Annotated in this window: 55 protein-coding genes, 1 tRNA gene and 3 pseudogenes (2 of these 59 only partly in view); 28 read left to right on the forward strand and 31 right to left on the reverse strand. The window is 68.7% G+C overall.

What is annotated here, in order from left to right:
* The 5 genes and pseudogenes from sctS to sctC form a co-directional block, all read left to right on the forward strand.
* A protein-coding gene (sctS, locus tag AOZ49_RS16470) for a type III secretion system export apparatus subunit SctS (protein WP_006392849.1) crosses the window boundary here: on the forward strand, positions 1–139 show its 3' portion. The gene continues 128 nt to the left of window position 1, outside the view; only the last 139 of its 267 coding nucleotides appear in the window; the start codon falls outside the window, past its left edge; the stop codon is at positions 137–139.
* Between the two features lie 14 nt (positions 140–153).
* Complete coding sequence (gene sctT / locus AOZ49_RS16475; RefSeq protein WP_054432749.1) at positions 154–954, forward strand: type III secretion system export apparatus subunit SctT; 801 nt, start codon at positions 154–156, stop codon at positions 952–954.
* Positions 951–2,007, forward strand: a pseudogene (gene sctU, locus AOZ49_RS16480) (type III secretion system export apparatus subunit SctU). The gene sctT and the pseudogene sctU overlap by 4 nt, the downstream one beginning before the upstream one ends.
* On the forward strand, positions 2,004–2,402 hold the full coding sequence (locus AOZ49_RS33985) for a CesT family type III secretion system chaperone (RefSeq protein ID WP_054432747.1): 399 nt from the start codon (positions 2,004–2,006) through the stop codon (positions 2,400–2,402). The pseudogene sctU and the gene AOZ49_RS33985 overlap by 4 nt, the downstream one beginning before the upstream one ends.
* 47 nt (positions 2,403–2,449) lie before the next feature.
* Positions 2,450–4,336, forward strand: coding sequence for a type III secretion system outer membrane ring subunit SctC (gene sctC, locus AOZ49_RS16490; protein ID WP_054432746.1), 1,887 nt, complete (start codon positions 2,450–2,452; stop codon positions 4,334–4,336).
* Positions 4,337–4,347: 11 nt separating this feature from the next.
* On the opposite strand, the gene AOZ49_RS33575 is transcribed toward sctC, so the two are convergent.
* From AOZ49_RS33575 to AOZ49_RS33990, 6 genes and pseudogenes are all read right to left on the reverse strand, one after another.
* On the reverse strand, positions 4,348–4,542 hold the full coding sequence (locus AOZ49_RS33575; RefSeq protein WP_231690363.1) for an RNA polymerase sigma factor: 195 nt from the start codon (positions 4,540–4,542) through the stop codon (positions 4,348–4,350).
* 169 nt (positions 4,543–4,711) lie between these two features.
* Positions 4,712–4,957, reverse strand: a pseudogene (locus tag AOZ49_RS33580) (RNA polymerase sigma factor); the annotation flags it as partial.
* A gap of 195 nt (positions 4,958–5,152) precedes the next feature.
* The gene (locus AOZ49_RS16500) at positions 5,153–5,725 is read right to left on the reverse strand and encodes a BspR family type III secretion system anti-sigma factor (protein ID WP_054432744.1); all 573 of its coding nucleotides are present in this window, start codon (positions 5,723–5,725) and stop codon (positions 5,153–5,155) included.
* Positions 5,726–5,883: 158 nt separating this feature from the next.
* On the reverse strand, positions 5,884–7,071 hold the full coding sequence (locus AOZ49_RS16505) for an ABC transporter substrate-binding protein (protein WP_054476570.1): 1,188 nt from the start codon (positions 7,069–7,071) through the stop codon (positions 5,884–5,886).
* The gene (locus AOZ49_RS33585) at positions 7,068–8,123 is read right to left on the reverse strand and encodes a PP2C family protein-serine/threonine phosphatase (RefSeq protein ID WP_231690364.1); all 1,056 of its coding nucleotides are present in this window, start codon (positions 8,121–8,123) and stop codon (positions 7,068–7,070) included. The genes AOZ49_RS16505 and AOZ49_RS33585 overlap by 4 nt, the downstream gene beginning before the upstream one ends.
* Before the next feature lie 232 nt (positions 8,124–8,355).
* Positions 8,356–9,126, reverse strand: a pseudogene (locus tag AOZ49_RS33990) (cache domain-containing protein); the annotation flags it as partial.
* Positions 9,127–9,181: 55 nt separating this feature from the next.
* On the opposite strand from AOZ49_RS33990, the gene AOZ49_RS16515 reads away from it, so the two are divergent.
* Positions 9,182–11,650, forward strand: coding sequence for an MFS transporter (locus AOZ49_RS16515; protein ID WP_054476572.1), 2,469 nt, complete (start codon positions 9,182–9,184; stop codon positions 11,648–11,650).
* A gap of 60 nt (positions 11,651–11,710) precedes the next feature.
* Here the strand turns inward: AOZ49_RS16515 and alr are convergent, their stop codons facing one another.
* On the reverse strand, positions 11,711–12,877 hold the full coding sequence (gene alr, locus AOZ49_RS16520) for an alanine racemase (protein WP_054476662.1): 1,167 nt from the start codon (positions 12,875–12,877) through the stop codon (positions 11,711–11,713).
* A gap of 132 nt (positions 12,878–13,009) precedes the next feature.
* Positions 13,010–13,441 (reverse strand): ATP-binding protein, encoded by a 432-nt coding sequence (locus AOZ49_RS16525; protein ID WP_054432740.1) that lies wholly within the window; start codon positions 13,439–13,441, stop codon positions 13,010–13,012.
* Between the two features lie 197 nt (positions 13,442–13,638).
* Here AOZ49_RS16525 and AOZ49_RS16530 point away from each other — a divergent pair, with 197 nt between their 5' ends.
* On the forward strand, positions 13,639–13,974 hold the full coding sequence (locus tag AOZ49_RS16530; RefSeq protein ID WP_054476575.1) for an STAS domain-containing protein: 336 nt from the start codon (positions 13,639–13,641) through the stop codon (positions 13,972–13,974).
* A 31-nt stretch (positions 13,975–14,005) separates the two neighbouring features.
* On the opposite strand, the gene AOZ49_RS16535 is transcribed toward AOZ49_RS16530, so the two are convergent.
* Positions 14,006–14,242 (reverse strand): hypothetical protein, encoded by a 237-nt coding sequence (locus tag AOZ49_RS16535; RefSeq protein WP_054476577.1) that lies wholly within the window; start codon positions 14,240–14,242, stop codon positions 14,006–14,008.
* Positions 14,243–14,441: 199 nt separating this feature from the next.
* On the opposite strand from AOZ49_RS16535, the gene AOZ49_RS16540 reads away from it, so the two are divergent.
* The 3 genes from AOZ49_RS16540 (at position 14,442) to AOZ49_RS16550 (ending at position 17,356) form a co-directional block, all read left to right on the forward strand.
* Positions 14,442–15,377, forward strand: a complete 936-nt coding sequence (locus AOZ49_RS16540) for an NUDIX hydrolase (protein WP_054432737.1) — start codon at positions 14,442–14,444, stop codon at positions 15,375–15,377.
* Positions 15,378–15,462: 85 nt separating this feature from the next.
* Positions 15,463–16,341 (forward strand): carboxylating nicotinate-nucleotide diphosphorylase, encoded by an 879-nt coding sequence (gene nadC / locus AOZ49_RS16545; RefSeq protein WP_054476579.1) that lies wholly within the window; start codon positions 15,463–15,465, stop codon positions 16,339–16,341.
* A 28-nt stretch (positions 16,342–16,369) separates the two neighbouring features.
* Complete coding sequence (locus AOZ49_RS16550) at positions 16,370–17,356, forward strand: tripartite tricarboxylate transporter substrate binding protein (RefSeq protein WP_054476581.1); 987 nt, start codon at positions 16,370–16,372, stop codon at positions 17,354–17,356.
* A 90-nt stretch (positions 17,357–17,446) separates the two neighbouring features.
* On the opposite strand, the gene AOZ49_RS16555 is transcribed toward AOZ49_RS16550, so the two are convergent.
* Entirely contained in the window at positions 17,447–18,124 is a 678-nt protein-coding gene (locus AOZ49_RS16555; protein WP_054476582.1) for a tellurite resistance TerB family protein, read from the reverse strand.
* 180 nt (positions 18,125–18,304) lie between these two features.
* On the opposite strand from AOZ49_RS16555, the gene AOZ49_RS16560 reads away from it, so the two are divergent.
* Complete coding sequence (locus AOZ49_RS16560; protein WP_006392867.1) at positions 18,305–18,703, forward strand: OsmC family protein; 399 nt, start codon at positions 18,305–18,307, stop codon at positions 18,701–18,703.
* A 76-nt stretch (positions 18,704–18,779) separates the two neighbouring features.
* On the opposite strand, the gene fabI is transcribed toward AOZ49_RS16560, so the two are convergent.
* From fabI to gloB, 3 genes are all read right to left on the reverse strand, one after another.
* Complete coding sequence (gene fabI, locus AOZ49_RS16565) at positions 18,780–19,565, reverse strand: enoyl-ACP reductase FabI (RefSeq protein ID WP_006392868.1); 786 nt, start codon at positions 19,563–19,565, stop codon at positions 18,780–18,782.
* Positions 19,566–19,687: 122 nt separating this feature from the next.
* Positions 19,688–21,106, reverse strand: a complete 1,419-nt coding sequence (locus AOZ49_RS16570) for a transglycosylase SLT domain-containing protein (RefSeq protein ID WP_054432732.1) — start codon at positions 21,104–21,106, stop codon at positions 19,688–19,690.
* 7 nt (positions 21,107–21,113) lie between these two features.
* Positions 21,114–21,935 (reverse strand): hydroxyacylglutathione hydrolase, encoded by an 822-nt coding sequence (gloB, locus tag AOZ49_RS16575; protein ID WP_054476584.1) that lies wholly within the window; start codon positions 21,933–21,935, stop codon positions 21,114–21,116.
* A 21-nt stretch (positions 21,936–21,956) separates the two neighbouring features.
* Between gloB and AOZ49_RS16580 the strand changes: the two genes are divergently transcribed.
* The 7 genes from AOZ49_RS16580 (at position 21,957) to AOZ49_RS32540 (ending at position 29,098) form a co-directional block, all read left to right on the forward strand.
* Complete coding sequence (locus tag AOZ49_RS16580) at positions 21,957–22,736, forward strand: class I SAM-dependent methyltransferase (protein ID WP_054476586.1); 780 nt, start codon at positions 21,957–21,959, stop codon at positions 22,734–22,736.
* A gap of 49 nt (positions 22,737–22,785) precedes the next feature.
* On the forward strand, positions 22,786–23,247 hold the full coding sequence (rnhA, locus tag AOZ49_RS16585) for a ribonuclease HI (protein ID WP_054476588.1): 462 nt from the start codon (positions 22,786–22,788) through the stop codon (positions 23,245–23,247).
* A 242-nt stretch (positions 23,248–23,489) separates the two neighbouring features.
* Positions 23,490–24,581: an efflux RND transporter periplasmic adaptor subunit gene (locus AOZ49_RS16590; protein WP_054476589.1), complete on the forward strand. Its 1,092-nt coding sequence runs from the start codon at positions 23,490–23,492 to the stop codon at positions 24,579–24,581.
* A gap of 30 nt (positions 24,582–24,611) precedes the next feature.
* Positions 24,612–27,728 (forward strand): efflux RND transporter permease subunit, encoded by a 3,117-nt coding sequence (locus AOZ49_RS16595; protein ID WP_054476591.1) that lies wholly within the window; start codon positions 24,612–24,614, stop codon positions 27,726–27,728.
* A gap of 4 nt (positions 27,729–27,732) precedes the next feature.
* Positions 27,733–28,455, forward strand: a complete 723-nt coding sequence (gene dnaQ, locus AOZ49_RS16600; protein ID WP_054476593.1) for a DNA polymerase III subunit epsilon — start codon at positions 27,733–27,735, stop codon at positions 28,453–28,455.
* A 60-nt stretch (positions 28,456–28,515) separates the two neighbouring features.
* Positions 28,516–28,590 (forward strand) — tRNA-Val (locus tag AOZ49_RS16605).
* 340 nt (positions 28,591–28,930) lie between these two features.
* Positions 28,931–29,098, forward strand: coding sequence for a hypothetical protein (locus AOZ49_RS32540; RefSeq protein WP_006392877.1), 168 nt, complete (start codon positions 28,931–28,933; stop codon positions 29,096–29,098).
* 30 nt (positions 29,099–29,128) lie between these two features.
* Here the strand turns inward: AOZ49_RS32540 and AOZ49_RS16610 are convergent, their stop codons facing one another.
* From AOZ49_RS16610 to AOZ49_RS16630, 5 genes are all read right to left on the reverse strand, one after another.
* Positions 29,129–29,596 (reverse strand): YaiI/YqxD family protein, encoded by a 468-nt coding sequence (locus AOZ49_RS16610; RefSeq protein ID WP_006392878.1) that lies wholly within the window; start codon positions 29,594–29,596, stop codon positions 29,129–29,131.
* On the reverse strand, positions 29,596–29,859 hold the full coding sequence (locus AOZ49_RS16615) for a ribbon-helix-helix protein, CopG family (protein WP_006392879.1): 264 nt from the start codon (positions 29,857–29,859) through the stop codon (positions 29,596–29,598). Before AOZ49_RS16615 ends, AOZ49_RS16610 begins: the two co-directional genes overlap by 1 nt.
* A gap of 42 nt (positions 29,860–29,901) precedes the next feature.
* Entirely contained in the window at positions 29,902–31,404 is a 1,503-nt protein-coding gene (locus AOZ49_RS16620; RefSeq protein WP_054476595.1) for a TAXI family TRAP transporter solute-binding subunit, read from the reverse strand.
* Positions 31,401–32,609 carry a sodium/glutamate symporter gene (gltS, locus tag AOZ49_RS16625; protein ID WP_054476598.1) on the reverse strand — a complete coding sequence of 403 codons (1,209 nt, stop codon included), beginning with the start codon at positions 32,607–32,609 and terminating at the stop codon, positions 31,401–31,403. Before gltS ends, AOZ49_RS16620 begins: the two co-directional genes overlap by 4 nt.
* Before the next feature lie 63 nt (positions 32,610–32,672).
* The gene (locus tag AOZ49_RS16630) at positions 32,673–33,173 is read right to left on the reverse strand and encodes a GNAT family N-acetyltransferase (protein WP_054476602.1); all 501 of its coding nucleotides are present in this window, start codon (positions 33,171–33,173) and stop codon (positions 32,673–32,675) included.
* 255 nt (positions 33,174–33,428) lie between these two features.
* Between AOZ49_RS16630 and AOZ49_RS16635 the strand changes: the two genes are divergently transcribed.
* Both AOZ49_RS16635 and AOZ49_RS16640 read left to right on the forward strand, forming a co-directional pair.
* Complete coding sequence (locus AOZ49_RS16635; protein WP_054476605.1) at positions 33,429–34,481, forward strand: glycosyltransferase family 2 protein; 1,053 nt, start codon at positions 33,429–33,431, stop codon at positions 34,479–34,481.
* The gene (locus AOZ49_RS16640) at positions 34,481–36,070 is read left to right on the forward strand and encodes an ArnT family glycosyltransferase (RefSeq protein WP_054476608.1); all 1,590 of its coding nucleotides are present in this window, start codon (positions 34,481–34,483) and stop codon (positions 36,068–36,070) included. Before AOZ49_RS16635 ends, AOZ49_RS16640 begins: the two co-directional genes overlap by 1 nt.
* Here AOZ49_RS16640 and AOZ49_RS16645 read toward each other — a convergent pair.
* Complete coding sequence (locus tag AOZ49_RS16645) at positions 36,027–36,422, reverse strand: GtrA family protein (protein ID WP_082380477.1); 396 nt, start codon at positions 36,420–36,422, stop codon at positions 36,027–36,029. The two genes, AOZ49_RS16640 and AOZ49_RS16645, sit on opposite strands and share 44 nt — an antisense overlap.
* A gap of 36 nt (positions 36,423–36,458) precedes the next feature.
* Here AOZ49_RS16645 and AOZ49_RS16650 point away from each other — a divergent pair, with 36 nt between their 5' ends.
* Complete coding sequence (locus AOZ49_RS16650; RefSeq protein WP_054476610.1) at positions 36,459–37,277, forward strand: ChbG/HpnK family deacetylase; 819 nt, start codon at positions 36,459–36,461, stop codon at positions 37,275–37,277.
* Between the two features lie 58 nt (positions 37,278–37,335).
* Here the strand turns inward: AOZ49_RS16650 and AOZ49_RS16655 are convergent, their stop codons facing one another.
* Positions 37,336–38,199, reverse strand: a complete 864-nt coding sequence (locus AOZ49_RS16655) for a LysR family transcriptional regulator (RefSeq protein WP_054476612.1) — start codon at positions 38,197–38,199, stop codon at positions 37,336–37,338.
* A 105-nt stretch (positions 38,200–38,304) separates the two neighbouring features.
* Between AOZ49_RS16655 and AOZ49_RS16660 the strand changes: the two genes are divergently transcribed.
* Entirely contained in the window at positions 38,305–38,796 is a 492-nt protein-coding gene (locus tag AOZ49_RS16660; protein WP_054476614.1) for a multidrug/biocide efflux PACE transporter, read from the forward strand.
* Here the strand turns inward: AOZ49_RS16660 and AOZ49_RS16665 are convergent.
* The 9 genes from AOZ49_RS16665 to AOZ49_RS16705 form a co-directional block, all read right to left on the reverse strand.
* Entirely contained in the window at positions 38,771–39,421 is a 651-nt protein-coding gene (locus AOZ49_RS16665) for a GntR family transcriptional regulator (protein WP_054476617.1), read from the reverse strand. The genes AOZ49_RS16660 and AOZ49_RS16665 overlap by 26 nt on opposite strands.
* Positions 39,421–40,386, reverse strand: coding sequence for a branched-chain amino acid ABC transporter permease (locus AOZ49_RS16670; RefSeq protein WP_054432715.1), 966 nt, complete (start codon positions 40,384–40,386; stop codon positions 39,421–39,423). Before AOZ49_RS16670 ends, AOZ49_RS16665 begins: the two co-directional genes overlap by 1 nt.
* A gap of 1 nt (position 40,387) precedes the next feature.
* The gene (locus tag AOZ49_RS16675) at positions 40,388–41,290 is read right to left on the reverse strand and encodes a branched-chain amino acid ABC transporter permease (protein ID WP_054432714.1); all 903 of its coding nucleotides are present in this window, start codon (positions 41,288–41,290) and stop codon (positions 40,388–40,390) included.
* Positions 41,291–41,402: 112 nt separating this feature from the next.
* A complete protein-coding gene (locus tag AOZ49_RS16680) occupies positions 41,403–42,608 on the reverse strand; it encodes an ABC transporter substrate-binding protein (RefSeq protein ID WP_054476619.1) in 1,206 nt (401 codons plus the stop codon).
* Positions 42,609–42,695: 87 nt separating this feature from the next.
* Positions 42,696–43,415, reverse strand: a complete 720-nt coding sequence (locus AOZ49_RS16685; protein WP_054476621.1) for an ABC transporter ATP-binding protein — start codon at positions 43,413–43,415, stop codon at positions 42,696–42,698.
* Positions 43,408–44,163: an ABC transporter ATP-binding protein gene (locus AOZ49_RS16690; protein WP_054476666.1), complete on the reverse strand. Its 756-nt coding sequence runs from the start codon at positions 44,161–44,163 to the stop codon at positions 43,408–43,410. Before AOZ49_RS16690 ends, AOZ49_RS16685 begins: the two co-directional genes overlap by 8 nt.
* Before the next feature lie 76 nt (positions 44,164–44,239).
* Complete coding sequence (locus tag AOZ49_RS16695; protein WP_054476623.1) at positions 44,240–45,151, reverse strand: dihydrodipicolinate synthase family protein; 912 nt, start codon at positions 45,149–45,151, stop codon at positions 44,240–44,242.
* A gap of 177 nt (positions 45,152–45,328) precedes the next feature.
* Complete coding sequence (locus tag AOZ49_RS16700; protein WP_054476625.1) at positions 45,329–46,216, reverse strand: alpha/beta hydrolase; 888 nt, start codon at positions 46,214–46,216, stop codon at positions 45,329–45,331.
* Between the two features lie 71 nt (positions 46,217–46,287).
* Positions 46,288–47,175 carry a LysR family transcriptional regulator gene (locus tag AOZ49_RS16705; RefSeq protein WP_054476626.1) on the reverse strand — a complete coding sequence of 296 codons (888 nt, stop codon included), beginning with the start codon at positions 47,173–47,175 and terminating at the stop codon, positions 46,288–46,290.
* A gap of 96 nt (positions 47,176–47,271) precedes the next feature.
* Between AOZ49_RS16705 and AOZ49_RS16710 the strand changes: the two genes are divergently transcribed.
* Together AOZ49_RS16710 and AOZ49_RS16715 are read left to right on the forward strand one after the other, a co-directional pair.
* Positions 47,272–47,676: a CidA/LrgA family protein gene (locus tag AOZ49_RS16710; RefSeq protein ID WP_054476628.1), complete on the forward strand. Its 405-nt coding sequence runs from the start codon at positions 47,272–47,274 to the stop codon at positions 47,674–47,676.
* Positions 47,666–48,358, forward strand: a complete 693-nt coding sequence (locus tag AOZ49_RS16715; protein ID WP_054476630.1) for an LrgB family protein — start codon at positions 47,666–47,668, stop codon at positions 48,356–48,358. The genes AOZ49_RS16710 and AOZ49_RS16715 overlap by 11 nt, the downstream gene beginning before the upstream one ends.
* A 10-nt stretch (positions 48,359–48,368) precedes the next feature.
* On the opposite strand, the gene AOZ49_RS16720 is transcribed toward AOZ49_RS16715, so the two are convergent.
* Together AOZ49_RS16720 and AOZ49_RS16725 are read right to left on the reverse strand one after the other, a co-directional pair.
* On the reverse strand, positions 48,369–49,013 hold the full coding sequence (locus tag AOZ49_RS16720; RefSeq protein WP_054432706.1) for a LysE family translocator: 645 nt from the start codon (positions 49,011–49,013) through the stop codon (positions 48,369–48,371).
* Positions 49,010–49,816, reverse strand: coding sequence for a DMT family transporter (locus tag AOZ49_RS16725; RefSeq protein ID WP_231690368.1), 807 nt, complete (start codon positions 49,814–49,816; stop codon positions 49,010–49,012). Before AOZ49_RS16725 ends, AOZ49_RS16720 begins: the two co-directional genes overlap by 4 nt.
* Positions 49,817–50,064: 248 nt before the next feature.
* Here AOZ49_RS16725 and AOZ49_RS16730 point away from each other — a divergent pair, with 248 nt between their 5' ends.
* The 4 genes from AOZ49_RS16730 to fusA all read left to right on the forward strand — a co-directional run.
* Positions 50,065–51,501: an aminotransferase-like domain-containing protein gene (locus AOZ49_RS16730; protein ID WP_054476634.1), complete on the forward strand. Its 1,437-nt coding sequence runs from the start codon at positions 50,065–50,067 to the stop codon at positions 51,499–51,501.
* 46 nt (positions 51,502–51,547) lie between these two features.
* Complete coding sequence (locus tag AOZ49_RS16735) at positions 51,548–51,892, forward strand: protein tyrosine phosphatase family protein (protein ID WP_025137488.1); 345 nt, start codon at positions 51,548–51,550, stop codon at positions 51,890–51,892.
* Between the two features lie 87 nt (positions 51,893–51,979).
* Positions 51,980–52,444, forward strand: a complete 465-nt coding sequence (locus tag AOZ49_RS16740; RefSeq protein ID WP_006388728.1) for a universal stress protein — start codon at positions 51,980–51,982, stop codon at positions 52,442–52,444.
* A gap of 281 nt (positions 52,445–52,725) precedes the next feature.
* Positions 52,726–53,979: the 5' portion of an elongation factor G gene (gene fusA, locus AOZ49_RS16745; protein ID WP_054432703.1), read on the forward strand. It continues 858 nt past the right edge of the window; the window shows 1,254 of its 2,112 coding nt (coding positions 1–1,254); the start codon lies at positions 52,726–52,728; the stop codon falls past the right edge of the window.

Below are 53,979 nucleotides of genomic sequence, written 5' to 3' on the forward strand. Positions count from 1 at the left end.
GATCCAGGAGCAGACGCTGTCGTTCGCCGTCAAGCTGATCGCGGTGTTCGCCACGATCCTGCTGACGGCGCGCTGGCTCAGCGCCGAGCTGTACAACTTCACGATCTCCGTGTTCGATCTCTTCTACAAGATCCACTAGGAGCGGCCGGCAACATGATCTCGGGCATCACCTACGTCGAAGCGAAAGTCTTCCTGGGCACGCTGGCGCTGACGCAGCCGCGGATCCTGGCGCTGTGCGCGATGCTGCCCCTGTTCAACCGCCAGCTGCTGCCCGGCATGCTGCGCTACGCCATCTGCGCCGCCATCGGCCTGGTGCTGGTGCCGGCGCTGGCGCCGCGCTATGCCGTGACCGACCTGGGCGCGATCGAGCTGGTGCTGCTGGTGGCCAAGGAAGTCTTCATCGGCCTGGTGATGGGGTTCCTGGTGGCGATCCCGTTCTGGATCTTCGAGGCGGTGGGCTTCGTGGTCGACAACCAGCGCGGCGCCAGCCTGGGCGCGACCATCAATCCGGCCACCGGCAACGACTCGTCGCCGCTCGGCATCCTGTTCAACCAGGCCTTCATGGTGTTCTTCCTGGTGGGCGGCGGCTTCATGCTGATGCTGACCATGCTGTACGACAGCTTCCGGCTGTGGGACTTGTGGGACTGGACGCCGACGCTGCGCCAGGAAAGCGTGCCGCTGATGCTGGACCAGCTGGGCCGCTTCCTGCGGCTGACGCTGCTGTTCGCCGCGCCCGCCATCATCTCGATGTTCCTGGCCGAGGTCGGGCTGGCGCTGGTGAGCCGCTTCGCGCCGCAGTTGCAGGTGTTCTTCCTGGCGATGCCGATCAAGAGCGCGCTGGCGCTGCTGGTGATGGTGCTCTACATGAACACGCTGTTCGAGTACGCCGCCGAGGCCACCGGCCAGATCGGCTCGGCCTTGCCCTTCCTCGACAACCAGTGGCGGGCGCCATGAGCGGCGAAAAGACCGAACAGCCCACCCACAAGAAGCTGCGCGACGCGCGCCAGAAGGGCGACGTCGCGCACAGCAAGGACTTCACCCAGACGCTGCTGGTGCTGGCGCTGTTCGGCTACATGCTGGGCAACGCCCACGGCATCATCGAGTCGCTGGGGCGGCTGGTGCTGATCCCGTCGACGCTGGTGGGGCAGCCGTTCGAGCAGGCGCTGCCGGTGGCGCTGGACGCGGCGCTGCGCGAAGCCGTCTACCTGGTGCTGCCGTTCGTGCTGATCGTGTTGATCGTGGGCATGTTCGCCGAGTTCCTGCAGGTGGGCGTGGTGCTGGCGTTCGAGAAGCTCAAGCCCTCGGCCAAGAAGCTCAACGTCATGAGCAACCTGAAGAACATCTTCTCGAAGAAGAACCTGGTCGAGCTGCTGAAATCCGTCATCAAGATCGCCTTCCTGTCGGTGCTGGTGACGCTGGTGGTGCGCGATGCGCTGCCCGAGCTGATGGCGGTGCCGCACAGCGGCCTGGCCGGGCTGGAGGCGGGCGTGGGCGGCATGATGCGCACGCTGATCGTGAACATCGCGGTGGCCTATGTGGTGATTTCCCTGGCCGACTTCGTCTGGCAACGCATGCAGTACCGCAAGGGGCTGATGATGAGCAAGGAAGACATCAAGCAGGAATTCAAGGAGATGGAGGGCGACCCCCACATCAAGCACAAGCGCAAGCACCTGCACCAGGAAATGGTGATGCACGGCGCGGTCTCCAGCACGCGCAAGGCGTCGGTGCTGGTGACCAACCCGACCCACCTGGCGGTGGCGATCTACTACGAGCCCGACGAGACGCCGCTGCCGGTGGTGCTGGCCAAGGGCGAGGGCGCGCTGGCCGAACAGATGATGGCGGCCGCGCGCGAGGCCGGCGTGCCGGTGATGCAGAACATTCCCCTGGCGCGCGCTGATGGCGTCCGCGCAGCCCGACCAATACATCCCCAGCGAACTGATAGAGCCCGTCGCCGAAGTCCTGCGGCTGGTCAGGAAGCTGGCCGGCAATCCGGACGATCCGACATGAACGCACTCCAGCATCCCCTGATATCCGCCTACGCGGCGCGCCACGGCCTGCCGCCGTCGACCCGCGCCGACGGCCGCCTCACCGTGGTGGTCGACCAGACCTACCGCGTGCATCTGCAGCCGGCGCGCGACGGCTGGCTGGCGATGAGCGCGCGCCTGTGCGCGCTGCCGGCCAGCGACGTCGACCGCGACCGGCTGGTGACCGAAATCGGCAAGCTGGCCGCGGGCATGCTGGCGCGCCACGCGGCCGCCTGCGTGGTCGATCCGCAGGGCCGCGCGCTGTGGCTGCAGCAATCGCTGCAGCCCGGCAGCGGCGAACTGGCGCTGGACGAAGCCATGGGCGCATTCACCAATGCGCTGTCCTTTTGGGCCGGCGCCGTGCGGCGGCTGGCATGAATACGCGTGACGGGCATGTCGCCCGAGGAGAGAGAGTGTTGAAGCGGATGATTCTGGCGACCGCGTTGTCGCTGGGCCTGGCGGCCGGCGCGCAGGCCGCGCCGAACTGGCCGAACGTGCCCTACAGCTACTATGCCCGCGACGAAAACTTGCAGACGCTGCTGCGCGAATTCGCCGGCGGCTTCAGCCTGTCATTGCAGCTCGGGCCCAATGTCACCGGCACGGTCAACGGCAAGTTCAATGCCAATACGCCGACCGAGTTCATGGACCGGCTGGGCGGCGTGTACGGCTTCAACTGGTTCGTCTATGCGGGCACGTTGTTCGTCAGCCGCACCAACGACATGAAGACGCGCTCGGTCAGCGCCATGGGCAGCTCCATCAGCGCGCTGCGCCAGGCGTTGCAGCAACTGGGCGTGCTGGATCCGCGCTTCGGCTGGGGCGAGCTGCCCGACCAGGGCATCGCGCTGGTGTCGGGTCCGCCGGGCTACGTCGACCTGGTGGAGCGCACCGTGGCCGCGCTGCCGATGGGCGCCGGCGGCCAGCAGGTGGCGGTGTTCCGGCTCAAGCACGCCTCGGTCAATGACCGCACCATCAGCTATCGCGACCAGAAGGTGGTGACGCCCGGCCTGTCCACGGTGCTGCGCAACCTGATCACGGGCGGCGGCGGCGGGGCCAACAATGAAACGCTGGCGGCCATCGCGGCGCCGCTGCGCGACAATCCGCCGGCCTTTCCGCAAGGCGGCGGCGAGGCCGGCGCGGCCGCGGGGCAGGGCGGGGGCCAGGCGCCCGCGTCCGGCGTCGCGGGCAAGTCGGGCCTGCGCCTGCGCGAGCCCACGGTGCAGGCCGATGCGCGCCTGAACGCCATCATCGTGCAGGACATCCCGGACCGCATCCCCATCTACCGCAGCCTGATCGAACAGCTCGACCTGCCCAGCACGCTGGTCGAGATAGAGGCGATGATCGTCGACGTCAACTCCGATCTCGTCAGCGAACTGGGCGTGACCTGGGGCGCGCGCGCCGGCTCCACCACCTTCGGCTACGGCAACCTGGGCCTGGGCCCCAGCGGCGGCCTGCCGCTGGAAAGCGGCGCGGCGCTGTCGCCCGGCACCATCGGCGTGAGCGTCGGCAACACGCTGGCGGCGCGCCTGCGCGCGCTGCAGACCAAGGGCCAGGCCAACATCCTGTCGCAGCCGTCGATCCTGACGGCCGACAACCTGGGCGCCATGATCGACCTGTCCGACACGTTCTACATCCAGACCCGCGGCGAGCGCGTGGCCACGGTGACGCCGGTGACCGTCGGCACCTCGCTGCGCGTGACGCCGCGCCATATCGAATCGAAGAACGGCGCGCGCGTCGAACTGACGGTGGATATCGAGGACGGCCGCATCCAGGAAGAGCGCCAGATCGACAACCTGCCCACGGTGCGCAAGAGCAACATCAGCACCCTGGCCATCGTCGGCAACGACCAGACGCTGCTGATCGGCGGCTACAACAGCAGCCAGAATTCCGAGCAGGTCGACAAGGTGCCGATCCTGGGCGACATCCCGGGGCTGGGGCTGCTGTTCTCCAACAAGTCCAAGACCGTGCAGCGGCGCGAGCGCCTGTTCCTGATCCGGCCCAAGGTGGTGGCGATCAATGGCGAAGTGGTGGCCACGCCCGGCGCGGCCGGCACCGGCCCGATGCTCAACGCCACCTGGGGCGGCGACCGCATGACGCCAGGGCAATACCTCGACCTGGCGCAGAGCCAGCGCACCCGCATCGTGTTCGGGCCGAACGTGGAATTGCGCCGCAGCAGCGGACCGGTGCGCGCCTCGGAATGGCTGGATGGCACGCCGACGGCCGCGCCGGTGCTGGAAGGCAAGTCGAACGCGCAGCAGGGGCCGGTGATTCAGGTCGAGCCGGTGGCGGCGCCGGGCACGGGCAGGGCGCCGTAGTGGCGGGCGGCTCAGTCGTCGAGCCGCAGGCCCTTCTGGGCCAGCTTGTCGCGCAGCGCCGCGCGCGCCCGCGACAGGCGGCTGCGCACGGTGCCGACCGGCACGGTCAGCAGGGCCGCGGCGTCTTCGTACGAGATTTCGTCGATGCCGACCATGAGCAGGATGTCGCGCATGTTCTCGGGCAGCTCGTCCAGCGATTCCTGCAACAGCGCCAGGGTCTGGCTCTGCTCGAGCGCGCGGTCGGGGGGGCAGATCGCTGCTGGCGTGTTCGGCCAGCACGCTGTCGCTGACGAAATCGTGGCGCCGTTCCGGCGCGCGCGACAGGTAGTTGCGCACCAGGTTGAGCGCGATGCCGTAGAGCCAGGAGGATAGTTGCGATTCGCCGCGAAAGCTGCGGTACGAGCGGGCCGCTTCGACAAAGGCCTGTTGGGCCAGGTCTTCGGCCTCGGTGGTGTTGCCGATGTGCTTGATGATGAAGCGTTGCAGCCGGGTGGAGTGCTCTCGCACCAGGTCGCGCAGCAGGTATTCCTCGCCCGTGTCCCAACCCTGCCCTTCGTCAGCGCGAATGGGCGGCAACTCCGCTTCCTGGGAAGCGGCTGTGCAATCGCTGGGGTTGGTCATGGGAGGCGAAAAGAAACGTGTATGAAGCTACAAGTTACTACCGGCATGCCGCGAATTATCGCAGCTTACACGTGTCACAATATTTCGAAAATCGAAATATTGAGGCAAAAATCGCGTTTTCGTCGTCAGAAATGTAAAAACAAGTAAACCGTTTCTGGCGGGATTCCGCGGGTCGGAATACGCGGCGGGACGGTCTCAGCCGGCCTTGAGCAGGTCGCGCAGCCAGCCGGCGGCGGTGCCCAGGGAGACCGGGCTCTGGCCGGACTGGGCGGCCTGGTCGAAGCGGGCCTGCATGGCCTGGTCCAGCGCGCCGCGGCGGGCGGCGTCGAGACTGGCGGGCGCCACGCCGGCGTCGCTACAGGCTTGCTGGAAGGCGGGCGCGCCGTTGGTGGCGGACAGCGCCAGGCGCGTCAGGAAATCGACGCCGGACAGCGCGTCGCGCGAGGTCTGCGCCATGTCGAGCGCCAGCGCGACGGTGCGCGCGGACAGCGGCTTGCCGGGGTTGGGCTCCAGGCCGAGTTCGCGCGACACCGCGCTGGCGATGCCCTGGCCAAAACTGCGGGCCAGCGCCTGGGCGAACATTTCGGTCGTGTCGACATTGGGCGCCACCCATGCCACGCTGCGGCCGCCGGGCGTGGCGCCCATGCCCAGGACCTGCAGTTTTTCGCCCGCGACGTCGACATAGACGTCCTGCCCGCTCTCCGCCGCCTTGGCGAAGGCTTCGAGAGAGACGAACGGCGATGAAGGGGTAACCGATGAAATTGTCATGCAGCCAATAAATCCGGCGTGTCCGAGATCGGGCCCATAGGAGATTCAACAGCCCCTGTGATTGAGTAACCCGGTTGGCGCTTTAGTTCCATCGCCATGACACGTCAGCCGATTTTATGCCATCGCGCGGTTTCGGTCCGCGCCAAGGAAACAGGGGGTTACCGGGCCTCGTAGACTTCGTCGGCCGCCAGCAGGATATCCACGGGCGGATCGAAGCCGATCACGCGGGCAGTCTGCAGGTTCAAGGCGATCTTGGCTGGGTCGATCCAGACCTGGCTCAGTTCGCGCGCCTTGGCGCCGTTGAAGATGCGCGCCATGGTCTCGGCGTAGAACAGGCCGACGTACGAGTAGTCCGCCTGGGCCAGGCTCAGCAGCAATCCGTGCTTGACCTCTTCCGAGCCCAGCATCGAGAAGCTGGGCACGCGCGCCTGCCGCAGGATCTCGGCCACGGTGTCGATCGACACCGGCGTGACGCCGCGGTGCACCGTGACGTAGGCCGCGTCGATCTTCGGCGCCAGCTTGGCATAGCATTCGAGCGCGTTGCGGGTCGCCACCTCGGGCGCGATGCCGTTGGACGGCGCGTTGCAGGTCAGCACCTCGAAGCCCTGCTCGCGCGCCACCTGCTCGACCGCGTCGACCGCGCTGTAGGTGCGGCCCTCGGGGCTGTCTTCGTAGACCAGGCCGAGCCGCTTGAACGGCACGATTTCGTGGAACAGGCGCACCTGGCGCTGATAGCGTTCGGGCTGGACGCGTGCGTGCAGGTTGTCCAGGCCGCTGTCCTGCGCCGAGCGGGTGATGCGGGCGCCGACGGCGTCGCTGGTCGAGGCGACGATGGTGGGCACCGGCGCGCCCATGCCCGCCATGTCCTGGCCGGCCCAGGTGCCCATGGCGATGATCAGGTCGATGTCCTTCTTTTCCTCCAGCCGCTGCTTGATCGCGGCGCGCACCGCCGGCCGCTGCGCGGCGTCGAAGTTGCCGGGCTGCCACCAGGCGTCGCGCACGAATTCGAGCGTGTCGCTGCGGGCGTTGTCGGCCAGGTATTCCCACATCTGCTTGCCGTTCAGGCCGTCGGGAATGGCGGGCACGGTGATCCAGCCCAGCTTCTGCAGGCCGTCTACAGTGACGCGCAGCGTGCGTGGGTATTCGCTGTAGTCGCCGCTCTCGAAATAGCCGATGCGCCATTTTTTGCCGTCGGGACGCGGCACCGGCTTGGTGGGAAAGACCTGGGGCGCGGCGGCCGCGCCTGCCGTGGGTTGGCTGGCCGCGGGCGTCGCCGCCTGGGCCAGGCTCGCGGCGGGCGCCAGCAGGGTCAGGCTCAGCAATAGGGTGGGCAACGATGTCTTCATGGGCGGCGGATCACGATCAATGTGATGTCATCGGATTGTTCCGCGCCGTCGGCGAACGCCTGCACGTCTTCCAGCAGACGCTTGGCCAGGTTGGCCGCGGGCACGGGGGGATTGGACAGCACGGCCAGCAGGCGCGGATCGCCATACTGCGCATTCTGCGGATTGACGGCCTCGGTGATGCCGTCGGTGTAGCCGACCAGCATTTCGCCCGGCGCCAGCATCGTCGACAGGCAGCGGTAGGTCAGGTCTTCCTGCACGCCGCAGGCCGGGCCGCTGCGGCCCTCCAGCAGCCGAACCACGCCGTCGGCGCCCACCACCGCGGGCGGCGGGTGGCCGGCGTTGGCCCACTGCAGTTCGCCCGTGGTCATGTCGAGCACGCCGATCAGCAGCGTGACGAACATCATGTTCGGGTTGTTCTCGGACAGGCGGTTGTTGATCTTCTGCATGATCAGCGCCGAGTCGGTCTCGTCCTCGGCGGTGGCGCGGATCAGGGTGCGCGTGACCGCCATGAACAGCGCCGCCGGCACGCCCTTGTCCGACACGTCCCCGATCGCCAGGCATAGCCGGCCGTCGGGCAGCGTGAAGTAATCGTAGAGGTCGCCGCCCACTTCCTTGGCCGGCAGCATCACGGCGTTCAGGTCGATCTGCTCGCGGGTGATGGGCGACAGCGGCACCGGCAGCAGGCCGAGCTGGATCGCGCGGGCGATGTTCAGCTCGCTCTCGAAGCGTTCGCGCGCGGTGGTCTCGCGCATCAGGCGGGCGACGTTCTCGCGCAGCTTGCGGTCCATGAACAGGAACGAGGCCGCCAGCCGGCCCACTTCGTCCTTGTGTTTGTCGGGCAGGGCGGCGATGCGGGCGGGCACGGCCGATTCCGCGGTCAGGTCCTGTTCGGGCAGCAGGCGGGCGTAGTGGGTCAGCGTTTCCAGCGGCCGCACGATGCGCGCCGCCACCAGCCAGGCGCACACCAGCGCCACCAGCATCATGCCCACGAAGATCAGCGCCTGCCGGTTCAGCAGTTCCTGCGCCGGCGCGGTCAGGTCGCTCTCGGGCACCACCGCCACCACGGTCCAGCCCAGCGGCGCGAAGCGCGCGCTCTCGATCTGCCAGGGGGCCGTCGCCGCCGTCGAAGCGCAGGCTGCGCAGCTTGCCGCCGCCGTCCTGCCGCGCCAGCAGGGCGCGCAGCGTTTCGCCGCCGCCGTCCTTGGCGTCCAGCAGGCCGGCGCGGGCCTCGGGCGGCGGCACGATCATGCGGCCGTCATCGGCCGCGATGAAGATAAAGCCCGATTGCGCCAGCGTCATCTTGGAGAGCGTGTCGCGCACCGAGTTTTCCAGCTGCGCGCGGCGCGTCTCGATCTGCTCGATCACGTCCTGGGCGCTGTCGGAAATGGCGAACACCCAGTTCCACGGGCGGAAATAGCCGAAGTAGGCGTAGCGCGTCTCGCCGTCGCCGCGCTGCGCCGACGGCGGCCAGCGGTAGATCGCGAAGCCGTAGCCGGACGTGCGGCTCTCTTCCAGCAGCGCCTGCGCCAGCGGCCGGTTCTTGAAGTCGGACAGCGACGACAGGTCGCGGTCGATCATGTCGGGATTGCCGCTGGCCAGCACCTGGAAGTCGGCGTCGTAGACGAAGGCGTAGCGGCGGCCGTCGAGCTTGAGGTGGTTGATCCAGGCGCGCGCCATGCCCTTGGCGGCGCCGGGCGTCATGATGCCGCGCTCGGCCAGGTCGGCGTAGGTGCCGAGCGCCGCGGCCACCACGGTGCCGCTCTGCATCAGCTGGCGCCGGCCGCTGCGCACGGTGGAGATCTTGTCGGCCAGCAACGCGCCCCAGCGGGCCTCGGCGTCGCGCAGCACCAGTTCCATGACGTTGCTGACGGCGTGGCGCTCGCTGTTCATCACCGTGCGGGTGACGTTGCGCTGCGAGGTCAGCATCACGAATGCCGCGACCGCCAGGAGCAGCGCTACGACCAGTAGAAAAATCTTGCTACGGAGCGAGCGCAACGACATGGGGGCGATAGGCGGCGGATGAGGTGAAGGCGTGAAATAGGATGCAATTTGCATTAATTGTAAATACCATTAGTGCCCGTGTGTAAATACTTTGCGACGGCGTGGCCCCATGCGTAGCGAACCAATACAAGTAGTGCTCGATGGGTTGCGTCGTCGCCCGGTACTGGAAGTCACTCTGGCCTGTCTGGCCGTGCTGCTGCTGGCGCAGGCGCTGATCGGCGCGCTCAGCCTGTCGGCGTTGAACCGGCTGGTGGTGGACACCACCGCCGACCGCGTCGAAGTGGTGGCGCGCCGCGTCGCCGGCAATATCGAGAACGGCCTGCGCCTGGGCAAGCCGCTGGAACAGTATTTCGGCCTGCGCGACACCTTGCATGATGGCGTCGCGCGCTCGCGCGGCGTGCAGGGCGCGGCGGTGCTGCTGGCCGACGGCCAGGCCGTGGCCGCCGAGGGCGAGCTGCCCGAAGACGCCACGCAGCTGGCGCGCACGCTCGACGCCGGCGGGCCGCTGGCCGCGGGCCTGGCGCGCCGCGGCTCGGGCGCGCTGGTCGCGGTGGACGACGACCGCGTGACGGTGGCCGTGCCGCTGGCCGGCGCCGGCGGCAAGAGCGTCGGCGCCGTGGTGCTGTCGGCGGCCAAGGACGGCGAGGCCAGCCGCCGGCTCATCATCGACAACCTGCAGGTGCTGCTGGTCGTCACGGTGCTGGTGGGGCTGGGCCTGGCCGCGGTCTTCAAATACATCGTGCCGCTGACCTCGCTGGCCGCGGGCGGCCGCGCCCGCTTCGTGGTGCCGTTGCTGGCGCTGGTGCTGGCGCAGGGCGTGTACGCCGCCTACACCATCTCCACCTTTCGCAGCGGTTGGCTGGAAGTCACGCGCAACAACGTCGGGTTGCTCGCCGAGGGCCTGCAGCGCGACCTGAACCGGGTGCTCGGCTACGGCCTCGAGGTGGACCGGCTGCGCGGCGTGGAAGCGCCGTTCACGCGCCTGGCCGGCACCTTTCCGGCGGTCGCGCAGATCGAACTGGCCGATCGCGACGGCCGCGTGCTGTATGGCGCCGATGCGCGCGGCGCGCTCGACGTGTCTGCGCTGCCCGCGACCCGGCCGCAGGCCGACGACCTGACCCTGGTGCTGCCGCTGGGCGCGGCGCTGGCCGATCCCAAGGCGCACGGCGACCTGGTGCTGCGCTTGTCGAGCGACGTCATCGCGGCCGGCGTGCGCGGCCGCGCGCTCGATGCCGTCACCGTGGTGGCGGTGGCGCTGGTGGCCGCGATCGAGATGCTGTTGCTGCTGGCGCTGCTGATGAACCGCGCCTTCGCCGCGCGCGCCACGCTGCCCGATGGCACCCGCGTCGGCCCGGACGACGCGTCCGAGGTGGGCCGCATCGCGCGTCCGGTGATGTTCGGCTTCCTGTTCGCGTGGGCCTTGCCGCTGGGCTTTCTGCCGCTGTATGCGCGCAGCCTGTCCGCGGGCGGGCTCGACCTGCCGGCCAATCTGCTGCTGGCGCTGCCGATCTCGGTGGAAATGGGCTGCGGCCTGCTGACCTCGCTGCTGGCCGGCCGCCTGACCGACCGCAAGGGCTGGCAGGTGCCGGTGCTGGCCGGCCTGGGGGTGTCCGCGGCCGGCATGCTGGCGTGCGCGGCCGCCGCCAACCTGTTGATGTTCAGCGCCGCGCGCGGCCTGGTGGGCCTGGGCTACGGGCTGACCTGGATGGGTCTGCAGGGCTTCATCGTCACGCGCAGTCCGGCGCAATATCGCGGCCGCAACATGACGGGCGTGATCGCGGGCCTGTTCGCCGGCCACCTGTCGGGCGCCGCGGTGGGCGCGATGCTGATGGAGCAGGTCGGTTTCCGCGCGGTGTTCGCGGTCGGCGCCGTGATGCTGGTGATGCCGCTGGCCGGCGTGCTGATCCTGATGCGCCCCTACATGGATCGCGGCCGCCAGCTGGCCGCGCAGGCGGCGGGGCGCGCCCGCGCGCATCTGTCCGAGACCTTGAAGCTGCTGTTCACCCGCGACTTCGGCCTGCTGCTGGTGGGCAGCGTGATTCCGTTCTCGATCGCGCAGGTCGGCCTGCTGTCGTTCGCGCTGCCGCTGTACCTGGAGGCCGAGGGCGTGGCCGCGTCCAGCATCGGCCGGGTGCTGATGATCTACGGCCTGTGCGTCATCTACGTCGGGCCGCTGATGGGCCGGGTGGTGGACCGCAGCCGCATCAAGAAGAGCTGGATCGTGCTGGGCGGCCTGGTCGGCAGCCTCGGCATGCTCGGGCTGTATTTCAACAGCGGCCTGCTGGCCGCGGCGGCGGCGGTGCTGCTGCTGGCCTTGGCCAGCTGCTTCGCCGGCGCGTCGCAATCGCCCTACATGCTGGCGCTGCCGGACGTGCAGCGCTATGGCGCCGCGGGCGCCACCAGCGTCATGCGCGCCGCCGACAAGCTCGGCCAGATGGCCGGCCCGCTGGTGGTCGGCGCCATGTTCGGCGCCGCCGGCATGGGCGCGGGACTGGCCGCGACAGGCGTGATCTACCTGGTCGCGACCTTGCTGTTCCTGTTGTTCGCGCCGGCCCGGCCGCGCGAAGAGGCCGCCTGAGCGCGGCGGCGGGGCCGCGGTTCGCGTCAGGTCGTCATCGCATCGCGCGGGCCGCGCCATTCAGCGCGCCGCGCCGGCGCCGGCCAGCGCCACCGGCACGCGCGCGCTCAGGCCCGTCAACAACTGGGCGGCGATGGTGCCCGCCGCCATCGCGACTTCCTCCACCGGCAGGCCTTCCGCGCCCCACAGCGTCACGGGGGAGCCGATCGCCGCGTGCGGCACGGGGCCCAGGTCCACCGCCATCATGTCCATGGAGACGCGGCCCAGCAGCCGCGTGCGGATGCCGGCCACCACGACCGGCGTGCCGGTCGGCGCGTGGCGCGGGTAGCCGTCGGCATAACCGCAGGTGACGATGCCTACGTTCATCGCCGTGGGCGCGAGGAACGCGCCGCTGTAGCCGACGCCGGCGCCAGCCGGCACGCGCTGGATGCCCACCACCTGCGAGTGCAGCGACATCGCCGGCCGCAGGTCCAGTTGCGCCGCGCTGCAGTGCGCGAACGGGCTGGCGCCGTACAGCGCCAGGCCCGGCCGCACCCATTGCGTGGCCGCGGCGCGCGCCGCATGGCCCAGCATGGCGGCGGAATTGCTGGTGGAGACCGGCCCCGGCAAGTCGCGGATGACCTCGCGAAAGCGCGCGTCGGCACTGTCCACGCCGTCGGTTTCGTCGGCGCGGGCGTAGTGGTTCAGGTGACCGATTTCACCGATCAGGCCTTGCGCGGCCAGGCTGCGGGCATGCGCGAACGCGGCGCGGTAGTCGTCGGCGTTGAAGCCGGTGTGATGGATGTCGCCGGCAAAGCGCAGCCAGATGGATGGCCGCGCGGCCGCGGGTGATTGCGCCAGCCAGTCCAGTTGCGCGGCGTGCGTGATGACCAGGTGCAGGTCCGGCGTGTCGAGCAGCAGCGTGTCGGCCTGCGAATAGAGGCCGCCGTAGACCAGCACCGGGCCGTCCCAGCCCAGCCGGCGGCAGGCGCGCGCCTCGTCCAGGTGCAGCACCGCCAGCCCGTCGGCGGCGCGCAGCGCGGGCAGCACGCGCGCCAGGCCGTGGCCGTAGGCATCGGCCTTGACGGTGGCCCACAGCCGCGGCGCAGCGGCGCCCGACGCAGCGGCGCCCGGCAGCGTGGCGCGCAACCGCGCCAGATTGTGGGCCACGGCGCTCGCGTCGACGCGAGCGTACAAGGGGCGGGCAAGCAATCCTTCTGGACGATAGGGAGCGTTCACGGGCGGCATCTGGGCGAGGTCCGCGCGCAACCGGCGCGCGCGCTATGCATGAGTGACAGATGACCGGGTTTTGTTCGGTACTTTCTGTCTATGCACTGCTAGTTGTCGATAGCGCGTCTTGATCGAACGCGCCAGTGAGGGTCACGCGGCGCGCATCACGAGCGTCAGGCGGTTCTCGTTGCCGTTGCGGGTGTAGCGCAGGTCGTGCAGATAGTGCTGCATCAGCCGCACGCCGTGGCCGCCGATTTCGGCGTCATCGAGCGTCGCGGCCAATGGCGGCGGCGGGGTCTTGGTGGGATCGTACGGACGGCCATTGTCGATTATCTCCAGCGAGATCCATTCGTCGTCCTGGCGGCAGGCCAGGCTGACGCGGGCGGGATCGGGGGCGAGCAAGGGATCGTCGAAGGCATACGAAACGATGTTCGTCAGCGCTTCGTCCAGACTCAAGGACAGACCGAAACTCAGCTTGGGAGACCAGGCGTCGCGCTCGGCGATGGCCTCGAGCCATTCGATGGCGGAGGCGACGGCGCGGGCGTCGGGAACGAGGTCAAGCGTATCGGGCTGAGGGGGCATGGTCGCCTTGCGTTCAGTGGTACACGTGCAGGTGGAAGTATGCCCGATTGCGGCCCGCTGGCGTAACGGGCCGGCTCTGGCGCCTGTCGTTTGACGTTTGCGTTTGGCCGCGCGGGCGCCTCGCGTATCATCTCGGCATCGCGCCGCCGCCCGCAAGCGCCGGGATCCGGGGCGCCGGTCCATTACCGGGAACCACTATGAGTCTCGCAATCGAGAAGGTCGGGGAAGTGCTGGTTGTCTCCCCCGAAGGCCAGATCAACAGCGGCAACGCCGCCGGCATCGAAGCCGACCTGCTGTCGCACGTCGAAAAAGGCGAACGCCGTTTCGTGCTCGACATGTCGAACCTGAACTACATCTCCAGCGCCGGCCTGCGCGTGGTGCTGGTGCTGGCCAAGCGCCTGAAGCAGGGCTCGGGCGCCCTGGCGCTGTGCGCGATGCAGCCGCACGTGCGCGAGGTGTTCGACATCAGCGGCTTCCTGGCCATCCTGGCGGTGGTCGACACGCGCCAGGACGCGGTGGCCAAGGTCGCCTGATTGCCGCGCGTTCCGCCGCGGCGCGCGCGGTTCAGTTCTTGCGGTTTTCGTATGACGTGTCCAGCACGTCGTCCTCGGGCGTGATGATGCCGGGGTCCCCGGGCGCCTCGATGGCGCGGCCGCGGCGCGGCATGCCGGCGACGATGGCGCTCTGGTCCGGCATCGGCAGGATGCCGGCGCCCTTGCGGGGATCGACGGACGGCTTGGGCTCCGCGGCCGTGTCCGGTTTGCTGCTGGCGGCGGAGGAATCGATGACGGTTTTCAGCATGATGACGGCTCCGGTTGCGGGCGTCCCAGGATGGCGGCGCGCCGGGGATCCATCCTCATCTTAGGACCGCGCGGGGCCCGTGCGGCGGGTTGTGCTGTCACGTTTGCAAGGGGCTGTTGCAGGGCCCCGACCTTATAATGCCGAGCGCCTCGCGGCGTCGCGTCACCGCGCCCGGTTTCCTTCATTTTCAGCCATCACCTTGACCGAATCCGTCGAACGCTCCGTCCACGCCGAACTCGTCGCCGTCCTGGTCGCCGTCACTCACGGCGAGCCGCGCGTGCTGACCACCGACGACGCGCGGGCCCTGCCGGCGGGGCCGTTCGAGCTGTCGCACCGCTCGCTGCAGGCGGGCCTGCGGGCCTGGGTCGAGACCCAGACGCATCATCCGCTCGGTTACGTCGAGCAGCTCTACACCTTCGCCGATGGCGACCGCTCCGACGAGTCGGGCGCGCGTGTCATGTCGGTCAGCTACCTGGGCCTGACGCGCGAGGCCGGCGAGACCGGCGTGGCGCAGGTCGGCTGGCAGGACTGGTATCGCTATTTCCCCTGGGAAGACCGCCGCGCGGGCACGCCGGCGCTGGTGGACGAGGTGATCGTGCCGCGCCTGCAGGCCTGGTGCGACGACACCGACGACGGCGCCGCGCGCCAGCGCCGCCGCCAGCGCGCCGCCATCACCTTCGGCCTGGACGGCGCCGCCTGGAACGAGGACATGGTGCTGCAGCGCTACGAGTTGCTGTTCGAGGCCGGCCTGGTGCCGGAAGCGGCGCGCCGCCATCCCGACGCGGCCGCCGCGCCGCTGCCGGGCGAGCCCATGCGCCACGACCATCGCCGCATCCTGGCCACCGGCATCGCGCGGCTGCGCGCCAAGATCAAGTACCGGCCGGTGGTGTTCGAACTGATGCCGGCGCAGTTCACGCTGCTGCAGTTGCAGCTGGCGGTCGAGGCCCTGGCCGGACGCGGCCTGCACAAGCAGAATTTCCGCCGCCTGATCGAGCAGCAGGCGCTGGTGGAAGAGACCGGCGAGATGGCCACCGGCACGGCGGGACGCCCCGCCAAATTGTTCCGCTTCCGCCGCGACGTGCTGCTCGAACGCGCCATCGCCGGCAGCAAGCTGCCGCTGTCGCGCGCCCTGTGACGCTTGACAAGGTCATATACTCATCTTTAGCATAAGTGGCATGCGCATTTGTTGCGCGCCTTTTTTTAACCACAAAATACTCAAAATGAGCATTATTGCTGAAGCGCCCGCCGCCCGTTTGGCCATTCCCTCCCTGCCGGATGTCATGCTGGAGCCGCTGGTGCGCGCGGCGTTGCTTGAAGACCTGGGGCGGGCCGGAGACCTGACCACCGACGCCATCGTGCCGGCCGACGCCGTGGCCCAGACGCGCCTGGTGGCGCGCCAGGAAGGCGTGCTGGCAGGGCTGGACCTGGCGCGGCTGGCGTTCCGCGCGCTCGATCCCGCCATCGAATTCGAGGTCGCCCACCGCGACGGCGCCGATCTGGCGCCGGGCACGGAGATCGCGCGGATCCGCGGCAACGCCCGCGCCACGCTGACCGCCGAGCGCGTGGCGCTGAACTTCCTGTGTCACCTGAGCGGCGTGGCCACGGCGACGGCGTCGATCGCGCGCGCCATCGCCGGCCACGGCGCCCGCGTCACCTGCACCCGCAAGACCATGCCGGGCTTGCGCGCCGTGCAGAAATACGCGGTGCGCGTGGGCGGCGGCAGCAACCACCGCTACGGACTCGACGACGCCGTGCTCATCAAGGACAACCACATCGCGCTGGCCGGCGGCATCGAGGCCGCGGTGGCGCGCGCCCGCGCCGGCATCGGCCACATGGTCAAGATCGAGCTGGAAGTGGACACGCTGGAACAGCTGGAAACGGCCCTGGCGCTGGGCGTGGACGTGGTGCTGCTGGACAACATGAGCCTGGACCAATTGCGCCAGGCCGTCGCCATGGCGCGCGGCCGCGCCATCACCGAGGCCTCCGGCCGCATCACGCCCGAGACCGCGGCGGCGGTGGCGGCCACCGGCGTCGACCAGATCGCCGTGGGCTGGCTGACCCACAGCGCCAAAGTGCTGGACATCGGGCTGGACGCCTGAGGCCGGCGCGACACGACAGGCAAGCATCATGAAACGCGCGCTTCGATCCTCCCTGCTGTTGCTCATCCTGGCGCTGGGCGCCTGCGGTAATCCGCCCTCGGGCGACACGCCCGGGGACGCGACCTATCCCACGCATCCCATCACCATCGTGGTGACCTTCCCGCCGGGCGGCGGCACCGACCTGCTGGCGCGGCGCCTGGGCGCCAGCCTGCAGGAACAATTCGGCCAGCCGGTGGTGGTCGAGAACCGGCCCGGCGCCAGCGGCAACATCGGCGCCCGCGCCGTGGCCGAATCGGCGCCCGACGGCTACACGCTCCTGATGGTCAACAGCTCGTTCGCGATCAACCCCGGCGTCTACCGCAACCTGGGCTTCGCGCCCAAGCGCGACTTCGCGGCGGTGATCAACGTGGCCTTCGTGCCGTCCGTGTTCGTGGTGCCGGCGGCCTCGCCGCTGCGCACGCTGGACGACGCGCGCAACACCGCGCGGCCGGAGCGGCCGCTGCCGTTCGCCTCGTGCGGCAACGGCACGCCGCAGCACCTGGCCGGCGAAATGCTGACACGCGCCACCGGCGCGCCGCTGCAGCACGTGCCCTACAAGGGTTGCGGACCGGCGCTGACCGACGTGGTGTCGGGTCAAGTCGGCATGGGGATCGTCACCGCGTCCAGCGCCGCGCCGCTGATCGCGGCGGGCCGCCTGCGGGCCTTGGCCGTGACCTCGCCGCAGCGTTCGCCGCTCCTGCCCGAAGTGCCCACGGTGGCCGAGCAGGGCGTGGCGGGCTACGCGCTCGATCAATGGCACGGCCTGCTGGCGCCGGCGGCCACGCCGCCGGCGGTGGTGGCGAAGTTGAATACGACGCTGGCCCGCATCATGCTGCGGCCGGACGTGCAGGCCGCGCTGCGCGAGCAGGGCTTCACGCCGACCACCAGCTCGCCGCGCGCGTTCCAGGACATGATCAATGCGGATATCGATCGCTATACGGCGCTGACCGACGCGATCGGGCTGCGCGCCGATTGACGCGCAGGGCGGGGCGGCCCGGCCGTCCCCGTGCCTTGATGGCCGGGGGCGCCAGCGTCCCGGCGCGACCGGGAAGACGGCGCGCTGAGCTCAGGCCGCCGCGCGGGCGTGTTGCTCCAGCTGTTCCTTCAATCCCGGCTGCAGCTTGAGCTGGCGCGCCAGCTCGTCCAGGTAGGCGCGCTCCATGTAGCTTTCCTCGTCCACCACCAGCAGGCTGGCCAGGTACATCTCGGCCGCCATCTCCGGCGTCCTGGCCGATTGCGCGATCTGGGCGGGATCGAGCGGGCGCGACAGCTCGGTTTCCAGCCAGCGGCGGTCCTGCGCGTCGCTGGACAGCTTGGCCAGCTCGGTTTCCAGCAGGGTGCGTTCCTCCGGGCCGATATGGCCGTCGGCCTTGGCCGCGCCGATCATGGCCGTGAGCACCGCGGTGCTGTGCTGTTCGGCCTCGGGGGCCGGCAGCCGGTCCAGCGTCTGCGGCGGGGCGGCCGGCGCGCCGGCCTGGTTGCGCTGCCAGTCGCCATAGGCGCGGTAGGCCAGGGCGCCGAGCGCCGCCATGCCGCCGTACATGGCGACCTTGCCGCCGATCTTGCGGGCCTTCTTGCTGCCCAGCAGCAGGCCGAGCGCGCCCGCGCCGAGAGCGCCGCCGCCCAGGCCGGTCAGGAACGAGCCGCCCTTGCCGCCGGTGGCGCTCTGCACCTTGGAGCCGGCGTCGGCCAGCAGGCCCTGGCCGGATTGCAGCAGTTGGTCGAGAAGTTGTCTGGCGCTCATGCGGGTTTCCTGGTGAATGCAATCGATCTTGCGGACAGGACTATCCGACCGCCGTCCCGTCCGGAAGTTCAGCTTACAGTCAGAAATGGATGTTGCGCCAAGCCGGGGCGCGGGCGCCGGATGCTACAACCGGGGGTGGGGCGGCCATGCGCGCCGCCCGCAACGCGAGGAATTCCGCCCATGACTATCCACGTGCGCCAGAACGCGCCCAAGACCCTGCAATTCACCGCCACGGCCGAAGGCCACGACCTGCCGCTGGACATGCCGCAGCCGCAAGGTGCCGGCCCGGATCCGCACGACTACTTCGATACGGCGCTGGGCGGCTGCAAGGCCATGACGCTGATGGTCTACGCGCAGCGCAAGGGGCTGCCGCTGGAATCGGTGGGGGTGGACGTGGTGCGCGATGCCGGCGAGGAACGCAAGGGCATCTATCGCCTGACCGCCAAGCTGACGCTGCATGGCGAACTGTCGGACGCGCAGATCGACGAATTGCTGGCCGTGGCCGAGAAATGCCCGATCCACAAGCTGATGACGGCGGTGGACGTGCAGGTGTCCACGCTGATCGTGCGGCCGGCCTGAGAGGGCGGCCCGCCGGGCGGGTGAACCGCCCGGCGCGGGAAGGCGGCCGGGCAGGGCGCCCGGCCTGTCAGTCGAATTACTCTTCCATGCCCGGGACGATGGTCGAGAAACCGGCGTCCACGTGGGTGATTTCGCCGGTGACGCCGGCGGCCAGGTCCGACAGCATGAACGCGGCGACGTTGCCGACGTCATCGATGGTGACGTTGCGGCGCAGCGGCGCCTGGGCTTCGACGAACTTCAGGATGGCCGAGAAGTCCTTGATGCCGCTGGCGGCCAGCGTCTTGATCGGGCCGGCCGAGATGCCGTTGGCGCGGATGCCGCGCGGGCCCAGCGCCGTGGCCAGGTAGCGCACGCTGGCCTCGAGCGAGGCCTTGGCCAGGCCCATGGTGTTGTAGTTGGGCACCACGCGTTCGGCGCCCAGGTAGGTCAGCGTCAGCACCGAGCCGTTGCGGCCTTCCATCAGCGGCAGCGCGGCCTTGGCCATGGCGGCGAAGCTGTAGGCCGAGATGTCGTGGGCGATGCGGAAGCCTTCGCGCGACAGGCCGTCCAGGAAGTTGCCGGCGATGGCTTCGCGCGGCGCGAAGCCGATCGAGTGCACCAGGCCGTCCAGGCCGTCCCAGCGCTTGGCCAGGTCGGTGAAGGTGGCTTCGATCTGGCTGTCTTCGGCGACGTCGCAGGGCAGCACGATGTCGCTGCCGAACTCGGCGGCGAATTCGGCCACGCGGTCCTTGAAGCGGTCACCGACGTAGGTGAAGGCCAGTTCGGCGCCCTGCTGGTGGCAGGCGCGCGCGATGCCGTAGGCGATGGAGCGGTTGGAAAGCACCCCGGTGACCAGGATGCGTTTGCCGGCGAGAAAGCCCATGTGTGGTTCCTTTGATTTTTTTCCTGCTGGAGACCGCCTATTTTAAGGAGTTTGGCGGCCTCGCGGACAAAACAGCGCGGCGCCCGGGTGGGCGCCGCAGCGAAAGACGGATCGGCGGGGAATCAGCCGCGGGCGTTGGTGCCCGGCACGCGCAGCTGAGCGCCGACCTTGAGCGCGCTGCCCTTGAGGTTGTTCAGGGCGCGCAGCGCGTCGACCGAGGTGCCGTACTGCTTGGCCAGCGAGAACAGCGTGTCGCCCTGGCGCACCTTGTGCGTGCGCACATTGGGGCGGGCGGCGGCGCCGCGCGCGGCGGGAGCGGCGGCCTTGCCGCGCGGCGCCGGCGCCTTGCTGGTGTTGGCGGGCGCCGAATCGAGCGCGCCGACCGGCGCGGCCAGCGAGGCCAGCTGCACGCCGCCGGCGCCCGGGTCGCCCGGCACCAGCAGCGACTGGCCCGAGGCCACTTTCTGGCGCGAGCCGATGTCGTTGGTCTCGCGCAGCTTGGCCTCGGTCACGCCGAAACGCTTGGCGATCGACGCGTACGATTCGCCGCGGCGCGAGTGGTAGACCTTCCAGGCGCTGAGGTCGCCCTTGTAGTTGGTCAGGTTGGCGTTGAAGATCTCGACGCGGTCGGCCGGCAGCAGCAGCGTGGGGGCGTGGTCGCCGCGGATCACGGGCCGGTTGAACGACGGGTTCAGGGCCTTGAATTCGTCCAGCGGCATCTCGGCCAGCTTGGCGGCGATTTCCAGGTCGATGTCGCTGTTCTTCTGCACCGTCACGAAGTACGGCGTGTTGCCGACCGGCGGCAGCGCCACCGCGTAGCGCTGCGGGTCGGCGATGATGTTCTTGATGGCCTGCAGCTTGGGCACGTAGTTGCGGGTCTCGTCCGGCATGTTCAGGGACAGGTAGTCCGTGGGCTGGCCGGCGGCCTCGTTCTTGGCCATGGCGCGCTGCACCGAGCCTTCGCCCCAGTTGTACGAGGCCAGCGCCAGGTACCAGTCGCCCTGCATTTCGAACAGCTTTTCCAGGTAGTCCAGCGCCGCGTTGGTCGAGGCGATGGGGTCGCGGCGCTCGTCGCGCCACCAGTCCTGCTTCAGGTTGAAGTGCTGGCCGGTGGCCGGCACGAACTGCCACAGGCCCGAGGCCTGGGCGCGCGACAGCGCGGTGGGGTTGTAGGCGCTTTCGACGAACGGCAGCAGGGCCAGCTCGGTCGGCAGGCCGCGGCGGTTGATCTCGTCGACGATGAAATACAGGTACTTGCCGGCGCGCTCGGCCATGCGCTGCACCGCCTCGGGGTGGGACGCGTAGTAGTCGGTCCACTGCTGCGAGAGGTCGGTGTTCAGGTTGGGGATGGCGAAGCCGCGGCGGATGCGGTCCCAGGCGTCGACCGGCGGATTGGTCAGGTCGACCGTGCGGGACGTGTCGCGGGCGATGTAGCGCCCTTGGGAGTTGGTGGTGAGGTTCTTGCTGTCGTGGGATTTGGTTCCTGCGCAACCGGCGAGGACTGCCAGCAGAAGCGGCAGAAGGAGTCGGGATAGATTCATCGGGCGGTCACTTGAAATCGTTCTTCCATTCACGAAGGGAGGCAAAAACCTCTACCGGCGTCGGGTGGTCGTGGCCGGCCCAGTTGTCTGCGGCGCGGACGACGTCAGCTTGCTGCGTACGCAAAAACGGGTTGGTCGCGCGTTCCTGACCGATGGTCGACGGAAGCGTGGGGAGACCTTCTGCGCGTAATTGCTGGGCCCGCTGATACCACTGTTGCAGGGTGCGGTTGGCGGGTTCGACCGCCATGGCCCAGCGCAAGTTCGCTAGAGTGTACTCGTGTGCGCAAAAAACCTGTGTATCCGGCGGTAAAACAGAAAATTTTTCCAAGGAATCAGACATTTGCGCGGGAGTGCCCTCGAAAAGCCGGCCACAGCCCCCGGCAAACAGGGTGTCTCCACAGAACAGCACAGGCTGTTTTCCCGCCGCCCGGCCGGTGTACGCGATGTGGCCCGCGGTGTGTCCCGGCACGTCCAGCACCGTCAGGTCCAGGTCCAGTTCCGGCAGCACCACGCGGTCGCCCTCGACCAGCGGCACGTCGCAGCGCGGCAGCTTCTCGCGCGCCGGCCCATATACCGTGATGTCGCCAATGCGGGACAATTCAAGCACGCCGCCCACATGGTCGCCGTGGTGGTGCGTGAGTAGAATGGCGCGCAGCTTCAGGCCTTCGCGGGCCAGCCATTGCAGCACCGGGCCGGCTTCGCCGGGGTCGACCACGGCGGCCTGGCCGTCGCGGACGATGGCCCAGATATAGTTGTCGGTGAAGGCGGGCAGGGGCAAGACCGCGGCATTGCGTTCGCGGCCGCCTGCGGGGGCGGTCAAGGCTTGCATGGGATTCGAAGGAATGAAAACGTGGCAGAAGAAACTCCGCCGATTGTAGAACTGGCCGAATGGTTCCAGACGCCGCCAGGGCAATACGCCCTGGCCTGGGAGCGCGCGCAGTTCGACGCGGCCGTGGCGGACGTCTTTGGATATTACGCCTGGCAGGTCGGCCTGGCCGACCTGAACCTGCTGCGCGCCAACCGCATGCCGTTCAAGGGCTATGTCGGCACCGAGACGCCGTCGCCCGAGAGCATCGCCGGCTGGCAGTCGCGGGTGGTGCTGGCCCAGCCCGAGGCGCTGCCGTTCGAATCGCAGAGCGTGGACCTGCTGATCCTGCCGCACGCCTTCGAATGCGCCGAAGAGCCGCACAACGTGCTGCGCGAGGTCGAACGGGTGCTGGTGCCGGAAGGGCGGGTGGTGATCTCCGGCTTCAACCCCTGGAGCATGTGGGGCGCGCGCACCCGCATGCCGGGCATGGAGCCCTGGCTGCCGCAGCCGCCGGCGTCGCAGGTGTCGCTGCCGCGCCTGAAGGACTGGTTCAAGCTGCTGTCGCTGGAAGTCGAGCAAAGCCATTTCGGCTGTTACGCGCCGGCCTGCCGCAGCGAGAAATGGCTGCAGCGCTGGGGCTTCCTGGAATCGGCCGGCGCGCGCTGGTGGAGCCTGGGCGGCGCGGTCTACCTGGTGTCGGCCGTCAAGCGCGTGGCCAGCATGCGTATCATCGGCCCGGCCTGGAAGACCAAGCCCAAGCGCGCCCGCGCGGCCTCGGTGGTGGTCAACCGCCAGGCCGACGACGGCTTCGACCGCTCCTGAGCGGCCGGCCGGATTCACATTGAAAGCACAAGGACATACAAGCAGCACCATGCAGGACAACAACGCGAACGACCAGAAAGTGGAAATGTGGACCGACGGCGCCTGCAAGGGCAACCCCGGTCCGGGCGGTTGGGGCGTGTTGATGCGCGCCGGCGCGCACGAAAAGACCATGCACGGCGGCGAGGCCCAGACCACCAACAACCGCATGGAGCTGCTGGCCGTGATCGAGGGCCTGCGCGCGCTCAAGCGCCCGTGCGTCGTCACCATCCACACCGACTCCCAGTACGTCATGAAGGGCATGACCGAATGGTTGGCCAACTGGAAGCGGCGCGGCTGGATCACGGCCGACAAGAAGCCGGTCAAGAATGCCGAGCTGTGGCAGGCGCTGGACGACCAGGTGCGCCGCCACACCGTCTCGTGGCGCTGGGTCCGCGGCCATGCCGGCGATCCCGGCAACGAGCGCGCCGACCAGCTCGCCAACCAGGGCGTCGAGTCGGTCCGGCGCGGCTGACCGGCCGGGCGCCACGGCGCTCGCCGTCCTCGAAAGACGGCCAGGTTGTATCAATATGGCGGCGCCGTCGCCGCTGCCCGCATCGGGAAATACCCTGGGTCGGCCGGTTTAGTGCTTTCAGCGCGCTTCAGGATTGTTCCAGGTTGTAAATCCGGTGCTAAAGTGCCAACCCTTGATCCTGTTCCTGCGGCGCCGTCCCAGCGGGGGATGCCTGGCACGCGCCGCGATACCGCCACATTCGCATGAAAAAAGCTGCATTGCTGGCCGCCATCGCGGCAGGAGTGGCCGCGGGGGCCGCTCTGGGCGTATTCGTGCCGCGCTGGCTCGCGCCGGCCGCCACGCCGGCGGCCACTGCCGCCGCCACGCCCGCCAAACCCGTCTCCAAGCCGGCCCCGGTGCGGGTCGAGGTCGCCGCCGTCGCGGAAATTCCGTTCGCGCGCGGCCTGTCGGCCGTGGGCAGCCTGCGCTCGGATGAGGCCGTGATGCTGCGGCCCGAAGTGGCCGGCCGCATCCAGTCGATCGAGTTCAAGGAAGGCCAGCCGGTCAAGCGCAGCCAGGCGCTGATCCGCCTGGACGATTCCGTGCCGCGCGCCGAGCTGGCGCAGGCGCGCGCCAATCTGGCGCTGGCGCAGAGCCATTACCGCCGCGCCGTGGCGCTGCAGGCCAAGGGCTTCGTCAGCCAGCAGGCGCGCGACGAATCGGCCAGCACGCTCAAGGTGCAGGAAGCCGCGGTGGCGCTGGCGCAGGCGCGCCTGGACAAGATGACCATCAACGCGCCGTTCGCGGGCTTCGCCGGCCTGCGCAGCGTGTCGGTGGGCGACTACGTCAACCAGGGCCAGGACCTGGCGCCGCTGGAGGCCATCGACCCGCTCAAGGTGGATTTCCGCGTGCCCGAGATGTATCTCAGCAAGGTCGGCGTTGGCCAGCAGCTGACGCTGCGCCTGGACGCCTTGCCCGGCCAGGAACGCCCGGGCCTGGTGTACGCCGTCAGTCCGCTGGTCGACGCGGGCGGGCGTTCCATCCTGCTGCGCGCCACCGTGGCCAACGCCGATTCGCTGCTGCGCCCCGGCATGTTCGCCCGCGTGCAGCTGCTGTTCAACCAGGACAAGGCGCTGGTCGCGCCCGAGGCCGCGCTGTCGCCGTCCGGCGAGACGCAGTACGTGTACCGCGTCAAGGACGGCCTGGCCGAGCGCCGCGAAGTCACCATCGGCGAGCGCCGCGAAGGCAAGGTCGAGATCCTGACGGGCGTGGCGGCCGGCGACCAGCTGGTGGTGTCGGGCCTGCAGCGCGTCACCGACGGCGGCCCGGTGCAGGTCGTCAAAAACGGCGCCTGACGCCATCTTTCCAGCGGACGGCGGCCTCTTATGCGTATCTCGGAAACCTGTATCAAGCGGCCGGTGTTCGCGTCGGTGCTGTCGCTGGTCATCGTACTGATCGGCCTGATCTCGTATTCGCGCCTGACCGTGCGCGAGTATCCCAAGATCGACGAACCCATCGTCTCGGTCGACACCACCTACAAGGGCGCCTCGCCCGAGGTGATCGAGTCGCAGGTGACCAAGCCGCTGGAAGACCAGCTGGCCGGCATCGAGGGCGTGGACGTGATGACCTCGCGCAGCCGCTCCGAGCGCAGCCTGATCAACATCAAGTTCAACCTGTCGCGCAATCCGGACGCGGCGGCGGCCGAGGTGCGCGACAAGGTCTCGCGCGCGCGCCGCTTCCTGCCCGACGAGATCGACGAGCCCATCATCGGCAAGGTCGAGGCCGATTCGCAGCCCATCATCTACATCGCGGTCGAGTCCGGCTCGTACTCGGCGATCCAGACCTCCGACTACATCAACCGCTACATCAAGACCCGCCTGTCGGTGCTGCCCGGCGCGGCCGAGGTGCGCGTGTTCGGCGAACGCCTGCCGTCCATGCGCATCTACGTGGACCGCGACAAGCTGGCCGCCTACGGCCTGACGGTGCAGGACGTGGAGTCTGCGCTGCGCAGCCAGAACGTGGAGATCCCGGCCGGCCGCATCGAGTCGCGGGCGCGCGAGTTCTCGGTGGTGTCGTCCACCGACCTGCAGACGCCGGCGCAGTTCGAGAACGTCATCGTCGCCAACGTCAAGGGCTATCCGGTGCGGCTGCGCGACGTCTCGAAGGTCGAGATCGGCGCCGCCAACGACCGCATCCTGTCGCGCTTCAACGGCAAGCCGGCCATCAACATCGGCGTGACGCGCCAGTCCACCGCCAACCCGCTGGAGCTGTCCAAGGCCGCGCGCGAGGAAGTGGCGCGGCTGAACGAGAACCTGCCCGCGGGCATGAAGCTGACCATCGCCTACGACTCGTCTGTGTTCATCGAGCGCTCCATCGACTCGGTGTTCCATACCATCGGCGAAGCCATCATCCTGGTGGTGCTGGTGATCTTCTTCTTCCTGCGCAACCTGCGCGCCAGCATCATTCCCATCGTCACCATCCCGGTGTCGCTGGTGGGCGCCTGCGCGCTGATGTACTTCTTCGGCTTTTCCATCAACACGCTGACGCTGCTGGCCATGGTGCTGGCCATCGGCCTGGTGGTGGACGACGCCATCGTGGTGCTGGAGAACATCTACCGCCACATCGAGGACGGCATGCCGCGCAAGGAAGCGGCGCTGCGCGGTTCGCGCGAGATCGGCTTCGCGGTGGTGGCCATGACCATGACCCTGGTGACGGTGTACGCGCCGCTGGCGTTCGCCACCGGCCGCACCGGGCGCCTGTTCATCGAGTTCGCGCTGGCGCTGGCCGGCGCGGTGCTGGTGTCCGGCTTCGTGGCGCTGACCCTGACGCCCATGATGTGCTCGGTGCTGCTGCGCCACGAGAGCAGCCACAGCCGCTGGTACAACCTGATCGAAGGCTGGCTCAACGCCATGAGCAATGGCTATCGGCGGGCGCTGGGGGCGTCGCTGCGGCATCGCTGGCTGGTGGTGGCGATCGGCATCGCGGTCGCGGCCGGCAGCGGCGTGTTGTTCAAGGTGGTCAAGAGCGAGCTTGCCCCGGTCGAGGACCGCGGCGTGGTGTTCGGCATCGTCAGTTCGCCGGAGGGCGCGACGCTGAACTACACGCTTGACAGCATGCTCGGCATCGAGCAGTTCTACGCCGCCATTCCCGAGGCCAGCGGCAGCCAGGTCACGGTGGGCTTTCCCACGGTCACCGACGGCACCGCCATCCTGCGCCTGAAACCCTGGGAAGAGCGCGGCCGCCGCCAGCAGGCCATCACCCAGGAACTGCAGCCGCTGTTCTCGTCGCTGCCGGGCGTGCGGGCGTTCCCGACCAATCCGCCGTCGCTGGGCCAGTCGGCGCGTTCCAAGCCGGTCGAGTTCATCATCATGAGCCAGGCCTCGTACGCGGAACTGTCGCGCCTGACCGAGGTGTTCCTGACCGAGTTGCGCAAGTATCCCGGCCTGCTCAACCTGGACACCGACCTGCGCCTGAACACGCCCGAGCTGCGGGTGCGGGTGGATCGCGACAAGATGGCCGACGTCGGCACCAACGTCGACACCGTGGGCCGCACCCTCGAATCGATGCTGGGCGGGCGCCAGGTGACCCGCTACAAGGACCAGGGCGAGCAATACGACGTGATCGTGCAGGTCACGCCGCGCGACCGCGCCACGCCCACCGACATCTCGGGCATCCACGTGCGCGCGCGTGACGGCAGCATGGTGCAGCTGGACAACCTGGTGGCCGTGCACGAAGGCGTGTCGCCGCAGTCGCTGAACCACTTCAACCGCCTGCGGGCCGTCAAGATCGACGCCGCCGTGGCGCCGGGCTACGCGCTGGGCGAGGTGCTGGCCCACATGCATCAGGTGGCGCGCGAAGTGCTGCCCAACACGGTGGTGACCGACCTGGACGGCCAGTCGCGCGAATTCCGCGATTCGTCCGGCAGCATCTACCTGGTGTTCGCCATGGCGCTGGCCTTCATCTACCTGGTGCTGGCGGCGCAGTTCGAGAGCTGGCGCAACCCCTTCATCATCATGCTGTCGGTGCCGCTGTCCATGACCGGCGCGCTGCTGGCGCTGTGGCTGACCGGCGGCACGCTGTCGATCTACAGCCAGATCGGCCTGATAACGCTGGTGGGCCTGATCACCAAGCACGGCATCCTGATCGTCGAATTCACCAACCAGCTGCGCGACGAGGGCAAGGCCCTGTTCGAGGCCGTGACCGAGGCCAGCGTGCTGCGCCTGCGGCCGATCCTGATGACCACCGGCGCCATGGTGCTGGGCACCGTGCCGCTGGCGCTGTCCTCGGGCGCGGGCGCCGAATCGCGCCAGCAGATCGGCTGGGTCCTGGTGGGCGGGCTGATGCTGGGTACACTATTGACCTTGTTCGTCGTGCCGGTGGCCTACACCCTGATCGCCACCGCACGCAGGAAACCCGGCCCGGCCGGCAGCGCAGCGCATCCCCCGGCCGGCCCGGCGGAGGGCCACGCGCCGTCGGCGTCCGCGGCCCAAGCGTCGGAATAGCTTTATGCGCCAGATCATCTTTGACACTGAAACCACCGGGCTGGATCCCGCCCAGGGACACCGCATCGTCGAAATCGGCTGCGTCGAACTGGTCAACCGGATGTCCACCGGCCGCAACCTGCACATCTACCTGAACCCGGACCGCGACAGCGACCCCGAGGCGCTGGCGGTGCACGGCCTGACCACCGAATTCCTGTCCGACAAGCCGCGCTTCGGCGAGGTGGTCGACGAATTCGTCAAGTTCGTCCAGGGCGCCGAGCTGATCGCGCACAACGCCGCGTTCGACGTGAAGTTCTTCAACGCCGAGCTGGCCAAGACCGGCCGCGGCCCGATCACCGAGTACTGCGAGACGATCACCGACTCGCTGCTGCATGCGCGCTCGCTGTTCCCCGGCAAGCGCAACTCGCTGGACGCGCTGTGCGACCGCTTCGGCATCTCGAACGCGCATCGCACGCTGCACGGCGCCTTGCTCGACTCGCAGCTGCTGGCGGAAGTCTGGCTGGCCATGACCCGCGGCCAGGACGCGCTGCTGATCGACGTCGACGACAACGACGCGGGCGCGGGCGGCGGCGTGGTGCTGGCGAAGTTCGACGCCTCCGGCCTGCCGGTGGTCAAGGCCAGCGAGGCCGAGCTGGCCGAGCACGAGACCTACCTGGCGGCGCTGGACAAGTCGGTGGGCGGCGAGTGCGTCTGGCGCAAAATGGACGCGCCGGCGGCGGTCAGCTGAAGTTTTTTCGAGGCGACTTGCACACATCCAAAAAAGCGTGCTAATATTTCGCCTCTTTCGGGGTGGTTAGCTCAGTGGTAGAGCACTGCCTTCACACGGCAGGGGTCACAAGTTCGAAACTTGTACCACCCACCAAAGACCCTCGAAAAGCATCGCCAGGCTGCAAAGCGGGCAATCGCGATTCGAGACGGGGTGAAAGGTAATCCTGACAAGGTAACCCCAGCGGCGCTGCCAATCCTTTCAAAAGCAATGAAGCCAAACAATGAAGCCAACCCCAGCGGTTGGCTTTTTTGTTTTCCGCGCCCGGTTGCTTGGCGCGGTGTGATGGTGGGGTGTGATGGCGTGGTGCGATGTGGCGTGGGCGCGGGGACATTCGCGCCGCCCTTGATATGCCGCAAGCGCGGCCGCGGGGCTTGCGCGCAATCGTGCCCCGGGTTGTCTATGATGGAATCGCGTCGTTTACCGGGAGACCTCTATGCACCCCAGCACCAACACCATGTTGATCATCATCTGCACGGGCGTGGCGCTCATGCTGCTCGGGTTTGGACTGCGGGACCGCAACATCGGCATGGGCCTGATGGGCATCGGCCTCATCACGGCCATCGGCACCATCATCTACAAGGCGTACATCACCTTCTATTGACGCGGCCCGCGGGCGCCCGCCGGCGGGGGCTCAGGCCTTGGGCGCGGCCAGCCGCGCCGCGCGCGCCAGCAGGGTATCGAGCTGGTTGGCGAAGGCCTTGCGGTCGGCCTGGCTGAACGAGGGCGGTCCGCCCGTATCCACGCCGCTGGCCCGCAACTCCTCCATCATGTCCCGCACCGCCAGCCGTTCGCGGATGGTCTCCGGCGAATAGCGTTCGCCGCGCGGGTTCAGCGCCATCGCGCCTTTTTCCAGCACCTGCGCCGCCAGCGGGATGTCGCCGGTGATCACCAGGTCGCCCGCCACCGCGCGTTCGGCGATGTGGGCATCGGCCACGTCGAAGCCGCGCGGCACCTGCACCGCGCGGATCAGCGGCGACGGCGGCGTGTGCAGCGCCTGGTTCGCCACCAGGGTCAGGGGCACCTGCCAGCGCTGCGCGGCGCGGAACAGGATGTCCTTGATGACGCCGGGGCAGGCGTCGGCGTCGACCCAGATATGCATCAGCCCAGGGCCTTCTGCAGCGCCTCGGCGACGATGTCGTTGGTGCTCACGCCGCGTTCGGCGGCGGCGGCGCGCAACTGGTCCGCCTGGGCCTGCGACAGCTTCACGGGAAAGGGCACCAGGCCGGCGGCCTGATCCAGCTTGCGCTGTTCACGGCGGTCAGGCGCCTGGGAGGCGGTGCCGAAGCGGTCGGGCGTGGCGGCTTGCTTGAGTTGGCCGGCCAGTTTCAGCGCCTGGTTCTTTTGCAGATCGAATTTGTTCATGAAGATTCCTGATTGGGAGCGCCATCATAAGCGCAAGCGCGGTCAGCGCGGTTTGGCATTTTCGAGCGCGGCCAGTCCTTCCTCGGCGCCGTCGTGTGGCGGCACGGTCAGGCCGCACCGGGCGTTGGCGACGTTGACCTGGGCGCCCTGCGGCGAACCGGCGGCCAGCAGGTCCTGTCCGGTCTGGTAGACCGCCCGCACCACCTGCAGGGCTTCGTCGCGGGTCAGGTCCGAGGTGGTCAGCAGCAGCGCCGCGGTGCCGATGGTGGCCACCGGTTCGGGCTGGTTCGGGTAGGTGCCCGCCGGTATCCCCAGCGGCATCAGCGCGTCGTCCTGCGCGGCCAGGGCCTTGACCGCGGCCGGATCGAGCGGCAGCAGCTTCAGGTGCGCCTGGGTCAGCGCGTCGCGCAAGGGCGTGGCGGGAATGCCGATCACCTGCGCGGCGGCGTCGATGGTGCCGGCGTTCAGCGCCGGCAGCGAAGCGGTGAAGGGGGTGGGCACCGCCTCGTAGTCGCGTCCGGCCTGCAGGCCATGAGCGGCCAGCACGGCTTCCAGCGTGGCGCGCACCGCCGACCCCTGCGCGCCGAGCGCGATCTTCTTGCCCTTCAGGTCACGCACGCCGCGCAGCCTGGCGTCGTCGCGCACGACGATGTGCACCATTTCGGGATAGAGGCTGCCCAGCGCCCGCAGGCCGGCGAACGGCCCCTGCGACGCGAACGGGCCGCGGCCCTCGTACGCCAGCTTGGCGGTGTCGGCCTGCGCCAGTCCGACCACCGCGTCGCCGCTGCGCAGCAGGGCGATGTTCTCGGCCCCGCCGCCGGTGATCAGCGGCGTGACGCGGATCTGGCGCGCCTGGCCCACGGCGCCCAGCGCGCGCGCGAAGGTGACGTATTCCCCGCGATCCGGGCCGCCCGCCAGCGGATAGCCCTGCTGCATCCGCGCCAGCCGGCCGTTGATGCGCGCCACGGAGCGTTCCAGCTCCTGTTGCACCACGTGCTGCGCCGTGCTGGAGGCGCTGTAGGCGACCGAATGGGTGATCTGGTCCAGGGTGTCGAGCAGCCGCTGCGTCACGGGCGGCGGCGCGCCGGTGTCCAGCGACGGCGCCTCGGCGGCCTTGAAGCCGGCCGGGGTCACCAGCGTCCAGGCGTCGCCGTCCTGGCGGTAGATGGCGCTGGCGTGCGCGACGATCTCGTCGCCGGCCTGGTTGCCGCTGGATTTCACGCCGCTGATGCTGCGCGGGCCGGCGCCCAGCAGGGTCACCAGGGCCGCGGCCCCGGGCTGATCCCAGGCGCCCAGCGCGATGTCGCGCGTCACCGCCAGCCGCAGGTCGTAATAGACCACGCGGCGGGTTTCGCCGGCCGGCGCGCTGCTGTCGGCGGCCGACCCCATGCGCTTGAGCTGGTCGATGCGGAACAGGCCCGCGCCATAGGTGGCGGCCAGGCCGCGCTCGACGTCGGCTCGCAGCGCGTCGGCATCGGGCGCGCGGCCGCAGGCGGCCAGCAGGAGGCACAGGGCCAGCAGCAGGAATCGCTTCAGCATGGTCACATCCCTCCCACGAACGGCAGGGAAATCAACGAGGTCAGGACGATCACGTTGAGGATGTCGACCAGGAACGCGCCCGTCACCGGCACCACGATGAAGGCCTGCGGCGCCGGGCCGTGGCGCCGCGTCAGCGCCTGCATGTTGGCGATGGCGGTGGCCGTGGCGCCCAGCGAGAAGCCGCAGAACGCGGCCGACATGATGGCGGCTTCGTAGTCGCTCTTGAGCAGCCGGAACACCACCCAGGCCGAATACAGCGCGCAGAACAGCGTCTGCACCGCCAGGATCAGCGCCAGCGGCCCGGCCAGCCGCGCCACGCTGGTCAGGTCCAGCGTCATCATCGTCATGGCCAGGAACAGCGACAGCGTGATGGTGCCGATGATCTCGGTGGCGCGGTCGTCCAGCTTCAGGCCCAGGTGCTCGCCGCCGTTGCGGATCAGCACGCCCGTCGCCAGGCACCAGAGGAAATTGGGCAGGCTCACCGGCGCGCCCTCCACCAGCGTGGCCAGGTAGCCGCCCGCCACCAGGCAGACGAAGGCGGCGGTCATCGAGGTGATGAACGAGGCCGCGGTCGACGGCGGCTGGGTCCCGGTCAGGTCGGGCGCCTCGTGGCCCGCCGCCGACTGGCGGTCCAGGCCGCCGGCCAGCTTGTGGCGGCGCATCAGCCATTCGGCCACCGGGCCGCCGACCACGCCGCCCAGCACCAGGCCGATCGTCGCCGCCGTCATGGCCAGCGCCATCACGTCCTGGATGTTGTTGACGTCGGCGAAGCGGGTGGTGTAGGCCGCGCCCGTGCCGTGCCCGCCGACCAGCGTGATGGTGCCGCCCAGCAGCCCCATCAACGGGTGCATGTCCAGCAGCCAGGCCATGCCCAGCCCCACGGCGTTCTGCAGCACCAGGAACGGAATCAGCGCCAGCAGGAACGCGATCAGCCGCGGGCCGCCCTTGGCCAGCAATTTGAGGTTCGCCGTCAGGCCGATGCAGCCGAAGAACAGCAGCAACAGGGTCGGCTTGATGCTGGTTTCCAGGGACACGGCGTGGCCGCCCCAGGTCGACAGCGCGTAGGCGCCGATGGCGAACAGCAGGCCGCCCACGATCGGGTCCGGGATGCTGTAGCGCGCCAGCACGCCGATGCGGGTGGTCAGGACGCGGCCGATGGCCAGCACCAGGCAGCAGGCCAGCAGGGATTGGACGGGCGAGAGTGAAATCATGAAAACCTTCGTGCCTCGCGGGGCAACGGACGAAAGGGGCGGGGGCGCGGAGCCCCCGGGAGGTCAGAGCGGAAAGGCGCGCGCCATGTAACTGGCCTGCGGTCCATAGCCCTCGAGCTTGGCGGCCAGGTCGCGGCCGCCGGCGGCGACCGGCGCATAGCCGTGGCGCAGCCAGTAACCCACCGCGGATCCCAGCGACACCAGGCTGGCGCGCCGCAGACCCGTCTGCGTGGCGTGCCCGGCCGCGGTGCGCAGCAGGGCCTGGCCCACGCCCAGACCCTGGGCCGAGGGCGCCACGGCGCAGTCGTGCAGGAACCAGTGGTCGGCGGGCTCGGGCAGCGTGGCCAGCGGCGCGTCCAGGGTCGGCGGCAGGCCGGCGTCCCATGGATACGAAACCAGATAGCCCAGCAGCGCGTCGCCCGGCGCGGCGGCGGCCTGCGCCACCCAGCAGTGGGCCGGCGCCAGCGCCAGGCGGTTCAGGAAGAAATCAGTGCTTTCCAGCAGGAACCCCGGATAGGCGCCGGCCTGGACGTCCAGGATGGCATCCACGTCGGCGGTCAGCATGGGGCGGACTCGATATTGCATAACACCCTGTGAAAACAAGAACTTCGCGCATTTTACCGATGCCCGCGAAGCGCCGCTTCACGTCTCTTCACAAATTGGGGACAGAGATTTACGCGACTTTATATCCCTGGCGGCGCCGCTCCCTAGAATCGCCGGAATGCGACCAGTCTTATAGCCGTGGCATTTGATGAAAATTCGACGATGGCTTGCGCATACTGCCCGGCATAACGTCCCGCATTCCAATTTCAGAGCACCATGCATATCCAATTCCGGTCCGAGCCCCAGGGGCAGCAAGTCCTGACCAAAGCGCTTCCCATTGAAGCGCTCTGGGGGACGGCCGCCGCCAATGTGCCTTACGACGCCTGTGTCACCTGCGTCATTCCGTGCCTGAATGAATGTGAGAATCTGCGCGTGCTGCTGCCGCTGCTGCGCAGCCGGCTGGCGGCGTTGTGCACCGGCTGGGAGATCATCGTCGCCGATGACGGCAGCACCGATGGCACCGAGGCGCTGATGGCCGAATGGTCCCAGTACGACGGCTTCCGCTACGTGCAGCTGTCGCGCAATTTCGGCAAGGAAGCCGCGCTCAGCGCCGGGCTCGAAAGCGCCACCGGCGACGTCGTGATCTGCCTGGACGCGGACATGCAGCATCCGCCCGCGCTGATCGAGCAGATGCTGGCCCGCTGGGCCGCCGGCGCCGAAATGGTCTACGCCGTGCGCGAAACCCGCAGCGACGAATCCTGGGTCAAGCGCACCGGCGCCCGCTGGTTCTACAAGCTGCTGAGCGGCGCCCGCGGCGTCGATGTGCCGGCCCACGCCGGCGACTTCCGCCTGATGAGCCGCAACGTGGTGGACGCGCTGAACGCCTTGCCCGAGCGTACCCGCTTCATGAAGGGCCTGTACGCCTGGGTCGGTTTCAAGGGCGAGGCGCTGCCTTACACCCCCGACGAACGCATGCACGGCGACAGCCGCTTCGGCAGCATGCGCCTGGCGCGGCTGGCGCTGGACGGCCTGACCGCCTTCACCACCTGGCCCCTGCGCCTGGTCAGCCTGGTCGGCGTGCTGTTCGCCGTGCTGGCGATGGCCTACGCGGTTTACCTGGTGATCGACTTCCTGGTGTCCGGCAACCCGGTATCGGGCTGGACCACCATCGTGACGGCCGTGCTGTTCTTCGCCGGCGTCAATCTGATCTCGCTGGGCGTGGTGGGCGAATACGTCGCCCGTATCTTCGACGAGGTCAAGGGGCGCCCGCTGTTCGTCGTGCGCCGCCGCCAGGGGCAGGCCGCCCGCACCGACAAGGTCGCACACTGATGGCCGCCGCGATGCAACAGCCGGCGCGTTCCAATTGGATCCCGCCGGCGGGCAGGTTCCTGCTCGCGATTGGCTTCTGGCTGGCCTTCCTGGCCTGGGTTCGGCCCCTGACGCTGCCCGACGAGGGCCGTTACGCGGGCGTCGCCTGGGACATGCTGCGCAGCGGTTCGCACATGGTGCCGCTGCTGGACGGCATGCCGTATTTCCACAAGCCGCCGCTGTACTACTGGCTGACCGAGCTGTCCTTCACCGTGTTCGGCGTGCATCCGTGGGCCGCGCGCCTGCCGTCGCTGCTGGCCTCCTGGGCCGCGATCGCCGCGCTGTACGCCTTCGTGCGGCGCTACCGCGACGCCGCCACCGCGACGCTGACCGCGCTGGTGCTGGCCACCGTGCCGTTCTTCTACGGCGGTTCGCAGTTCGCCAACCTGGACATGCTGGTCGCCGGCATGATCACGCTGTGCGTGCTGGCCGCGGCCGACACCGCGCTGCGCGTCGAGCGCGGCGAGGCCTATCGCTGGATGTCGCTGGCCGCCGCCGCGCTGGCCGGCCTGGCGGTCCTGGCCAAGGGTCTGATCGGCCTGGTGTTGCCGGGCGCCATCCTGTTCATCTGGCTGGTCTGGAGCCGCCGCTGGCGCGGCCTGGGCGCGCTGGTCTGGCCGCCCGCGCTGCTGGTGTTCGCGGTGGTCGCGGTGCCGTGGTTCGCGCTGATGCAGATCCGCTATCCCGGGTTCTACGACTACTTCTTCGTCTACCAGCATTTCCAGCGCTTCGCCGCCACCGGTTTCAACAATGCCCAGCCGTTCTGGTTCTACCTGCCCGTGGTGGTCGGACTGAGCCTGCCGTGGTCCCTGTGGGGCGGCGGCATCCTGCGCAAGGCGTTCTGGGCCGAGGGCCCGCAGCGCGACCTGCGCCGCCTGGCGCTGGTCTGGTTCGTGGTGGTGGTGGGCTTCTTCTCGCTGCCCAACTCCAAACTGGTCGGCTACGTGCTGCCGGCGCTGCCGCCGCTGGCCTTCCTGCTGGCCGAAGTGATCGTGGCCGCGGGCCGCCAGAAGGCCGATGTGCTGACGCCGCGCCTGGTGCGCATCTGCGCCGCTGTTGGCGCCGGCATCTGCGTGCTGGCCATCGGCATCGCCGCCCACTCCGCCCGTGGCAGCGCCGGCCCGCTGGCCGCGCAGATCCGCTCGCTGGCGCAGCCCGGCGATACCTTCGTGTCGCTGCATACCTATCCGTTCGACCTGGCGCTGTACGCCAAGGCGCCCAACCCGACCTGGGTGGTGGACGACTGGCTCAATCCGGAAGTGCCGGTGCGCGACAACTGGCGCAAGGAACTCTACGACGCCGCCAAGTTCGAGCCCCAGGTCGGCAAGCAGGTGCTGATCAGCGCCGAGGAATTCCAGGCCCGCCTGTGCGCGGCGCCCGATGGCGCGCGCTACTGGGTCTGGGGCACGCGCTCGGATGCCGGCAGCTATGCCGCGCTGGCCGGCCGCGAGCCGACGGCGACCAGCGTGAAATACGTGATGTGGCAGGTGGTGTCGGACGCCGCCTTCAAGCAGCGGGCTTGTGGCGGAACGCCCAAAGCCGGCTCGTGATGAAGGTGCCGACCGCCAATGCGATCAGGATGATTGCCAGCAGGACGTCATAGCGAACGGCCGTTACCCGTAGCAACCAGGCGTAAGCCGATTCATTGATGACGAAGCCGATGGCTGAAATGAAGAAGAAACGGCGAACTGCTATGGTCCAGGGTGTTGTCGAATGTCTGAACGTGAGCCGGTAATGCCCGCTGAAGGACACCACGAACGCCACCAGCCAGCCGATCAGGTTGGCCAGGAGTGGCGCGGCGCCGAAGGCTTCCACGCTGGCGACGGCGATGCCCCAGTGGGTGGCGGCCGCTGCGCATCCGACGGCGATGAACAGGCTGACTTGTTGAAGCAGGGCGCGCATGCGGGGCGTGTCGAAGAGAAATGGCGGGGTGAGAGCTTGACCAAGCGCATTGTGGTCTGCGGTGATGATTTTGGCATGAATGCCGACATTGATGAAGGCATGATCGTGCTGGCGGGCATGGGCCGGCTGAGCGCGGTCAGCTGCCTGTCGCTGGGACCGACTTTCGTCGCCAATGCGCCGCGCCTGGCGGCGCTCGATGCCGACCTCGGCCTGCATGTGAACTTCACCGAGCCGCTCGGTTCGGGCGCCGACGCGGACCTGCCGTCGCTGTCGCGCCTGATCCTGCGCGCCTACGCCGGGCGCCTGGACGCGGACTGGGTCGACCAGCACCTGACGCGCCAGTTCGACGCGTTCGAGGCCGCTTTCGGCCGCGCGCCCGATTATGTGGACGGGCACCAGCACGTGCACCAGCTGCCGATTATCCGCGACCGTCTGCTGCGGCTGCTCAAGCAGCGCTACGGCGCCCGCATGCCCTGGCTGCGCCAGACCGCACCGGGCATGTTGAGCGGCATCCCGCTCAAGGAGTCCATCAAGGCGCGCATCATCGGTGCGCTGGGCGCGGCCGCGCTGGGTCGCCAGGCCCGCGACGAAGGCCTGCGCACCAACCGCCGGCTGCTGGGCGTCTATGGTTTCGAGGGCGGCAAGCGGCGCTATGCCGACCTGCTGCAGAACTGGTTGTTCAATGCCCGCGATTGCGATCTGCTGATGTGCCATCCGGCCAAGAACAGCCGCGGAGACAGCGCCATGGCGCGCCAGCGCCGCGCGGAATTCGACGTGCTGGCCTGCCCCAAGCTGGGCGACTGGCTGGCCGCCAACGGCGTGCGCATCTCGCGCCTGCCGCTCAGCGCGCGCTAGGCCTTGCGGGACGGGCGGGCGCGCCAGGCGCCAAGGCCGGCTCCCGCGCCTTCCATCATCAGGCCCGCGTCAGGCTCTGCAGCAGCCAGGCGCCGGCCGGCCCCAGCGGGCGGCGGGTCGACCACACCGCGTCCACCCGGATCTGGCGCGGCCAGCCCGGCACCGCCAGTTCCACCAGTTGCCCGCGGCCGAAGCGTTGCAGCATCCAGCGCGGCAGCTCGGTCCAGCCGAATCCCAGCGTGGCCATTTCCAGCAGCATCAGGTAGCCCGGCGCCGACCAGGTCGACTGAGACGGCGCGGGGTCCTTGTCATCCAGCTCGTAGGTGCTCAGGCGCAGCTCGCGCTCGGTCTTCAGGTGATCCTTGGTGACTCCCGACAGCGCCGCCAGCGGATGGCCGCGACCCACGCACAGCACGATCTCCGAGGCCTCGCGCAGCGTCGCGTGGGCCATGTCCGGCGGATAGCTTTCCTGCGCCGCCATCAGCCCCAGGTGGGCGCGGCCCTGCTGCACCAGCGCCACCACATCCTCGTATTCCGCGATCAGGCACTCGAAGCGCAGCGCCGGATAGCGCTGGTCGATCTGGCTGAGCATGTTCTCAAAGGTTTCGGACTGAAACGTATCCGACAGCACCACGGTCAGGCGCGGCTCCAGTCCGGCCGACAGCTGGCTGGCGCTGCGGTTCAGGCGGTCATTGGCCGCCAGCACCTGCAAGGCCTGGCCCAGCAGCACCTGGCCGGCCTCGGTCAGGGACGGCTGGCGCTGGCTGCGGTCGAACAGCGTCACGTTCAGGTCGACCTCGAGGTTGGCGATGGTCTCGCTGACAGTGGACTGGCTCTTGCCCAGCTTGCGGGCCGCGGCCGAAAACGTGCCCTCGGCAGCCACCTGGGCGAAGGTGGCCAGGGATTCCAGGGAATGGCGCATGGTCGGGTGTTGTATCGGATTTTCCGATGGATTCTATCTTTATCGTACCGGAAATATCGTCGAAAATCCCCCGGTCACTGAAACAAACGACCTCAGAGGTGGGTCATGACACAAGCCAAGAAAACCATCAAAGAGCGCTTCATCCACGCTTTCCTGTTCGAAATCCTCGCCATCGGCCTGTGCGCGCCGGTGGCCGCCTGGGCCATGGGCAAGTCGCTGTTCGAAATGGGCGTGCTGACCGCCGTGATCGCCTGGGTCGCGCTGGTCTGGAACATGATCTACAACGCCGGCTTCGACCGCCTGGAGAACCGCCTGGGCATCACCCGCAACCTGCGCGTGCGCGTGATCCACGCGTTCGGCTTCGAGCTCGGGCTGATCCTGATCGTGATCCCGCTGGCCGCCTGGTGGCTGAACATCAGCCTGTGGCAGGCCTCCGTGCTGGACATCGCGCTGGTGCTGTTCTACCTGCCGTACGCCTTCTTCTACAACCTGGGCTACGACCGCGCCCGCCCGCGCGTCCTGGCCTGGCTGGCGCGCGGCGCCAAGGACGCCGCCGCCCCGGCCGCGAGCGCTACGCGTCAATCACCTTGCGCGTAAACATCTCCAGGTAGTCCATCAGCGAATCCGCGCCCTGGATGGCCGCCGCTTCGTCGCCCGTGGCGATGCCGGCGGCCATGGCCATGTGGCGGCGCGCGCCTTCGGCGATGTCGCCCTCGTGCTGGTAGGCGTACCAGAAGCGGCGGCACTGGATGATCAGCGGTTCCACCGCATTCACCGCCGACACGTTGCGACAGGCGCTGTGACAGACGTGGTCGAGCAACTGGTCGGCCTGCATGTAGTCGTCCAGGTTGCCGCCCTCGGCCGCGCGCACCATCTGCGTCGCGCATTCGACGATCTGGCCGCGCTGCGCCGGCGTGGCGCGGCGCGCGGCGCTGGCGGCGATCAGCTGCTCCAGCGCCCGGCGGGTCTGGATCAGGTCCATGTGGTCGGCCAGCTGGATCATCGAGACCCGCAGGCCGCGCCGCGGTTCCTGGCGGATTAGGCCGGCCGCCACCATGCGCAGCAAGGCTTCGCGCAGCGGGGTGCGGCCCAGGCCGGTCTTTTCGACCAGATCGGCTTCCACGACCGCGCTGCCCGGCTGCAATTGCAGGGTGGCGATCATGCTTTCGATCTGGTTGTAGGCGACGTCCGCGGCGCGCCGTTTGGGTTCTGCTCCTGCCATCAACGGTTGTTTTCCTTCGTTTTGCGCCACTGCGTGTAGGCCAGCCATTCGCCGACGAACCCGCGCCGGAAGAACGACACGCACAACACGAAAATCAACCCGATGACGATGGTGACGACATCGCCCAGGGTGGCCAGGTAGTTCTGCAGGCTGACGACCAGCGTGGCGCCCACCACGGGGCCCCATACGGTGCCGATCCCGCCCAGCAGCGTCATCAGCAGGACTTCGGTGGAGGTGGCCAGCGACACGTCGTTGAGCGCCACCAGCTGCAGCACCAGCGCCTTGAGCGAACCCGCCAGGCCGGCCACCGAGGCCGACAGCACGAACGCCAGCAGCTTGCACCGATCCGTATCGTACCCCAGCGAAATCGCCCGCGGCGCGTTGTCGCGGATGGTCTTGAGCACTTGTCCGAAGGGCGAATGGATGACCCGGTAGACGAACAGGAACCCGAGCACGAACACGCCGAGCGTGAAGTAATACATGTTGGTGTCGGCGCTCAGGTCGACCAGGCCCAGGAACTTGCCGCGCGGAATGCCCTGCATGCCGTCCTCGCCGCGGGTCCAGCGGACCTGCACCGCCATGAAGTAGGCCACCTGCGACAGCGCCAGCGTGATCATGGCGAAATAGATACCGGTGCGGCGGATCGCCAGCCAGCCGATCGCATAGCCGATGGCGGCGGCCATGGCCACGCCGCACAGTATCGCCAGCTCGGGCGGCAGGCCGGCCGCGCCGTACAGGATCATCATTTCGCCGGCCGCATAGCCGGCCCAGCCGAAGAAGGCGGCATGGCCGAACGACACCAGGCCGGTGAAGCCGGTCAGCAGGTTGAAGGCCAGCGCGAACAGCGCGAAGCACAGCACCTTCATCACGAACACCGGATAGACCACTTGCGGGAACCACGGGACCAGCAGCGCCGGCACCAGCAGCAGCGCCAGGATGCGGATGGAAAGAGGGAAGCGCGACACCTTATTTCTCCTTGCCGAACAGGCCCGCGGGGCGCGTCAGCAGCACCACCGCCATCACGATGAACACGACCACGGTGGACGCTTCGGGGTAGAACACCTTGGCCAGGCCTTCCAGCAGGCCCAGCGCCAGGCCGGTGACGATGGCGCCCATGATCGAGCCGAGGCCGCCGATCACCACCACCGCGAACACGATATTGAGCAGGTTGGAGCCCATCAGCGGGTTGATCTGCATGACGGGCGCGGCCAGCACGCCCGCCACGCCGGCCAGCGCCACGCCGAAGCCGTAGGTCAGCGTGATCATCACCGGCACGTTGACGCCAAAGGCCTGCAGCAGCCGGGCGTTCTCGGTGCCGGCGCGCAGCAGCGCGCCCAGGCGGGTGCGCTCGAACAGGTACCAGGTCAGCAGGCACAGCAGCAGCGACGCCACCACCACGAAGGCGCGGTACGCCGGCAGGAACATGAAGCCCAGGTCGAAGCCGCCCTGCAGGATCTCGGGCGGCTCGTAGCCCACGCCGGAAATGCCGTAGAAGTAGCGGAACCCGCCTTCCATCATCAGCGCGATGCCGAAGGTCAGCAGCAGGCCGTACAGGTGGTCCAGGTGATAGAGCCGCTTGAGCAGCGTCTTTTCGATGACCACGCCGACCGCGCCGACGAGCAGCGGCGCCAGCACCAGCGCCGCCCAGAAATTGATCTGCGCGCCCGGGCCCAGCAGCTGCGGCAGCTGGGTGAAGCCGATCCACGCCAGGAACGCCGCCATCATGAACTGGGCGCCATGGGTGAAATTGACGATGTTGAGCAGGCCGAAGATGATGGCCAGCCCCATGCTGAGAATGGCGTAGAAGCAGCCGTTGATCAGCCCCACCAGCAGTTGGGCGAGCAGGGCGGGAAGCGAGATGTCGAACATAGTGGGCGGCGGTCGGACACGGGACGCGTCGGTTTGCGGGAGGCGCGCGTTGCCGCGCGCCGCGGGCGGATCGAACCGGCGCCGGGCGCAAGCCGCCCGGCGCCGGCGGGCGTCATGACTTGTTCAGCGGGCAGGCGGCCTGCGGCTTGGGGAAGACTTCGTCGCCCTTGAGCACGGCCTTGACGTGGTAGTAATCCCACGGCGCCTTGGACTCGGCGGGCGCCTTCACCTGCAACAGCAGCATGTCGTGCACCAGCGCCCCGTCCGCGCGCAGCTTGCTGTTGCGGATCACGGCGTCGTTGATGGTCATTTCGCGCAGCTTGGCCATGACCGCCGGCGCCTCGTCGGTGCCGGCCGCCTCGATCGCCTTCAGGTACGACAGCGTGGCCGAATAGACCCCGGCCTGCGAGGCCGTCGGCATTTTCTTGGCCTTCTCGAAGAACTTCTTGGCCCAGGCGCGCGAGGCGTCGTCGTAGTCCCAGTAGAACGCCTCGGTCAGGTACATGCCCTGCGCCTTGGCCAGGCCCATGCTGTGCACGTCCGAGATGTAGGTCAGCAGCGGCGCCACGATCTGCTTCTTGGTGATGCCGAACTCATTGGCCTGCTTGACCGCGTTGACGGTGTCGTTGCCGGCGTTGGCCAGGGCGATCACGTCGGCCTTGGAGGCCTGCGCCTTCAGCAGGAACGACGAGAAATCGTTGCCGGGGAAGGGGTGGCGCGATACGCCTACGACGCTGCCGCCGTTCTCCTGGATGACTTCGGTCGCGTCCTTCTCCAGCGAGTGGCCGAAGGTGTAGTCGGCGGTGATGAAGTACCAGGTCTTCTTGCCTTCCTTGACCAGCGCGCGCGCCGTGCCGGCCGCCAGCGCGTAGGTGTTGGTGGTCCACTGCGCATTCAGCGGCGAGCATTTCTCGCCCAGGATCGCGGTCGACAGGCCCGCGGACGGCATGGTCACGCGGTTCTTCTGGCGCGCGATCTCCATCACGGCCAGCGCGGTCGACGCGGTGGGGAAGTCGGTGATCATGTCGACCTTGCCCTGGTCGAACCATTCGCGCGCCAGGTTGGCGGCGACGTCGGGCTTGTTCTGGTGGTCGGCGGCCACCACTTCGACCGGCTTGCCCAGCACCTTGTTGCCCATTTCCTCGGCCGCCATGCGCGCCGCGATCACCGAGCCGTTGCCGGCCAGGTCGGAATAGACGCCGGACAGGTCGGTCAGCACGCCGACCTTGACGATGCCGTCGCTGATGCCGGCCTCGGCGTGGGCAACGCCCGCCAGGCCGATGGCGCACAGCGCCGCTGCGATTCGATTCAATTTCATCTGACTACGCTCCGTATGGGAATGGGGGGACTGCGGTCGGAAGCACCACGGGAAACTGCAACGACGGGGAACTGCGCGCGACGGCCCTCAGATGCCGAGCAAGGCGTTGAGCCGGTCCTGCGACCGCTCGACTTCGGCCCGCTCGATCACGGCGGCCACCTGGCCATGCTCGATGACGTAATGGCGGTCGGCCAGGTGCTGGGCGAAGCGGAAGTTCTGCTCGACCAGCACGGTGGTGTAGCCGCGCTCCTGCAATTGCCGGATCACCCGGCCCAGCGCCTGCACGATGACGGGCGCCAGGCCTTCGGTGATTTCATCGAGCAGCAGCAGGCGGGCGCCGGTGCGCAGGATGCGCGCCATCGCCAGCATCTGCTGCTCGCCGCCCGACAGCCGGGTGCCGGGGCTGTGGGCGCGTTCCTTCAGGTTGGGGAACATCGTGTAGATCTCTTCCACCGACATGCCGTCCGGCCCCACCGAGGGCAGCAGCATGAGGTTCTCCTCGGCGGTCAGCGAGGCGTAGATGCCGCGCTCTTCGGGGCAATAGCCGATGCCCCGGCGCGCGATCTTGTGCGGCGGCAGGCCGATGGTCTCCTGGCCTTGCACCTTGATGGAGCCGCTGCGCCGGCCCACCAGGCCCAGCACCGACTTCAGGGTCGAACTGCGGCCGGCGCCATTGCGGCCCAGCAGCGTGATGCACTCGCCCGCCTTCACGTCCAGGTCGATGCCGTGCAGGATGTGCGATTCGCCATACCAGGCGTGCAGGCCGCGGATTTCCAGCATGGACCGCGCCGGGGTCTTGTCATTCATCTTCCGCTCCCATGTACGCTTCGCGCACCGCGGGGTTCGCGGATACCTCGGCGTACGGACCCTCGGCCAGGATCTCGCCGCGTTGCAGGACGGTGATGGTGTCGCAGATGTCGGCCACCACCTTCATGTTGTGTTCCACCATCAGGATGCTGCGGCCCGCCGAGACCTGCTTGATCAGGTGCTTGACGCGGTCCACGTCCTCGTGGCCCATGCCCTGGGTCGGCTCATCCAGCAACAGCAGCTCGGGCTCCAGCGCCAGCGTGGTGGCGATCTCCAGCGTGCGCTTGCGGCCGTAGGGCAGGTCGCCGGCGGCCACGTCCAGCTGCGCGCGCAGGCCGACCTGGTCGAGCAGCTCCTCGACCCGCGCATGCAGCCGCTCCAGCGAGCGCTCCGAACGCCAGAAGCAATAGTCCACGCCCAGCTTGCGCTGCAAGGCCACGCGCACGTTCTCGCGCACCGACAATTGCGGGAACACCGCCGAGATCTGGAACGAGCGCACGATGCCGCGCCGCGCCGTCTGCGCCGGCCGTTCGCCGGTGATGTCGACGCCGTCGTAGACGATCGCGCCGCGGGTCGGGATGTGGAACTTGGTGAGCAGGTTGAAGACCGTGGTCTTGCCGGCCCCGTTGGGTCCGATCAGGGCATGGATCGCGCCGCGCCTGACGCTCAGGTTGACGTCGTTGACCGCCACGAAGCCGCGGAATTCCTTGGTGAGGCCCCGGGTCTGAAGGATGATGTCGCTGTGCATGGTGTCCGAGAGGCTGGCGCAAGGACGGCGCGCCACGGCCATGCGGGCGCGCCGGTCCTGCTTCGGGCTGGGTCGCTTACTTCGACTGGTATTGCCGCGGCCGCTTGGCCAGCGCCGCTTCGATGATGCCGGCGCAGCGCTCGCGCTCGGCGCCCACCAGCGGCAGGCGCGGACGGCGCACGTGCTCGTTGCCGACGCCGGCCAGGGTCTCGGCCAGCTTGATGTTCTGCACCAGCTTGGTCGAGACGTCCAGGTGCAGCAGCGGCGTGAACCACTGGTACAGCGCCAGCGCTTCCTGCCACTTGCCGGCCTTCATCAGGTCGTACAGGGCCACGGTCTCGCGCGGGAACGCGGTCACCAGGCCGGCCAGCAGGCCGTCGGCGCCCAGCGCCAGGGCTTCGAACGACAGGTCGTCGACGCCGATGAACAGCTGGAAGCGGTCGCCCAGTTTGTTGCGCAGGTCGGTCACGCGGCGGATGTCGTCGCTGCTTTCCTTGATCGCCACCAGCCATGGGCAGTCGGCCAGCTCGGCCATGTGCTCGGGCTTGAGGTCGACGCGGTAGGCGACCGGGTTGTTGTAGATCATGCAGGGCTTGGCGGCGGCCTCGGCCATGGTGCGGATGCTCTGCATCGCCTCGCGCGCATCTGCCACGTAGATCAGCGAGGGCATCAGCATGAAGCCGTCCACGCCCAGTTCCACCGCCGCCTTGATGAAGCGCAGCGCCTCGCGGGTGCTGGTCTCTGACACGTTGGCCAGCACCGGGATGCGGCCGCCGCTGGCTTCCACGGCGCAACGCGTCACCGCCAGCTTTTCCTCCAGCGTCAGGGTGCTGGCTTCGCCGAGCGAACCGCAGGTGACGAGGCCATGCACGCCGTTGTCGATCAGGAAGCTGAAATGCTTGCGCATCGCTTCGAAGTCGAGGGCTTCGTCGGCATGGAATTTACTGGTTACGGCAGGAAAGACGCCCTGCCAACGCACGTTACTCAACTTGATTCTCCTCGGATGGCCGGCGCCGCGAAGGAAGAGCGGCGGGTGGGAGAAAGTCTAATATCCGTTAAATATATTTAGAAGATATTTTGATATGGGAGTTTCCCGAGAGCGGGTTTTCCCCCGGGAAAAGACACAATGGGTTGAATAAGGCGATGACGACGCGGGCCTGCCGCGTCAGCCGGCCTTGCGGCGATACGCGCGGCTGGCGTCCTGGATGAAGGTCTTGACGGCGTCGTCGTACTGTTCGCCGCTGCGGAACGCGCCCGAATGGGTGGCGCCCTCGATCTTGACCAGTCGCTTCAGGTCGGGCGAAACGCTGCGCGCGGCCGCGTAGAGTTCGTCGCTCATGGTGTGCGGCACCACGCGGTCGGCGGTGCCGTGCATGAACAGCATCGGCGTGTGCATGGCGGCCAGCTTGTCGACCGAGTCGAACGGCTGCGTCACCAGCAGGCTGGCGCCGGGCACGCGGCCCCACTTCATGGTGGCCAGCATGGCGCTGATGCTGGTGAAGCTGGATTCCACGATCAGGCCGGCGAAGTCGGGCTGGCCCGGCCGCGCGGCCAGGTCGATGGCGATGGCGCCGCCCAGGCTGTGGCCGTAGACGAAACGGCGCGCCGGATCCGGTTGCAGGCGTGCCAGCTCCTTCAGGCCGGCCATGGCGTCTTCGAGCGCGCTGGATTCGGAAGGCAAGCGCGGCGTCGAGGCGCCGAAGCCGCGGTAGTCGATGGCCAGGATCGAATAGCCCTTGCGGGTCCAGCCGTCGATGCGGAAGGCGCTGCCATTGAGGTTCCAGCGCGCGCCGTGCAGATACAGCACGGTGGGCGCGTTGGCTTGCGGGCTTTGCCAGTACCAGGCGCGCACCTTGTCGCCGTTGGCCAGCGCCAGGTCGTAGACCTGGGTGCCCTGGGCCGGCTCGCGCCACCAGGTCTGCGGCTCGGACTGGGGCGAGAAGATGGTCTGGCGCTGCCAGGAGTCGAGCTGCGAGCAGCCGACCACGCTGGCGGCGGCGAGCACGGCGGCGCCGATCAGGCGGCGCAGGGTGGGGCGGGGCAGGGCGGGCATGGAAGATATGACCCGCGCCGACGGGCACGGTTCCGGCGCCAGCATACAACGGCGGGTGTTGGCGGCTCGCGTCAAGCGGTATCCGGATGCATCTCGCGCGCCAGCGCCAGCCAGGCCTGGGCGGCATGCGACAGATAGCCGCCGCGGCGCCACACCAGGCCCATCTCCCAGTCCGTGCCGGGATCGCGCAGCGGCACCCGCGCCACGCCCGCGTGCCGTTCCTCGTTGGCCTTCAGGCGCGGCAGGAAGGCCACGCCCATGCCAGCCATGACCAGCGCCACGATGAAGTCGATCTGGCCGCTGCGGGCGGCGATCGCCGGGGCGAAGCCGGCCCGCTGGCAGGCGTCCAGGATGACGCGATTGAGCGCGAAGCCGCGCTCGAACAGGATGAAGGGCGCGTCGCGCAGTTGCTCCAGGCCGATGGCGGCGTCCCGCGCGCCGGCATGGTCGGCGGGCAGCGGCGCGATCAGCGGCTCGCGCGCCACCGGTTGCCAGTCGAGCTCGCCGGATTCCGGACGCAGCGAAGCGGCCAGCTCGATCTCGCCGGCCATCACCATTTCCTCGAGCCGATGGCCGCCATGTTCCAGCAGGCTGATCTCGATCTGCGGATAGCGGCTGCGAAAGCGCGCGAACATCGGCGCGAACAGCGCGTTGCTGCCCAGCGGCGGCAGGCCCAGCCGCAACACGCCGCGCTTCAGGCCGCGCAGCTCGTCCAGCTCGGCGTACAGATCGTCGCGTTCGGCCAACATCTTGACCGCGCGCCGGTAAACGATTTCGCCGGCCTCGGTCAGCCGCGGCGGCTGCGCCTGGCGGTCGAGCAGGGGCATGCCGATTTCGTCCTCCAGCTGGCGCACGGCCTTGCTGACCGTGGGCTGGGTGGCGAACACGGTCTTGGCCGCCTGGGAAAAACCGCCCTGGCGGACCACCTCCACCAATGCGCGCAAGGGCCGCAGATCCATGGTTATGCCTGATTGGAATGGGTTGGATTCGACAAATTCATTTTATCTATGACGCGGGCAGGCGTAAAACGGTTCCATCCGCTGGAATCCCTCCCCATGTCTCGCCCTCGCTATCCCGTCCTCCTGCGCAGCGTGCTGCGCCGCAGCCGCTTGCTGCAGATCGTCCTCATCACCCTGTTCTCCCTGTTGGGCCAGATGCTGGCCAACGCGGCCGGCCTGCCGGTGCCGGGCGGCGTCATCGGCATGGCGCTGGTGCTGGCGCTGCTGGCTTCGGGCCTGTTGCGGGTGCGCAATGTGCATCGCGGCGCCAGCTGGCTGCTGGGCGAAATGCTGCTGTTCTTCGTGCCCGCGGTGATGTCGCTGCTGGACCATCGCGAATTCCTGGGCGTGCTGGGCGCCAAGCTGCTGGTCGTGATCCTGCTGGGCACCGCGCTGGTCATGGCCGGCACGGCGCTGACGATCGATCTCTGCTACCGCTGGATGAACCGCCATGCGGGCTGAATTCAATCTGCTGTTCTGGCCGCTGGCCACCGTGCTGGCCTATGTCTGCGCGCGCCTGTTCTACCGCCGCTATGCGTACTGGTGGACGTCCACGCTGGTGGTGGCGCCGGCCCTGCTGCTGATGCTGGCGCTGCTGTTGCACACCGGCTACCGCGACTACATGTCCGGCTCGCACTGGCTGATGACGATGCTGGGGCCGGTGATCGTCGCCTTCGCGCTGCCGTTGTACGAGCAGCGCGCGCTGATCCGTCGCTACTGGCCGGTGCTGGCGGCGGGCGTGGTGGTCGGCAGCGCCATCGCCGGTCTCAGCGCCTGGTCGCTGGGCAGCCTGCTGGACCTGCCGCCGGATCTGCGGCTGAGCCTGTTGCCGCGCTCGGTGGCCACGCCGTTCGCGGTGGCGGTGTCCTCGCACGTCGGCGGCGCGCCGGACCTGACCGCGGTGTTCGTCATCGTCACCGGGGTGTTCGGCGCGGCCATCGGCCAGTGCATGCGCCGCTGGCTGCCGCTGCGCTCGGCCCTGGCGCGCGGCGCCCTGTTCGGCATGGGCGCGCATGGCGCCGGCACCGCCAAGGCCCGCGAGCTGGCGGCCGAAGAGGGCGCGGTGGCCGGGCTGGTGATGGTGATGGCGGGGCTGTTCAATGTGCTGGTCACGCCCGCCGTGGTGGTCGCGCTGCTGGCCTGATCCGGCCGCGTCAGTGCAAGGCCTCCAGCGCCACCGGATACAGCGAGGCCACCAGCAGCAGGGCCATGCTGATGTTGAAGGCGCGGATCGCCCAGGGCTTGTGCAGCACGCGCCGCAGGGCGGTGCCGAACGTGACCCAGATGCCGATGCTGGGCAGGTTGACGATGCCGCACACCACCGTGGCGATGACCAGGTTGGCGAAGAAGCCGGCTTGCGGCGTGTAGGTGGCGATCACGCCGACCGCCATCACCCAGGCCTTGGGGTTGACCCACTGGAATGCGGCCGCCTGCAGGAAGGTCATCGGCTTGCCGCTGACGGCGCCGTCCTCCATGCCGCCCGAGTTGGCGATCTTCCAGGCCAGGTACAGCAGGTAGGCGGCGCCCACGTACTTGAGCACGGTGTACAGCTGCGGCACCTGCTGGAACACCGATCCCAGCCCCACGCCCACCAGGAAGATCATCAGCGTGAAGCCGAGGTTCACGCCCAGCAGGTGTGGCATGCTGCGGCGGAAGCCGAAGTTCAGGCCGGACGCGGCCAGCATGACGTTGTTCGGCCCGGGCGTGATCGAACTGACCAGGGCGAACAGCGCCAGGGGACCCAGCAAGGACAGGGAAGCGAGCGGCACATCGGCCAGGCTGGCGGGGAACAACGTCATTTCTTGACTCCAATGATCGCGCGGCGTCCGCCGGCGATGACCACGATGACGGCGGCGGCGAACAGGTAGGTGCCCGGGTCCACCGCTTCGTCGAAAAACAGGGCTGCGGCCAGCACCGTCAGGAACGGCTGCAGCAATTGAATCTGCCCGACCCGGGCGATGCCGCCCGCGGCCAGGCCGCGATACCAGGCGAAAAATCCCAGGAACATCGAACCGAACGCCAGGTAGGCGCAGGCCGCGACCGCGTCCGCGCGCGGCCAGCCGGGCTGTTGCGCGGCCATCCAGCCCACCGGCGCGGCCAGCACCGGCGCGCTGATCACCAGCGCCCAGCAGATGGTGCGCCAGCCGCCCAGGGTGCGCGCGGCGCGGGCGCCCTCGGCATAGCCCAGACCGCCCAGCAGCACCGCCAGCAGCAGCCAGAAATCGCCGATCGACAGCGCGCCGGGGCCCTCGCGCAAGGCGAACGCCGCCACCAGCAAGGCGCCCACCGCGGCCCAGGCCCAGAAAGCGGGCGAGGGCCGTTCACCGCTGCGCCAGGCCGCGAACACGGCTGTCGACAGGGGCAGCAGGCCGTTGAACACCGCGCCGTGCGACGACGCCACGGTCTGCATCGCCAGCGACGAGGCCAGCGGCCAGCCGACCACGATGCCCAGCGCGGCCAGGATCACGCCCGGCCATTCAGCGCGCCCGGGCCGGCGGCTGCGGGTCAGCCACAGCAGCGCCAGGGCCGGCACCGCGGCCAGCAGGGCGCGTCCCAGGCCCACCAGCAGCGGCGGCAGTTCGGTCACCGCCACGCGCGTCATCGGCAGCGTCAGCGAAAACACCAGCACCCCCAGGAAGCCGTAGCCGTAGCCTTCCCTGGGCGACGCGGCGGGGGGCGGCCTGGAGGGCGGGATACGGCACGGAGCGGTTCATGGCGGGGCGTCGAAAAATGGGGGCGGTCCGCGGGACTTGCGGGCTGATGCCATTGCTGTCACTCTACGCATAGTTATCGGTACAGTACCGGTACACTTATACATGTCACTTCAACCACTGGCCTGGTGAAATCCCCATGACAGTTGCTTCGCCTTCCATGCCCTGGCAGCCCGTGCGCCAGGCCGACGCCACGCTGGTGGCGCAATTGGCCGACGGCCTGGCCCGGCGCATCGACGAACAGGGGCTGCGCCCCGGCACCCGGCTGCCGTCCATCCGCAAGATGGCCGAACAGTCCGGCGTCAGCCGCTTCACGGTGGTGGAAGCCTACGACCGGCTGGTGGCGCGCGGCCTGGTGCAGTCGCGGCGCGGCGCCGGCTTTTTCGTGCGCGCCCGCAGCGGGCCGCTGGCCCCGGTCGCCGTGCCGGCGTCGACGCAGAATTTCACGCCGCCGGCGCGGGTCGATATCGCCTGGCTGCTGCGCAGTATGTTCCGCGAGGGGGGGGGCGGCCCCGGCATGCCGGGCGGCGCCGGCCTGCTGCCGGCCGACTGGCTCGATCCTGAAATGGTGGCGGGCGCGGTGCGCGCCGTGGGCCGCTCGGTGCGCGGCCATCTCGTGTCCTATGGCCATCCGCAGGGGTTTTCGCCGCTGCGCCAGCAGATCGCCGCCTCGCTGCAGAGCGACGGCGTGCCGGCCCATCCCGAGCGCAACCTGCTCACCACCAACGGCGTCACCCACGCGCTGGACCTGATCGCCCGCCTGCTGGTGCAGCCGGGCGATACCGTGCTGGTCGAGGATCCGGCCTGGTTCGTCATCTTCGGCCGCCTGGCCGCCTTCGGCGCCCGGCTTATCGGCGTGCCGCGCGGCCCCGACGGCCCCGACACCGCCTTGCTCGAGCAACTGGCGGCGCAGCACAAGCCGAAACTGTTCATCATCAACAGCGCGGTCCACAACCCCACCGGCCACACCCTGTCGGCCGGCGCCGCCTACGACATCCTGCGCATCGCCGAGCGCCACGACTTCATGGTGGTGGAAGACGACACCTACGGCGAGCTGCATCCGGGCGGCGCCATGAAGCTGGCGGTGCTGGACCGGCTCAACCGCGTCATCCTGGTCAGCGGCTATTCCAAGATGCTGGCGGCCAGCCTGCGCGTCGGCTACCTGGCCGCCAATCCTGACATCCTGCAGAAACTGGCCGACCTGAAAATGCTGGCCGGGCTGACCTCGCCCGAGCTGGGCGAGCGGGTGGTGCACCGGGTGCTGATGGAAGGGCAGTACCGGCGCCATATCGAGCGCGTGCGGCTGCGGGTGGACGAGGCCCGCCAGCGCTGCCTGAAGGGCCTGCAGAAGCTCGGCCTGACGATCCGGCACGAACCGCAGGCGGGCATGTTCGTGTGGGCCGATTGCGGGCGCGACAGCGAGGTGCTGGCCCGCGCCGCCGCCGACCAGGGCATGCTGCTGGCGCCCGGCACGCTGTTCTCGCCGTCGCAGGGGCCGTCGACCATGTTGCGGTTTTCGGTGCCGATGGTCGATGACCGCGGCGTCTGGAATCTGCTGGAAAAACTTTTCGCCTGAAACGGCTCCTACAATAATACGCAGTCACCCCCATCAAGGAATCGCCATGTCCGCACCGATCAAGCCCCTCACCGAGAACTTCGCCGTCGCCCCGCAACTGGGTCCCGACGACATGGCCGACGTGGCCGCCGCCGGCTACAAGAGCGTCATCATCAACCGTCCCGACTTCGAGGGCGGCCCCGACCAGCCGACCGCCGCCGACGTCTCCAAGGCCGCCGCCGCCGCCGGTCTGAAAATCGAATACCAGCCGGTCGTCGGCAGCGCCATGACCGCGGCCGACGTGGTCCGCTTCGCCGAACTGCTGCGCACCCTGCCGGGTCCGGTGCTGGCGTACTGCCGCACCGGCACCCGCTGCACCAATCTGTTCGCCGCCGCCCAGCAGCTGGGTTGACGCGCATCAAGGACCCCGGGTTCGCTTGATGTGAACCTGGCGGGTTTCCGGTAGCATGGAGCTTCCTCTCAAACAGGAGCAGGCAAGATGTTCAAGAAGATCCTGATTCCCACCGACGGCTCGCCGCTGTCGGCCCAAGCCGCCAACGCCGGCATTTCCTTCGCGCGCTCGGTGGGCGCTGACGTCGTCGCCCTCTACGTGACGCAGCCGTTCGCCGCCACCATCGGTTTCGACGGCATGGCCGCGGCCTACGCCATCACCGACGAAGACTACGAAAAGGCCTCGGCCGAGCAGGCCGACAAGTACCTCAAGCAGATCACCGACCGCGCCGACACCGCCGGCGTGAAGTCCGAGGCGCGCGCCGTGTCCAACTTCAACGTGGCCGACGGCATCGTCCAGGCCGCCGCCGACGCGGGTTGCGACCTGATCTTCATCGGCAGCCACGGCCGCAGCGGCCTGTCGCGCCTGCTGCTGGGCAGCGTCACCGCCAAGGTGCTGTCGCTGGCCAGCACCGCCGTGCTGGTGTACCGCGTCAAGGAAGAAAAGAAGTAATCCCGGCCCGCGCGGCCTGAGTCAGGCCGCTGTCAGGCCCGCCGGCGCCAATGCCGTGCCCAGCCCCTCCCGCCGAGGGGCTTTTTCTTGCCCGCGCCATCCCCTATGGCGCTTATGGCTAAAGCTTGTAAACCGGCTCGCGGCGCGTAATATTTACGGATAAGTGCGGGCGCGGTTTCGCAACACCCGAGCACACCTCTCAACGCGGCATGGCGCCCGCCGCGGCAGTATCCGGTCGGACCTGCCGCCCATTCCTGGTGATTACTGCAAGGAACGAGGCCATGACTCGCAAGACGCCTATCGAGCTATACCGGAACATCGGCATCAGCGCCCACATCGACGCGGGCAAGACGACGACCACCGAGCGCATCCTCTTCTATACCGGTATCACCCACAAGATCGGCGAAGTGCACAACGGCGCCGCCGTGATGGACTGGATGGAGCAGGAACAGGAACGCGGCATTACGATCACGTCCGCCGCCACCACCGCCTTCTGGAAGGGCATGGGCGGCAACTATCCCGAACACCGCATCAACATCATCGACACGCCGGGCCACGTCGACTTCACCATCGAGGTCGAACGCTCCATGCGCGTGCTGGACGGCGCCGTCATGGTCTATGACGCGGTCGGCGGCGTGCAGCCGCAATCCGAGACCGTCTGGCGCCAGGCCAACAAGTACCGCGTGCCGCGGCTGGCCTTCGTCAACAAGATGGACCGCGTCGGCGCCGACTTCCTGCGCGTGCAGCGCCAGATCACCGAGCGTCTGAAGGGCGATGCCGTGCCGGTGCAGCTGCCGGTGGGCGCCGAGGACGGCTTCGAGGGCGTGATCGACCTGGTCAAGATGAAGGCCATCATCTGGGACGATGCCAGCCAGGGCGTGCGTTTCGAGTACCGCGACATTCCGCCGGCGCTGCAGGCGCAGGCGCAGGAATGGCACGACAAGATGGTCGAGAAGGCCGCCGAGGCCAACGAGACGCTGCTGGAGAAATACCTGGGCGGCGACGCGCTGACCGAGGCCGAGATCAAGCAGGGCCTGCGCCAGCGCACGGTCGCCAACGAGATCGTGCCCATGCTGTGCGGCAGCGCCTTCAAGAACAAGGGCGTGCAGGCCATGCTGGACGCGGTCATCGACTACCTGCCGTCGCCGGTCGACGTGCCCGCCATCAAGGGCCACGACGAGCGCGACCGCGAAATCGAGCGCCATCCCACCGACAAGGAACCGTTCTCGGCGCTGGCCTTCAAGATCATGACCGACCCGTTCGTGGGCCAGCTGGTGTTCTTCCGCGTCTACTCGGGCGTGGTCAAATCCGGCGACTCGGTCTACAACCCGGTCAAGGAAAAGAAAGAACGCCTGGGCCGCATCCTGCAGATGCACGCCAATGAACGGCGCGAGATCACCGAGGTCTACGCCGGCGACATCGCCGCCGCGGTGGGCGTCAAGGACGTCACCACCGGCGACACGCTGACCGATCCCTCGCACGTCATCGTGCTGGAGCGCATGGTGTTCCCCGAGCCCGTCATCTCGCAGGCGGTC

It is taken from the genome of Achromobacter sp. 2789STDY5608615 (assembly GCF_001298995.1).
Classification (GTDB): domain Bacteria; phylum Pseudomonadota; class Gammaproteobacteria; order Burkholderiales; family Burkholderiaceae_B; genus Achromobacter; species Achromobacter insuavis.

What these genes read in the sequence shown, in the direction of transcription:
- sctT (WP_054432749.1), top strand. Translation starts at nt 154, where the DNA reads ATGATCTCGGGCATCACCTACGTCGAAGCGAAAGTCTTCCTGGGCACG.
- AOZ49_RS33985 (WP_054432747.1), top strand. Translation starts at nt 2,004, where the DNA reads ATGAACGCACTCCAGCATCCCCTGATATCCGCCTACGCGGCGCGCCAC.
- sctC (WP_054432746.1), top strand. Translation starts at nt 2,450, where the DNA reads ATGATTCTGGCGACCGCGTTGTCGCTGGGCCTGGCGGCCGGCGCGCAG.
- AOZ49_RS16500 (WP_054432744.1), bottom strand. Translation starts at nt 5,725, where the DNA reads ATGACAATTTCATCGGTTACCCCTTCATCGCCGTTCGTCTCTCTCGAA.
- AOZ49_RS16505 (WP_054476570.1), bottom strand. Translation starts at nt 7,071, where the DNA reads ATGAAGACATCGTTGCCCACCCTATTGCTGAGCCTGACCCTGCTGGCG.
- AOZ49_RS16515 (WP_054476572.1), top strand. Translation starts at nt 9,182, where the DNA reads ATGCGTAGCGAACCAATACAAGTAGTGCTCGATGGGTTGCGTCGTCGC.
- alr (WP_054476662.1), bottom strand. Translation starts at nt 12,877, where the DNA reads ATGCCGCCCGTGAACGCTCCCTATCGTCCAGAAGGATTGCTTGCCCGC.
- AOZ49_RS16525 (WP_054432740.1), bottom strand. Translation starts at nt 13,441, where the DNA reads ATGCCCCCTCAGCCCGATACGCTTGACCTCGTTCCCGACGCCCGCGCC.
- AOZ49_RS16530 (WP_054476575.1), top strand. Translation starts at nt 13,639, where the DNA reads ATGAGTCTCGCAATCGAGAAGGTCGGGGAAGTGCTGGTTGTCTCCCCC.
- AOZ49_RS16535 (WP_054476577.1), bottom strand. Translation starts at nt 14,242, where the DNA reads ATGCTGAAAACCGTCATCGATTCCTCCGCCGCCAGCAGCAAACCGGAC.
- nadC (WP_054476579.1), top strand. Translation starts at nt 15,463, where the DNA reads ATGAGCATTATTGCTGAAGCGCCCGCCGCCCGTTTGGCCATTCCCTCC.
- AOZ49_RS16550 (WP_054476581.1), top strand. Translation starts at nt 16,370, where the DNA reads ATGAAACGCGCGCTTCGATCCTCCCTGCTGTTGCTCATCCTGGCGCTG.
- AOZ49_RS16555 (WP_054476582.1), bottom strand. Translation starts at nt 18,124, where the DNA reads ATGAGCGCCAGACAACTTCTCGACCAACTGCTGCAATCCGGCCAGGGC.
- AOZ49_RS16560 (WP_006392867.1), top strand. Translation starts at nt 18,305, where the DNA reads ATGACTATCCACGTGCGCCAGAACGCGCCCAAGACCCTGCAATTCACC.
- fabI (WP_006392868.1), bottom strand. Translation starts at nt 19,565, where the DNA reads ATGGGCTTTCTCGCCGGCAAACGCATCCTGGTCACCGGGGTGCTTTCC.
- AOZ49_RS16570 (WP_054432732.1), bottom strand. Translation starts at nt 21,106, where the DNA reads ATGAATCTATCCCGACTCCTTCTGCCGCTTCTGCTGGCAGTCCTCGCC.
- gloB (WP_054476584.1), bottom strand. Translation starts at nt 21,935, where the DNA reads ATGCAAGCCTTGACCGCCCCCGCAGGCGGCCGCGAACGCAATGCCGCG.
- rnhA (WP_054476588.1), top strand. Translation starts at nt 22,786, where the DNA reads ATGCAGGACAACAACGCGAACGACCAGAAAGTGGAAATGTGGACCGAC.
- AOZ49_RS16590 (WP_054476589.1), top strand. Translation starts at nt 23,490, where the DNA reads ATGAAAAAAGCTGCATTGCTGGCCGCCATCGCGGCAGGAGTGGCCGCG.
- AOZ49_RS16595 (WP_054476591.1), top strand. Translation starts at nt 24,612, where the DNA reads ATGCGTATCTCGGAAACCTGTATCAAGCGGCCGGTGTTCGCGTCGGTG.
- dnaQ (WP_054476593.1), top strand. Translation starts at nt 27,733, where the DNA reads ATGCGCCAGATCATCTTTGACACTGAAACCACCGGGCTGGATCCCGCC.
- AOZ49_RS32540 (WP_006392877.1), top strand. Translation starts at nt 28,931, where the DNA reads ATGCACCCCAGCACCAACACCATGTTGATCATCATCTGCACGGGCGTG.
- AOZ49_RS16610 (WP_006392878.1), bottom strand. Translation starts at nt 29,596, where the DNA reads ATGCATATCTGGGTCGACGCCGACGCCTGCCCCGGCGTCATCAAGGAC.
- AOZ49_RS16615 (WP_006392879.1), bottom strand. Translation starts at nt 29,859, where the DNA reads ATGAACAAATTCGATCTGCAAAAGAACCAGGCGCTGAAACTGGCCGGC.
- gltS (WP_054476598.1), bottom strand. Translation starts at nt 32,609, where the DNA reads ATGATTTCACTCTCGCCCGTCCAATCCCTGCTGGCCTGCTGCCTGGTG.
- AOZ49_RS16630 (WP_054476602.1), bottom strand. Translation starts at nt 33,173, where the DNA reads ATGCTGACCGCCGACGTGGATGCCATCCTGGACGTCCAGGCCGGCGCC.
- AOZ49_RS16635 (WP_054476605.1), top strand. Translation starts at nt 33,429, where the DNA reads ATGCATATCCAATTCCGGTCCGAGCCCCAGGGGCAGCAAGTCCTGACC.
- AOZ49_RS16640 (WP_054476608.1), top strand. Translation starts at nt 34,481, where the DNA reads ATGGCCGCCGCGATGCAACAGCCGGCGCGTTCCAATTGGATCCCGCCG.
- AOZ49_RS16645 (WP_082380477.1), bottom strand. Translation starts at nt 36,422, where the DNA reads ATGCGCGCCCTGCTTCAACAAGTCAGCCTGTTCATCGCCGTCGGATGC.
- AOZ49_RS16655 (WP_054476612.1), bottom strand. Translation starts at nt 38,199, where the DNA reads ATGCGCCATTCCCTGGAATCCCTGGCCACCTTCGCCCAGGTGGCTGCC.
- AOZ49_RS16660 (WP_054476614.1), top strand. Translation starts at nt 38,305, where the DNA reads ATGACACAAGCCAAGAAAACCATCAAAGAGCGCTTCATCCACGCTTTC.
- AOZ49_RS16665 (WP_054476617.1), bottom strand. Translation starts at nt 39,421, where the DNA reads ATGGCAGGAGCAGAACCCAAACGGCGCGCCGCGGACGTCGCCTACAAC.
- AOZ49_RS16675 (WP_054432714.1), bottom strand. Translation starts at nt 41,290, where the DNA reads ATGTTCGACATCTCGCTTCCCGCCCTGCTCGCCCAACTGCTGGTGGGG.
- AOZ49_RS16680 (WP_054476619.1), bottom strand. Translation starts at nt 42,608, where the DNA reads ATGAAATTGAATCGAATCGCAGCGGCGCTGTGCGCCATCGGCCTGGCG.
- AOZ49_RS16685 (WP_054476621.1), bottom strand. Translation starts at nt 43,415, where the DNA reads ATGAATGACAAGACCCCGGCGCGGTCCATGCTGGAAATCCGCGGCCTG.
- AOZ49_RS16690 (WP_054476666.1), bottom strand. Translation starts at nt 44,163, where the DNA reads ATGCACAGCGACATCATCCTTCAGACCCGGGGCCTCACCAAGGAATTC.
- AOZ49_RS16700 (WP_054476625.1), bottom strand. Translation starts at nt 46,216, where the DNA reads ATGCCCGCCCTGCCCCGCCCCACCCTGCGCCGCCTGATCGGCGCCGCC.
- AOZ49_RS16705 (WP_054476626.1), bottom strand. Translation starts at nt 47,175, where the DNA reads ATGGATCTGCGGCCCTTGCGCGCATTGGTGGAGGTGGTCCGCCAGGGC.
- AOZ49_RS16710 (WP_054476628.1), top strand. Translation starts at nt 47,272, where the DNA reads ATGTCTCGCCCTCGCTATCCCGTCCTCCTGCGCAGCGTGCTGCGCCGC.
- AOZ49_RS16715 (WP_054476630.1), top strand. Translation starts at nt 47,666, where the DNA reads ATGCGGGCTGAATTCAATCTGCTGTTCTGGCCGCTGGCCACCGTGCTG.
- AOZ49_RS16720 (WP_054432706.1), bottom strand. Translation starts at nt 49,013, where the DNA reads ATGACGTTGTTCCCCGCCAGCCTGGCCGATGTGCCGCTCGCTTCCCTG.
- AOZ49_RS16725 (WP_231690368.1), bottom strand. Translation starts at nt 49,816, where the DNA reads ATGACGCGCGTGGCGGTGACCGAACTGCCGCCGCTGCTGGTGGGCCTG.
- AOZ49_RS16730 (WP_054476634.1), top strand. Translation starts at nt 50,065, where the DNA reads ATGACAGTTGCTTCGCCTTCCATGCCCTGGCAGCCCGTGCGCCAGGCC.
- AOZ49_RS16735 (WP_025137488.1), top strand. Translation starts at nt 51,548, where the DNA reads ATGTCCGCACCGATCAAGCCCCTCACCGAGAACTTCGCCGTCGCCCCG.
- AOZ49_RS16740 (WP_006388728.1), top strand. Translation starts at nt 51,980, where the DNA reads ATGTTCAAGAAGATCCTGATTCCCACCGACGGCTCGCCGCTGTCGGCC.